The sequence below is a fragment of the Klebsiella sp. RCJ4 genome, from assembly GCF_009025755.1.
GTDB lineage: Bacteria > Pseudomonadota > Gammaproteobacteria > Enterobacterales > Enterobacteriaceae > Klebsiella > Klebsiella michiganensis.
In genome coordinates this window covers 230,687-286,893 of record NZ_WCIN01000041.1, presented here as the reverse complement: position 1 = coordinate 286,893, position 56,207 = coordinate 230,687, and the positions used below count along the sequence as shown (strand labels likewise).

At 54.3% G+C, this 56,207-nt stretch carries 58 protein-coding genes and 1 other RNA gene (2 of these 59 running past the window's edge); 24 read left to right on the top strand and 35 right to left on the bottom strand.

Going from position 1 to position 56,207, the window contains the following annotated elements:
• The 3 genes from tomB to maa all read left to right on the top strand — a co-directional run.
• Nucleotides 1-358 carry the 3' portion of an Hha toxicity modulator TomB gene (tomB, locus tag F8562_RS20295; RefSeq protein WP_004129911.1) on the top strand. Its footprint begins 17 nt before the window's first position, so the window shows 358 of its 375 coding nt (coding positions 18-375); its start codon lies off the left edge, out of view; it ends in the stop codon at nt 356-358.
• Nucleotides 359-384: 26 nt separating this feature from the next.
• Nucleotides 385-603: an HHA domain-containing protein gene (locus tag F8562_RS20290; protein ID WP_004099646.1), complete on the top strand. Its 219-nt coding sequence runs from the start codon at nt 385-387 to the stop codon at nt 601-603.
• 162 nt (nt 604-765) lie between these two features.
• The gene (gene maa, locus F8562_RS20285) at nt 766-1,332 is read left to right on the top strand and encodes a maltose O-acetyltransferase (protein ID WP_014837607.1); all 567 of its coding nucleotides are present in this window, start codon (nt 766-768) and stop codon (nt 1,330-1,332) included.
• Here maa and F8562_RS29525 read toward each other — a convergent pair.
• Nucleotides 1,304-1,438, bottom strand: coding sequence for a hypothetical protein (locus F8562_RS29525; protein WP_223226764.1), 135 nt, complete (start codon nt 1,436-1,438; stop codon nt 1,304-1,306). The genes maa and F8562_RS29525 overlap by 29 nt on opposite strands.
• Nucleotides 1,439-1,458: 20 nt before the next feature.
• Here F8562_RS29525 and F8562_RS20280 point away from each other — a divergent pair, with 20 nt between their 5' ends.
• Nucleotides 1,459-1,929 (top strand): YlaC family protein, encoded by a 471-nt coding sequence (locus tag F8562_RS20280; protein WP_014228205.1) that lies wholly within the window; start codon nt 1,459-1,461, stop codon nt 1,927-1,929.
• On the opposite strand, the gene F8562_RS20275 is transcribed toward F8562_RS20280, so the two are convergent.
• Nucleotides 1,904-3,358: a PLP-dependent aminotransferase family protein gene (locus F8562_RS20275; protein WP_014837606.1), complete on the bottom strand. Its 1,455-nt coding sequence runs from the start codon at nt 3,356-3,358 to the stop codon at nt 1,904-1,906. The genes F8562_RS20280 and F8562_RS20275 overlap by 26 nt on opposite strands.
• Before the next feature lie 101 nt (nt 3,359-3,459).
• Between F8562_RS20275 and F8562_RS20270 the strand changes: the two genes are divergently transcribed.
• Nucleotides 3,460-4,158, top strand: coding sequence for a GNAT family N-acetyltransferase (locus F8562_RS20270; RefSeq protein ID WP_014228203.1), 699 nt, complete (start codon nt 3,460-3,462; stop codon nt 4,156-4,158).
• On the opposite strand, the gene ykgO is transcribed toward F8562_RS20270, so the two are convergent.
• The 3 genes from ykgO to F8562_RS20255 form a co-directional block, all read right to left on the bottom strand.
• Nucleotides 4,155-4,295 (bottom strand): type B 50S ribosomal protein L36, encoded by a 141-nt coding sequence (ykgO, locus tag F8562_RS20265; RefSeq protein WP_003859006.1) that lies wholly within the window; start codon nt 4,293-4,295, stop codon nt 4,155-4,157. The two genes, F8562_RS20270 and ykgO, sit on opposite strands and share 4 nt — an antisense overlap.
• Nucleotides 4,295-4,558, bottom strand: a complete 264-nt coding sequence (locus F8562_RS20260) for a type B 50S ribosomal protein L31 (protein WP_004848323.1) — start codon at nt 4,556-4,558, stop codon at nt 4,295-4,297. The genes ykgO and F8562_RS20260 overlap by 1 nt, the downstream gene beginning before the upstream one ends.
• Before the next feature lie 112 nt (nt 4,559-4,670).
• Entirely contained in the window at nt 4,671-5,744 is a 1,074-nt protein-coding gene (locus tag F8562_RS20255) for a LacI family DNA-binding transcriptional regulator (protein ID WP_014837605.1), read from the bottom strand.
• Between the two features lie 269 nt (nt 5,745-6,013).
• Between F8562_RS20255 and F8562_RS20250 the strand changes: the two genes are divergently transcribed.
• On the top strand, nt 6,014-7,285 hold the full coding sequence (locus F8562_RS20250; protein ID WP_014228201.1) for a maltoporin: 1,272 nt from the start codon (nt 6,014-6,016) through the stop codon (nt 7,283-7,285).
• A 123-nt stretch (nt 7,286-7,408) separates the two neighbouring features.
• Here F8562_RS20250 and F8562_RS20245 read toward each other — a convergent pair whose 3' ends face one another.
• The 6 genes from F8562_RS20245 to F8562_RS20220 all read right to left on the bottom strand — a co-directional run bounded on the left by F8562_RS20245 (nt 7,409) and on the right by F8562_RS20220 (nt 14,543).
• The gene (locus tag F8562_RS20245; RefSeq protein WP_014837604.1) at nt 7,409-7,723 is read right to left on the bottom strand and encodes a glucose PTS transporter subunit EIIB; all 315 of its coding nucleotides are present in this window, start codon (nt 7,721-7,723) and stop codon (nt 7,409-7,411) included.
• A 65-nt stretch (nt 7,724-7,788) separates the two neighbouring features.
• A complete protein-coding gene (locus F8562_RS20240; protein ID WP_014837603.1) occupies nt 7,789-9,846 on the bottom strand; it encodes a beta-galactosidase in 2,058 nt (685 codons plus the stop codon).
• A gap of 31 nt (nt 9,847-9,877) precedes the next feature.
• Nucleotides 9,878-11,080 carry an arabinogalactan endo-beta-1,4-galactanase gene (locus tag F8562_RS20235; RefSeq protein ID WP_032694156.1) on the bottom strand — a complete coding sequence of 401 codons (1,203 nt, stop codon included), beginning with the start codon at nt 11,078-11,080 and terminating at the stop codon, nt 9,878-9,880.
• A 4-nt stretch (nt 11,081-11,084) separates the two neighbouring features.
• Nucleotides 11,085-11,936, bottom strand: coding sequence for a sugar ABC transporter permease (locus F8562_RS20230; protein ID WP_014837601.1), 852 nt, complete (start codon nt 11,934-11,936; stop codon nt 11,085-11,087).
• A gap of 10 nt (nt 11,937-11,946) precedes the next feature.
• A complete protein-coding gene (locus F8562_RS20225) occupies nt 11,947-13,254 on the bottom strand; it encodes a carbohydrate ABC transporter permease (protein WP_004848312.1) in 1,308 nt (435 codons plus the stop codon).
• A gap of 56 nt (nt 13,255-13,310) precedes the next feature.
• Complete coding sequence (locus tag F8562_RS20220; RefSeq protein ID WP_014837600.1) at nt 13,311-14,543, bottom strand: maltodextrin ABC transporter substrate-binding protein; 1,233 nt, start codon at nt 14,541-14,543, stop codon at nt 13,311-13,313.
• Nucleotides 14,544-14,896: 353 nt separating this feature from the next.
• Here F8562_RS20220 and F8562_RS20215 point away from each other — a divergent pair, with 353 nt between their 5' ends.
• Both F8562_RS20215 and F8562_RS20210 read left to right on the top strand, forming a co-directional pair.
• Nucleotides 14,897-16,006, top strand: a complete 1,110-nt coding sequence (locus F8562_RS20215) for an ABC transporter ATP-binding protein (protein ID WP_004848307.1) — start codon at nt 14,897-14,899, stop codon at nt 16,004-16,006.
• Nucleotides 16,007-16,249: 243 nt separating this feature from the next.
• Nucleotides 16,250-17,836 (top strand): EAL domain-containing protein, encoded by a 1,587-nt coding sequence (locus tag F8562_RS20210; protein ID WP_014228196.1) that lies wholly within the window; start codon nt 16,250-16,252, stop codon nt 17,834-17,836.
• A 2-nt stretch (nt 17,837-17,838) separates the two neighbouring features.
• Here F8562_RS20210 and F8562_RS20205 read toward each other — a convergent pair whose 3' ends face one another.
• Nucleotides 17,839-18,111, bottom strand: a complete 273-nt coding sequence (locus F8562_RS20205; protein ID WP_004129869.1) for a metal-sensing transcriptional repressor — start codon at nt 18,109-18,111, stop codon at nt 17,839-17,841.
• Nucleotides 18,112-18,278: 167 nt separating this feature from the next.
• On the opposite strand from F8562_RS20205, the gene F8562_RS20200 reads away from it, so the two are divergent.
• The gene (locus F8562_RS20200) at nt 18,279-19,133 is read left to right on the top strand and encodes a nickel/cobalt efflux protein RcnA (RefSeq protein WP_014837599.1); all 855 of its coding nucleotides are present in this window, start codon (nt 18,279-18,281) and stop codon (nt 19,131-19,133) included.
• A 46-nt stretch (nt 19,134-19,179) separates the two neighbouring features.
• On the opposite strand, the gene F8562_RS20195 is transcribed toward F8562_RS20200, so the two are convergent.
• On the bottom strand, nt 19,180-19,533 hold the full coding sequence (locus F8562_RS20195) for a DUF1428 domain-containing protein (RefSeq protein WP_004848301.1): 354 nt from the start codon (nt 19,531-19,533) through the stop codon (nt 19,180-19,182).
• A gap of 92 nt (nt 19,534-19,625) precedes the next feature.
• A complete protein-coding gene (locus tag F8562_RS20190) occupies nt 19,626-20,240 on the bottom strand; it encodes a YczE/YyaS/YitT family protein (protein WP_014228193.1) in 615 nt (204 codons plus the stop codon).
• A gap of 87 nt (nt 20,241-20,327) precedes the next feature.
• Between F8562_RS20190 and F8562_RS20185 the strand changes: the two genes are divergently transcribed.
• Complete coding sequence (locus F8562_RS20185) at nt 20,328-21,755, top strand: PLP-dependent aminotransferase family protein (protein ID WP_014228192.1); 1,428 nt, start codon at nt 20,328-20,330, stop codon at nt 21,753-21,755.
• A gap of 133 nt (nt 21,756-21,888) precedes the next feature.
• Here the strand turns inward: F8562_RS20185 and F8562_RS20180 are convergent, their stop codons facing one another.
• The 3 genes from F8562_RS20180 to ffs all read right to left on the bottom strand — a co-directional run bounded on the left by F8562_RS20180 (nt 21,889) and on the right by ffs (nt 22,770).
• Complete coding sequence (locus F8562_RS20180) at nt 21,889-22,104, bottom strand: hypothetical protein (protein ID WP_004129860.1); 216 nt, start codon at nt 22,102-22,104, stop codon at nt 21,889-21,891.
• Nucleotides 22,101-22,358 carry a hypothetical protein gene (locus tag F8562_RS20175; protein WP_004848294.1) on the bottom strand — a complete coding sequence of 86 codons (258 nt, stop codon included), beginning with the start codon at nt 22,356-22,358 and terminating at the stop codon, nt 22,101-22,103. Before F8562_RS20175 ends, F8562_RS20180 begins: the two co-directional genes overlap by 4 nt.
• 315 nt (nt 22,359-22,673) lie before the next feature.
• An RNA gene (ffs, locus tag F8562_RS20170) (signal recognition particle sRNA small type) lies at nt 22,674-22,770 on the bottom strand.
• Between the two features lie 242 nt (nt 22,771-23,012).
• Between ffs and F8562_RS20165 the strand changes: the two genes are divergently transcribed.
• Together F8562_RS20165 and F8562_RS20160 are read left to right on the top strand one after the other, a co-directional pair.
• Nucleotides 23,013-23,420: a hypothetical protein gene (locus F8562_RS20165; protein ID WP_014228191.1), complete on the top strand. Its 408-nt coding sequence runs from the start codon at nt 23,013-23,015 to the stop codon at nt 23,418-23,420.
• A 65-nt stretch (nt 23,421-23,485) separates the two neighbouring features.
• On the top strand, nt 23,486-23,797 hold the full coding sequence (locus F8562_RS20160) for an MGMT family protein (protein ID WP_004848290.1): 312 nt from the start codon (nt 23,486-23,488) through the stop codon (nt 23,795-23,797).
• Nucleotides 23,798-23,836: 39 nt separating this feature from the next.
• Here the strand turns inward: F8562_RS20160 and F8562_RS20155 are convergent, their stop codons facing one another.
• Nucleotides 23,837-24,346 (bottom strand): YbaY family lipoprotein, encoded by a 510-nt coding sequence (locus F8562_RS20155; protein WP_004848288.1) that lies wholly within the window; start codon nt 24,344-24,346, stop codon nt 23,837-23,839.
• Between the two features lie 220 nt (nt 24,347-24,566).
• Between F8562_RS20155 and tesB the strand changes: the two genes are divergently transcribed.
• Nucleotides 24,567-25,430 (top strand): acyl-CoA thioesterase II, encoded by an 864-nt coding sequence (gene tesB / locus F8562_RS20150; protein WP_014228190.1) that lies wholly within the window; start codon nt 24,567-24,569, stop codon nt 25,428-25,430.
• A gap of 56 nt (nt 25,431-25,486) precedes the next feature.
• On the opposite strand, the gene amtB is transcribed toward tesB, so the two are convergent.
• The 6 genes from amtB to F8562_RS20120 are packed head-to-tail and all read right to left on the bottom strand — an operon-like array spanning nt 25,487 to nt 31,433.
• Entirely contained in the window at nt 25,487-26,773 is a 1,287-nt protein-coding gene (amtB, locus tag F8562_RS20145; protein ID WP_014837597.1) for an ammonium transporter AmtB, read from the bottom strand.
• Nucleotides 26,774-26,806: 33 nt separating this feature from the next.
• Entirely contained in the window at nt 26,807-27,145 is a 339-nt protein-coding gene (gene glnK, locus F8562_RS20140; protein ID WP_004099573.1) for a P-II family nitrogen regulator, read from the bottom strand.
• Between the two features lie 13 nt (nt 27,146-27,158).
• Entirely contained in the window at nt 27,159-27,389 is a 231-nt protein-coding gene (locus tag F8562_RS20135) for a hypothetical protein (protein ID WP_014837596.1), read from the bottom strand.
• Nucleotides 27,389-29,167 (bottom strand): SmdB family multidrug efflux ABC transporter permease/ATP-binding protein, encoded by a 1,779-nt coding sequence (locus F8562_RS20130; RefSeq protein ID WP_089046426.1) that lies wholly within the window; start codon nt 29,165-29,167, stop codon nt 27,389-27,391. The genes F8562_RS20135 and F8562_RS20130 overlap by 1 nt, the downstream gene beginning before the upstream one ends.
• Nucleotides 29,160-30,932 carry a SmdA family multidrug ABC transporter permease/ATP-binding protein gene (locus F8562_RS20125; RefSeq protein ID WP_014837594.1) on the bottom strand — a complete coding sequence of 591 codons (1,773 nt, stop codon included), beginning with the start codon at nt 30,930-30,932 and terminating at the stop codon, nt 29,160-29,162. The genes F8562_RS20130 and F8562_RS20125 overlap by 8 nt, the downstream gene beginning before the upstream one ends.
• A gap of 42 nt (nt 30,933-30,974) precedes the next feature.
• Nucleotides 30,975-31,433: an Lrp/AsnC family transcriptional regulator gene (locus tag F8562_RS20120; RefSeq protein ID WP_004135994.1), complete on the bottom strand. Its 459-nt coding sequence runs from the start codon at nt 31,431-31,433 to the stop codon at nt 30,975-30,977.
• Between the two features lie 115 nt (nt 31,434-31,548).
• On the opposite strand from F8562_RS20120, the gene F8562_RS20115 reads away from it, so the two are divergent.
• Nucleotides 31,549-32,601 carry a PLP-dependent cysteine synthase family protein gene (locus F8562_RS20115; RefSeq protein WP_014837593.1) on the top strand — a complete coding sequence of 351 codons (1,053 nt, stop codon included), beginning with the start codon at nt 31,549-31,551 and terminating at the stop codon, nt 32,599-32,601.
• A 46-nt stretch (nt 32,602-32,647) separates the two neighbouring features.
• Here F8562_RS20115 and cof read toward each other — a convergent pair whose 3' ends face one another.
• The gene (cof, locus tag F8562_RS20110; protein ID WP_014228185.1) at nt 32,648-33,466 is read right to left on the bottom strand and encodes an HMP-PP phosphatase; all 819 of its coding nucleotides are present in this window, start codon (nt 33,464-33,466) and stop codon (nt 32,648-32,650) included.
• Nucleotides 33,467-33,592: 126 nt separating this feature from the next.
• On the opposite strand from cof, the gene F8562_RS20105 reads away from it, so the two are divergent.
• Together F8562_RS20105 and queC are read left to right on the top strand one after the other, a co-directional pair.
• On the top strand, nt 33,593-35,293 hold the full coding sequence (locus F8562_RS20105; protein ID WP_014837592.1) for an SgrR family transcriptional regulator: 1,701 nt from the start codon (nt 33,593-33,595) through the stop codon (nt 35,291-35,293).
• A gap of 66 nt (nt 35,294-35,359) precedes the next feature.
• Nucleotides 35,360-36,055 carry a 7-cyano-7-deazaguanine synthase QueC gene (gene queC, locus F8562_RS20100; protein ID WP_014228183.1) on the top strand — a complete coding sequence of 232 codons (696 nt, stop codon included), beginning with the start codon at nt 35,360-35,362 and terminating at the stop codon, nt 36,053-36,055.
• Between the two features lie 237 nt (nt 36,056-36,292).
• Here the strand turns inward: queC and F8562_RS20095 are convergent, their stop codons facing one another.
• The 9 genes from F8562_RS20095 to bolA form a co-directional block, all read right to left on the bottom strand.
• On the bottom strand, nt 36,293-36,694 hold the full coding sequence (locus tag F8562_RS20095) for a YbgC/FadM family acyl-CoA thioesterase (protein ID WP_004848264.1): 402 nt from the start codon (nt 36,692-36,694) through the stop codon (nt 36,293-36,295).
• 110 nt (nt 36,695-36,804) lie between these two features.
• Nucleotides 36,805-37,170 carry a helix-hairpin-helix domain-containing protein gene (locus F8562_RS20090; protein WP_014837591.1) on the bottom strand — a complete coding sequence of 122 codons (366 nt, stop codon included), beginning with the start codon at nt 37,168-37,170 and terminating at the stop codon, nt 36,805-36,807.
• 148 nt (nt 37,171-37,318) lie between these two features.
• Nucleotides 37,319-39,193, bottom strand: coding sequence for a peptidylprolyl isomerase (ppiD, locus tag F8562_RS20080; RefSeq protein WP_014837590.1), 1,875 nt, complete (start codon nt 39,191-39,193; stop codon nt 37,319-37,321).
• 213 nt (nt 39,194-39,406) lie between these two features.
• A complete protein-coding gene (gene hupB, locus F8562_RS20075) occupies nt 39,407-39,679 on the bottom strand; it encodes a nucleoid-associated protein HU-beta (RefSeq protein ID WP_002444653.1) in 273 nt (90 codons plus the stop codon).
• 208 nt (nt 39,680-39,887) lie between these two features.
• Nucleotides 39,888-42,242, bottom strand: coding sequence for an endopeptidase La (gene lon / locus F8562_RS20070; RefSeq protein WP_004099539.1), 2,355 nt, complete (start codon nt 42,240-42,242; stop codon nt 39,888-39,890).
• Between the two features lie 183 nt (nt 42,243-42,425).
• Nucleotides 42,426-43,700 (bottom strand): ATP-dependent protease ATP-binding subunit ClpX, encoded by a 1,275-nt coding sequence (clpX, locus tag F8562_RS20065; RefSeq protein ID WP_004099538.1) that lies wholly within the window; start codon nt 43,698-43,700, stop codon nt 42,426-42,428.
• Between the two features lie 132 nt (nt 43,701-43,832).
• Complete coding sequence (gene clpP, locus F8562_RS20060; protein ID WP_003021624.1) at nt 43,833-44,456, bottom strand: ATP-dependent Clp endopeptidase proteolytic subunit ClpP; 624 nt, start codon at nt 44,454-44,456, stop codon at nt 43,833-43,835.
• A gap of 315 nt (nt 44,457-44,771) precedes the next feature.
• Nucleotides 44,772-46,070, bottom strand: coding sequence for a trigger factor (tig, locus tag F8562_RS20055; protein WP_004848255.1), 1,299 nt, complete (start codon nt 46,068-46,070; stop codon nt 44,772-44,774).
• 347 nt (nt 46,071-46,417) lie between these two features.
• A complete protein-coding gene (gene bolA / locus F8562_RS20040; protein WP_004133447.1) occupies nt 46,418-46,735 on the bottom strand; it encodes a transcriptional regulator BolA in 318 nt (105 codons plus the stop codon).
• 305 nt (nt 46,736-47,040) lie between these two features.
• On the opposite strand from bolA, the gene F8562_RS20035 reads away from it, so the two are divergent.
• The 8 genes from F8562_RS20035 (at nt 47,041) to F8562_RS20000 (ending at nt 55,764) form a co-directional block, all read left to right on the top strand.
• Complete coding sequence (locus F8562_RS20035) at nt 47,041-47,619, top strand: lipoprotein (protein WP_004848253.1); 579 nt, start codon at nt 47,041-47,043, stop codon at nt 47,617-47,619.
• 45 nt (nt 47,620-47,664) lie between these two features.
• A complete protein-coding gene (ampG, locus tag F8562_RS20030; protein WP_014228180.1) occupies nt 47,665-49,140 on the top strand; it encodes a muropeptide MFS transporter AmpG in 1,476 nt (491 codons plus the stop codon).
• Between the two features lie 480 nt (nt 49,141-49,620).
• Nucleotides 49,621-50,568 carry a cytochrome o ubiquinol oxidase subunit II gene (gene cyoA, locus F8562_RS20025; RefSeq protein ID WP_004848249.1) on the top strand — a complete coding sequence of 316 codons (948 nt, stop codon included), beginning with the start codon at nt 49,621-49,623 and terminating at the stop codon, nt 50,566-50,568.
• A 19-nt stretch (nt 50,569-50,587) separates the two neighbouring features.
• Nucleotides 50,588-52,579, top strand: a complete 1,992-nt coding sequence (gene cyoB / locus F8562_RS20020; RefSeq protein ID WP_094909194.1) for a cytochrome o ubiquinol oxidase subunit I — start codon at nt 50,588-50,590, stop codon at nt 52,577-52,579.
• Entirely contained in the window at nt 52,569-53,180 is a 612-nt protein-coding gene (locus tag F8562_RS20015; RefSeq protein ID WP_004099525.1) for a cytochrome o ubiquinol oxidase subunit III, read from the top strand. The genes cyoB and F8562_RS20015 overlap by 11 nt, the downstream gene beginning before the upstream one ends.
• On the top strand, nt 53,180-53,509 hold the full coding sequence (locus tag F8562_RS20010; protein ID WP_004099523.1) for a cytochrome o ubiquinol oxidase subunit IV: 330 nt from the start codon (nt 53,180-53,182) through the stop codon (nt 53,507-53,509). The genes F8562_RS20015 and F8562_RS20010 overlap by 1 nt, the downstream gene beginning before the upstream one ends.
• Before the next feature lie 11 nt (nt 53,510-53,520).
• A complete protein-coding gene (gene cyoE, locus F8562_RS20005; RefSeq protein ID WP_014837588.1) occupies nt 53,521-54,408 on the top strand; it encodes a heme o synthase in 888 nt (295 codons plus the stop codon).
• Between the two features lie 1,056 nt (nt 54,409-55,464).
• A complete protein-coding gene (locus F8562_RS20000; protein ID WP_014228178.1) occupies nt 55,465-55,764 on the top strand; it encodes a hypothetical protein in 300 nt (99 codons plus the stop codon).
• Nucleotides 55,765-55,865: 101 nt separating this feature from the next.
• Here F8562_RS20000 and F8562_RS19995 read toward each other — a convergent pair whose 3' ends face one another.
• Nucleotides 55,866-56,207: the end of an IclR family transcriptional regulator C-terminal domain-containing protein gene (locus F8562_RS19995; protein ID WP_014228177.1), read on the bottom strand. Its footprint extends 417 nt past the window's final position; the window shows 342 of its 759 coding nt (coding positions 418-759); its start codon lies off the right edge, out of view; its stop codon occupies nt 55,866-55,868.

The following is a 56,207-nucleotide window of genomic DNA, read 5'->3' as shown; positions in this document are numbered from 1 at the left end:
AAAAAGACATGATATTGCGCAGCTTAAATTTCTCTGCGAAACCCTGTATCATGACTGTCTTGCAAACCTGGAAGAGAGCAACCACGGCTGGGTTAATGATCCAACCTCGGCTGTCAATCTTCAACTTAATGAATTGATCGAGCACATTGCCGCGTTTGCACTTAATTATAAAATTAAGTACGCAGAGGATAATAAGCTGATTACCCAGATTGACGAATATCTGGATGACACTTTCGTCTTGTTCAGCAACTACGGCATTAACAGCGCAGATCTGCAGAAATGGCGTAAATCTGGCAATCGGTTATTCCGCTGCTTTGTCAACGCCAGTCGGGAAAACCCGGCCAGTCTTTCTTGTTAGTATTATTACAATCAAAAGGTGAATTTATGTCTGATAAAACATTAACCAAAATAGACTATTTGATGCGTTTACGACGCTGTCAGACAATTGATACGCTGGAGCGCGTAATTGAAAAAAATAAATATGAACTTTCCGATAATGAACTGGCGGTATTTTACTCTGCGGCCGATCATCGTCTTGCAGAGCTGACGATGAATAAACTGTATGACAAGATCCCCCCTTCAGTCTGGAAATTTATCCGCTAGTTTACTTCAAATGAAAGTCATACATCTCGTGCCGAAAACGCCCCTCTCTCGTGATGATAATAAGTGTGACAGTGCTCACAGATGTTGGCTTAACGCGAATATGAAACCGGTTTCTTTTTTATACTATGGCGGCCTAACGATAAGGAAATAAGGAAAGCCTCCATGAGTGAAGAGAAACAAAAAATGATTGCCGGCGAACTGTATCTGGCAGGTGACGCCACGTTGAAAGCCGATCGTCTGCGGGCCAGACAGCTGCTGCACCGCTACAATCATTCGGGGCCTGAAGAAAGTGAATTAAGAAACGCATTACTTTCTGAACTGCTTGGGCACGCGAGTGACGCGTACATCGAACCCACATTTCGCTGTGACTATGGCTACAATATCTTCCTCGGTAAAAATTTCTACGCTAACTTTGATTGCGTCATGCTTGACGTCTGTCCAATTCATATTGGCGATAACTGCATGCTGGCGCCGGGCGTGCATATTTATACCGCCACGCATCCCCTTGACCCTGTCGACCGCAACAGTGGTCAAGAGTACGGAAAACCCGTCACCATTGGCCACAATGTGTGGATTGGCGGCCGGGCAGTGATTAATCCAGGCGTCACTATCGGCGATAATGCCGTGGTGGCGTCGGGGGCCGTCGTAGTAAAAAATGTGCCGGCCAACGCCGTCGTCGGCGGAAACCCGGCACGGATAATTAAAATGCTGGAGAGCGAAAAACGGTAACTGTTATGCTTTTCTGCAACCAATCTGTTACTTTCCCCATGGATTTACGCAACATAAAATAGCCTTCAGGCTGAGCCCGGTTTGTCACGCCTGGATACGGGCTCATGGCAGAATTTGGGGAATAAGATGACAGAAATACAGCTACTGCTGAAGAGCACCATTGATGAGCTTAATGTGAAAGAGAAGCGCGACAACCGTCCGCGCTTTAGCATTAGCTTTATTCGCAACCATCCATGGCTTTTTGTCGCCATGTACGCGGCTTTCCTGGCCACGCTTATTGTGATGCTACGTTCAGAAACGCTGGTAGATTCTGTCTGGCTGTTAATTGTGTTATTTGTTCTGCTAAACGGTTTCTTCTTCTTCGACGTCTACCCGCGCTATCGTTATGAAGATATTGACGTTCTTGATTTCCGCGTGTGCTACAACGGTGAGTGGTACAACACCCGATTTGTCCCTGAGCAGCTGCTTGAACGCATCCTGCAATCGCCACGCGTCGGCGGCGAACAAAAGGCTCAGCTACAAAAAATGATCGCCACCAAAGGCGAACTCTCCTTTTACGATGTATTTTCTCTTACCCGCGTCGGTCCAGCGCAATAAGACGGTTCAGCGTGCGTACCGCGGCCCTAAAATGCGAGGCGGACGTATTACCGTAGCCCAGAACAAAGCCGCTTCGCGCCGTTTTTACATCGAGGTAAAAACGGCTTAACGCCCCGGGTGCCAGCTGAAACCGCCGGGCCTGCTGCACAATCGCCAGGTCATCCACGTTGTCGATAGCAACGGTCAGGTGCAGGCCCCCCTCGCCGCCAAACAGTTCATAAGGATGCCTGAGCTCTTGAGCCAGAATCTCCCGCAGCTGCTGCTGACGTTTGCGGTATAAACGGCGCATGGCGGCTAAATGACGTGCGTAGTGCCCCTCCTCAATGAACAACGCCAGCGCCCTCTGTTCGGCCCGATGGCCGCCGCGTAATAGCGAACCAATGGCGCCACGTGCGGCCTCCGCCAGCGCGGGAGGCATCACCATAAAGCCAATGCGCAGCGCCGGAAATAGCGTTTTGCTGAATGTCCCCAGATAAACCACCGGCGCCTGCCTGGCCATCCCCAGCATGGCCGGAATGGGCTCACCGCTGTAGCGAAACTCGCTGTCGTAATCATCTTCAATAATCCATGAATCATGCCGGCGGGCATACTCCAGTAGCGCCAGTCGCCTCCCGGCGCTCATCACTGCCCCGCAGGGGTATTGATGGGAAGGTGAAGTAAAGATCAATCGCGGCGCTTCACTATCATTATGGCTATCAAAACGCATCCCTTCATGATCAACCGGCACGCCCTCTATATGAAGTCCGGATTTGAGAAAGATGCTTTTTGCTCCCGGATAGCCGGGTTCTTCTACCCATGCCGTATCGCCAGCAACGCTCAGCAAATGCGTGCATAAATCGACGCCTTCCAGCGCACCTTCCGTAATCACAATCTGGCTGGCTTCACAGCGGATCCCCCGCGAGAGCGCAAGGTGGCGGGCAATGGCTTTTCGCAGTACGAGCTCTCCCTGCGCATCGCCGTAGCCCAATAATGCGCTTCCCTCCTCACGCAGTACGCGATCCAGGAGCCGGCGCCAGATGGAAAGCGGAAAGTAGTTAACCGCAGGCATTCCCGGCGTAAAGAGCAGCGTGGGTGAATCACGATGGATTGCCGCCGGTAATCCCTGTAAGTATTCAGGGAGCACAATATGGCGCGCCTCAACGTCCCCCTCTCCCTGAGTTCCTAAAGGCGCGACGGACGTCCCCTGGCGGCTACGTAATAAATACCCCTCTATCGCCAGCTGCTCCAGCGCGCCGTTGACGGTGTTGCGCGACAGCCCCAGACGCAGGGCCATGGCGCGCGAGCCGGGTAAACGGCTATCACCTGCCAGCGCCCCCTGCAAAATCGCCTCGCGTAGTGTCTGATAGAGCGTACGCTGCAGGGTTCCACCTCCCCTGCCGCGCAGGGCCTGCTCCAGTAAAGCAAAAAAAGCATCATCCGGAATATTCATCATCGCTCCTCGTGGCACCCTAAAAACATACTCCTGTGGCTCTTTTTATGGAACCAACAAGCGCCTAATCTCGCAGCATTCACCTGCCAAAGGAAAACCTCATGAGCCATCTTAATCAATTCGATCAACCCGTTGGCGCAGCCCTGCCCGACTGGCAGCCCCGTCCGCATCCTGAAAGGTTGAATCTGCAAGGTCGCCTTTGCCGCCTTGAGCCATTGCGCTCCACGCATGCCGGTGCGCTGTTTGACGCCCATCGGCTGGCCCCGGACACCCGAAGCTGGACGTGGCTGCTGCGTGAGCCGGATAACAGCGTAGAGGAATACCGCGCGTGGATAGAGCACGTTTCCGGGCAGGCCGATCCCATCCACTTTGCCGTGATAGATCAACGGACAGACCAGCCCGTTGGCTCACTGGCGCTGATGAGAATCGATGCTAAAAATGGCGTTGTTGAAGTCGGCCACGTTCACTTCTCGCCTTTACTAAGCCGGACGGCGATGGCCACCGAGGCCCAATGGCTGCTGATGCATTATATTTTTGCAACGCTCGGCTATCGTCGCTACGAGTGGAAATGCAACAGTTTGAACGAGCCTTCACGCCGGGCGGCGCTGCGGCTGGGATTTCAGTATGAGGGGCGTTTTCGTCAGGCGCTGGTGATAAAGGGCCACAACCGCGATACCGACTGGTTTTCGATTATCGATTCCGAGTGGCCGCATATTGACAAGGCAATGCAGCAGTGGCTGGCCGCCGACAACTTTAGCGCCGACGGCCGGCAGTTACGAACGCTGGAGAGCTTCCGTTAACGTCTCTTCTTGCGCCCCTGGACGGCCTTAAAGCGAGGATTACTTTTGCAGATAACGTACAGCCGCCCTTTACGCTTGACGATCTGGCAATCCGGGTGGCGCTGTTTCGCGCTACGCAATGAGTTGAGCACCTGCATTATTTACTCCTTTTCGCATCAATAAAACCGCCGAAGCGCTGGCGGAAACGCGCGGTGCTGCCTTCATTGTTGAAGGCCTTCTGTTTGCCGGTGTAATACGGATGCGATTTGGAGGAGACATCGAGCGTTACGTAGGGATACGTCTCGCCTTCCAGCTCAATTTCGCGCTCGGTACGGATCGTTGATCCAACTTTGAAGTATTCGTTGGCGCTGGTATCGTGAAAAACCACCGTACGATAATGCGGATGAATATTGGGTTTCATAGCGACCTCAATAATTACGTTATAACATAACATCATGGTACGCCGGGTGAATACAAAGATCAACCCTGAGAATGGAAGGGGCTAAAGGGCGGCGCAGGCCGCCCGTTGCGGATTAAGGATTAAGCTGATGCGCCAGCGCTCTGAGCTGTTCGGCAATAGACTGCAGGTTTTTGCCCGGCTCCGTTTTCGGCCCGGTAGAGTGGCGCACGACCAGACGAGCCGGAAGGATAGAGGAAGTATGAGATGTCTCGTGATCGCCGCTATCGAGAAGGCGCCGGACGGCCTCTTTTCCTTGTAAATCAAGATCCAGCGAAACGGTGGTGAGCGCCGGGTAAAAGAACGAACTCTCATAGGTGTCATCATAACCAATAACCGATTTTTCCCCCGGAATCGGCACCTGGTGCTGGTGAAACGCGCTCAGTACGCCCAGCGCCATCTGATCGTTACCCACCAGAACGGCGGTAAAGTTTGGCGTCTCCCGCAGCATTTGCAGCGCGCCGGCATAGCCGCTCTGCGCATCCCAGTTACCGCGAATCACCGTGACCGGCTGCAGGCCATATCCCTCAAGGGTCTCAATCCAGCTTTTCAGACGCAGTTTGGCCGATACCGAGCTTTCCGGGCCGGCTAGCAGCGCGATCTCCCGATGCCCCATTTCATAGAGATATTTGACGCTGGCCCGGGTGCCGTCAGCCGGGTTAAACGAAACGTTAAACACGGAGCTGTAGGGGTCAACATCTAAAAACAGACAGACGATATCATCGTTATCATCGGCAATTTTTTGAGCCAGTTCAGTCTCCAGCGGCACGTTGATGATGACCTTATCTACCAGCTGAGACTTAAGTTCATTAATGGAATCTTGAATACTTTGGTTGACGCTCTCATCAATCATAGAGATGAGCACCTGATAGCCTTCCACATTCGCATAGCGTTTTACCGCAGCAGCCACCTGAGAAGGCGCGTGCAATGCGAGGGAGATGGTGACCAGGCCCACGGTGCGGCTTTGCTTTCCTACCAGCTGTTGTGCCAGGCGGTTTGGGACATAGCGCAGCGCCTCGATGGATTTCTCCACCTTGCTGCGTGTGGCTTTGGATACATTAGCAGATTTGTTGAGTACCCTGGACACGGTCTGATAGGAGACGCCCGCATGGCGAGCAACGTCTTCTAAGGTCGCGCTTTTAGACTTCATAGTCCGGTTCCTTATGTTGTTATCCCTGGATTGTAACAGGGGCAATGTGAAAAAACGCTCATCACCGCGTCCCCCGAACCACAATCATCACAAAAAGTATTACGCTCACAATACAACAAATTGTGAATAGACTCACTAGTCGTAACAAAACCCGCCAATTTATTTGCAGTTAATCACAATATAGCGATCATTCAATTGCCTGAATTCTGGTTTAGGCATTTTATGACATCGGTTATGTGAACGTAATACAAAACAATAAGAGGATAGACATGAACACTACGCTGCGCACACTCTCCGCTGCGTTGGCCGCTGCGCTGATTTCACCATCCGTGTTTGCTGCTTCCGCCACGCTTCCGGGTATCGATTTTCATGGCTATATGCGCGCCGGGGTTGGGGTCTCCGGCGACGGTAGTCAGGCCGAATGGCAAAAAAACAAAATTGGCCGTCTGGGTAATGAGTCCGATACCTACGGCGAGCTGGAGCTGGGATCAGAGGTCTATAAGAAGAATGACGTGAGCTTCTATCTTGATAGCATGGTCAGCATGGTCTCTGACGGTTCTAACGATAACGAAACCACGCTCGATGATGATGCCCAATTCGGCCTGCGCCAGCTCAACCTGCAAATCAAAGGGCTGGTCCCCGGCGATCCGAACGCGGTCATTTGGGGCGGTAAACGCTACTACCAGCGCCACGATCTCCACATCATTGATACCAAATACTGGAACATTTCCGGATCCGGTGCCGGGATCGAAAACTATACGCTCGGCCCGGGGGCCGTTTCATTTGCCTGGATCCGCGGCGATGCCAATGACGTCGACTACCGCGTCGATGGCGACAGCAACGTCAACATTAACTACCTAGACCTGCGCTACGCAGGCTGGAAGCCTTGGGCCGGTTCGTGGACCGAATTTGGTATCGACTACGCGATGCCGAATACCACTAAAAAGCAGGACTCCTACGGTGGTCTATACGATGCTGAAAACGGCGTCATGCTGACCGGTGAAATCAGCCAGGATATGCTGGGTGGTTACAACAAAACGGTGCTGCAGTACGCCAACAAAGGGCTGGCGCAGAACATGGTTTCCCAGGGCGGCGGCTGGTACGACATGTGGAACTACGTCAATGACGCCACCGGATACCGCGTGATTAATACCGGTTTAATTCCGATTACCGAAAAGTTCTCCATTAACCACGTTCTCACCTGGGGCTCCGCGGACAACATCACCGATTACACGGATAAAACGCGCATGCTGTCGCTGGTGGCTCGTGGGCAGTATCAGTTCACCGAATACGTGCGCCTGATTGGCGAAGTGGGCGGCTTTTACCAAAAAGATAGCTACAAGAACAATACTGATTATAAGCAGGCCGGTGAGAAATATACCATCGCGCTGGGCCTGGCCGATGGCCCTGACTTTATGTCTCGCCCGGAACTGCGCATTTTCGCTTCGTATCTGAATGACTCTGAAAACGGTAAACCGTTCGAAGATCAAACTGCCAATAATACGTGGAACTTTGGTGTACAGGTCGAGGCCTGGTGGTAGCCGTCATTTAACTGTTTTATCTCCAGCTGTAAGGTCGTTAATTACCCTCCGGTAATCATTATTGCCATTGAATGCTTTGTTTTCTTTTCGGGATAACTCATTATTGCGTTATCCCGTTTTATTTTATTTACGGCTGGCAAAGTGTTCGTCAAGTAATTGACGCAAAGCATCCGACTGTTTACCGAAAATAGCATGCACCTGCTGCCCAAGGATAATAACGCCAAGCGCTCCCTGCTGCTGTAGTGCCTGAGAGTCAACAATCGACAGATTATTCACCGTGACGCGTAAGCGGGTGATACAGGCGTCAACGTTGACAATATTCGCCTCGCCGCCAAAAGCCTGAATTAAACGTTCAATCTGTTGTTGTTCCGTCGGGCTTAACGTTACCGCCGGACGAGACTGGGAGAAGTAATTCAGAAAGGATTTTAAACTCACCATAATAGACTCCTGATAAGCAGATAAAAAAACGCCTGCTCTTGCGAGCAGGCGTGGATAGAGAAAAATTACGCGTGACGGCTGAGGATGCGGCAATCCCACGCTTTTAAGGTCAACGGCGCGTTCAGTGCCGTGCCGGTGAGGCTGTCCTGATAGCCCTGCGGTAAGGTCACCTGCTGCTGCTGCGCGCTGTAGTTTTGCAGGAATACGTAGGTGGTCTCACCGTCCGTCCGTGCGGTCGCCACCACGCCCGGCGGGAAATCGGCCGCCACCGCACGCGGCAGCGACAGCTCTTTACTTATGGCGGTGAAGAAGTCCCGCTGGAAAGCCAGATCGTTGCGCGAAGCGACGTGCCAGGCCTTACCTTTACCCACGTGATTGACGGTAACCGCCGGTCTTCCCGCGTAAAAATCATCGCGGTAGGTCGCCAGCGGCTGCGCCGTTTCGGCATGGATCAGTTCACACAGATGGCGTACCTGATACGGTCCCTGCAGGCCCCCTTCATTGCCCGCCAGCCCCTGTACCAGGTTGCGTTCGCCGTCGTTCAGGCAGTCAATCTCTTCCGCCCAAATGCCCAGCAGTTTACGCAGCGGGCCCGGGAAACCGCCGAGATGGCAAAGGTCGGATTCGTTAACAATACCCGTCCAGTATGTTGTAACTAAATAACCACCGTTAGCCACAAACGCTTCGGCGCGTTCGGCAAATCCCTCACGAACCATATACAGCATTGGCGCAATGACCAGTTGATAAGGACTCAGGTCAACGTCAGCATCGATAACATCAACCGCAATCCCCTGCTCCCAGAACGGACGATAATGTTCGTTGACGGTATTTTCATACTCCATGCCGAGATTTCGCGGCCCCTGTGCATCATCCAGCGCCCAGCGGTTTTGCTGGTCGAAGATAATCGCCACTTTCGCATCCGTCCGGCAGCCCACGACGCCCGGCAGCTGGCTTAGCATCTCGCCGAGCGCCGTCACTTCACGACCCACGCGCGTATCCAGATGACCGACATGATCGATAATCGCGCCATGAAACTTCTCAACCGAACCGCGGCTCTTACGCCACTGGAAGTACTGCACCGAATCCGCGCCGTGCGCCACCGCCTGCAGAGAAGAGAGAATATGCATTCCCGGTTTCTTTAGCTTACTGGTCGGCTGCCAGTTGGTCGCGCTCGGGGTGGATTCCATTAATACAAACGGTTTGCCGCCCTTCAGGCTGCGCATCATGTCATGATACATGGCGGTGTAGCAGGCCAGCGTGGTTTCATCTTTATCACGGTGCCACATGGGGTAGCTGTCCCATGAGATAAAGTCCAGCACCTTCGCCAGTTGCCAGTAGTCGTAATCGTAGAAATACTCCATAAAGTTGGTTGTTACCGGCAGCGCAGCATTCGCCGCTTTCAGCGGCACAATTTCGTGGCGGCAGAAGTCCGTCACCTGAGCGGTATTAAAGCGATGCCAGTCCAGGTTCAGACCATGAATGGAGACTTCCCCCTGCGGGGCCGGAGATTCGATCTGCGACCAGTCGCTGTAGGTGTGGCTCCAGAAGGTGCTCCACCAGGCGTGATTGAGGTTATCCAGCGTTTCATAGCGCGCTTTCAGCCAGTCGCGGAAACGCTCCTGGCACAGGCTACAGTGGCACTCTCCGCCGTATTCATTGGAGATATGCCAGCCCAGCACCGCGGGATGCTGCGAGTAGCGCTCCGCCAGCAGGGAATTTATTTTCAGGGTTTTATCACGGTAGACCGGCGACGACATACAGTGGTTATGACGTCCACCGTGCAGCGCAGGCACCCGATCGCGACCGACGCGCAGGACCTGAGGATATTTCTGCGACATCCAGGCCGGGCGCGCGCCGCTTGGGGTCGCGAGAAAGACATGAATGCCGGCGGCATAGAGTTTATCCAGGATACTGTCCAACCAGCCAAACTCAAATACGCCTTCCTGAGGTTCAAGTTTCGCCCAGCTAAATATCCCTACCGACATGACATTACATTTTGCCTGCTGCATCATGGCAATATCTTTATCGATAATATCGGGATAGTTCTCCCACTGCTCGGGGTTATAGTCGGCGCCATGCAATAGCGCATTGACCTTCGGACTCAAAGGCGCAAATTTTTTCATAATAAACATCCTGAAGTGTAAAGCTGAATAATTAATTGAATACCTTCATCGACGGCAATGCTTTTCCCTGGCAATCAAACAGCGCCTGATTTTCCCGGGCATTCCCCTCTTTCCATTCATCATGGATATATTTCATTCCGGCAGGCGTCGCCCAGGTATTTCCCGGTACGGCAATCCACGTCGGCTCCCAATAAAAAATACCTTTACCGCGGTGGTCCGGTACGTCCGCAACGGCCTGCATTAAGTCGTGAATATAATTATATTGCCCCTGTACGGTGGCAGGATAACCGCCATCCTTTTCCTCTTTCGCCTGGAAACTATTTTCGGCGTTGTCGCAGTTTTCCAGGGTATAGGCGTAAGCGGCTTCCACCACTATCACGTCTTTGTTATAGCGCTTGCTGATATCGTCCATATTGGCTTTCAGCGCGCTAATCGGACCATTCCAGTAGGTGTACATCGACAGACCAATGATGTCGTAAGGCACGTTGCGCTTGCTGATTTCATCAAACCACCAGCGGAAGGTGTCGTTTTTCGTGCCTTCGGCCAGATGAAGCATAATTTTAATCTGCTCGCCGCCGGTGAGGTTTTCCTTCAGGCCGTCAATGGCGGCGTTAAGCAGCCCCGCCAGGCGATCGAACTCGCCGCCGCCCTGCCCCCAGCTTTTGCCCTCCGGCCACAGCATACCGCCGTTGATCTCGTTGCCGATCTGGACCATATCCGGCAGCACCCCCTCCTGCTTAAAGCGGGCAATCGTGTCGCGGGTGTAGTCGTGGATCGTGGTTTTCAGCTGCGGATAATCCATTTTCTCCCAGGCCTTCGGCTTGAACTGCTTGCCCGGATCGGTCCAGAAATCGCTGTAGTGAAAATCAAGCAGCAGCTTCATACCCTGCGCTTTTGCGCGCTTCGCCAGCGCCAGCGTCGCCGCCAGATCGTTATCGCCGCCGCCGTAACGCTGACCCTGGGCGTCTTTTGGATCCACCCACAGGCGCAGGCGAACATAGTTCACGCCGTCGGCCTTCAGAATCGCGATCGGATCCTGCGGCTGATTGTTGTGGTTAAAGAACTTCGCGCCGTGCTTTTCCGCATCCAGCAGCGTGGAGATATCCGCGCCTTTAATAAAATCAGCGGGCATATTGCTAAACGCCTTCGTTTGCAGCGCGTCTGCCGCCAGCGTACCGGCGGAAAAACAGCATGCCAGAGAAACAGCAAGCCACGCGGGTGTTAATCTTTTCATGGGGTTATCCTTTTGTACTGCCTGAGGTGAGGCCGGAAACAAAGTATTTTTGTAGCGCCAGATAGAGAATCGCCACCGGGACGGCAATCAGCACCGCGCCCGCCGCATAGGTGGTGTAGCTGGCGCCCATTTTCTGCGCCACCAGGTTATACAGGCCAATCGGCAGCGTGTATTTATCCGGGGTACGCAAAATGGTGCTGGAGAGGATGAAATCCCCCAGCGGGCCGGTAAATGAAAACAGCGCCACCACCGCCAGAATCGGCTTCGACAGCGGCATAATGATTTCGATAAAGATGCGGAAGCTGCTGGCGCCATCCATCCGCGCGGATTCATCCAGATCTTTGGGGATCGCGTCCAGATACCCCTTCATGAGCCAGGTATTCATCGGGATCATGCCGCCAACGTAGATCAGCACCAGCGCCAGATGGCTGTTGATCAACCCCAGCAGCTGAGAGAGAACAAAGATCGCAATCAGCGCCGAGAACTGCGGGATCATCTGCAGCAGCAGAAACAGCATCAGCCCGTTCTGCCGCCCTTTGAAACGAAACCGAGAGAACGCATAGGCCGTGAAGCTCACGCTGATTAAGGTCAACACCATGGTCATGAAGCTGATTTTCATCGAGTTCCAGTACCAGGTGAGATAATTCACATTGCCGTTAAACAGATCCGCGTAATGCTGGAACGACAGGTTTTCAGGAATAATCGACGTACTCAGCAGACTGTTCCCGGCGTTCAGAGACGCCCCTACCGTCCAGACCAGCGGATATATAATGATCGTCGATACAAAGAGGACCACCAGCCAGGTGAGAGACAGGCGAATCCACTTTTCGCGTTTAATACTCGGTGATTTAGCCATGTTGCTTCCCTTACGCCATGTCGTCGTTTTTGAAGGATTTCGTGGCGCGGAACTGCCACAACGCCAGGCCGACGACAAAAATCGACAGCAGAATCGTGATGGTGGCCGCGATGGCGTATTGCGAAGACGACATCGTTAATTTGTAGATCCACGACACCAGAATATCCGTACCGCCGGCATTCGACCCGGCTACCGCCGGTCCGCCGTTATTGAACAGGTAGATGATATTGAAGTTGTTAAAGTTGAAGGTGTACTGAGTGATGATGATCGGCGCAATGGAGTAGAGCACCAGCGGCAGAGTAATGGTCCGCAGGCGGGTAAACGCGCTGGCGCCGTCCATGGTGGCCGCTTCATACAGATCGTCCGGGATCGCCTGCAGGACGCCGGTGGTCATGGCGAAAACAAACGGAAAGCCCAGCCAGGTTTGCATCATGATCAGCGCCGTTTTAGTCCAGAACGGGTCGGTCAGCCAGGCCTTCGGCGTGATGCCAAAGAAGGACAAAATGGCGTTGTTAATCACCCCGAATGAATCATTGAACATGCCGGCAAAAACCAGAATCGTCACGAAGCCCGGCACCGCCCACGGCAGAATGAAAATTGTGCGGATCATCGGCTTAAAGCGCAGATCTTTCTGGTTGACCAGAATCGCCAGCAGCACGCCGACGGTACATTGCAGGGTCGTCGCCAGCAGCGTCCACACCACCGTCCACTGCAGTACGTCAAAGAAGGTCGAGCGCCAGATGGATAATGTGAAGATATTGATGAAGTTTTTGAATCCCACCCAATCCACCAGCTTCGCCGGCGGCGTGTGATAAAGGTTGTAGTTAGTAAAGGCGATAGCAAAACCAAACAGGATCGGGAAGATGACCACAAACACCAGCAGTATGAAGCCGGGCGTGATCATCAGATACGGGAAACCCTCGCTGAGCAGCATCTGATACTGCTTGCGTACGCTATTCAGCGCCATGCCTTCATCGCGCTTTTTGCCGTTAACCCAGGCATCGCGCAGCGAGAGGAAATAGACCAACAAACCGAATGCGATAATCAGTACGCTGATTATCCCTTCCGCCAGCAGGAAAATAGAGTTATCCCGCGGGACTTCCTCGCCTAAGGTATATAACCCCCACAGGCCTTCGCTGAGAAAGTCATAGAAAATGCTCATAAAACTGCTCAGCAGCACCAGGAAGACAATCCCCTTCAGCCACTGGCGGTGATAAAACTGCCCAAAACCCGGCACGATAGCCAGCAACAGGCCGCACCACGCATGGCGTCCTGCGCCGCGCGCTTCGGCAATATTTTCGCTGGGATTGATAATCACACACGACTCCTTCTGAAAACGGGAGGACGGCCCTCCCGTTCTGTTACATCACCGAATTATTGATTGCTGGCCTGCATGGCTTCGATCTGCATCTTGATCTGCTTTTCAGCGTTATCGAGCGCCGCCTTCGGCTCCTGTTTACCGGTCAGGCTAAGCTCGAGCGCGGCGTTCGCCGGGCCCCATACCTCTCCCATTTCTGGGATCCCGGGCATCGCCGTCGCCCGCGCTGACTGCACCGCCACCGCGCTGGCCTTTTCGTCATTCTTAATCAGCGGATCGTCAATCATGGCCTTCAGCGGCGGGATTTCCCCGGTGGCGACATAGCGCGCTTTCACGTACTGCGGCTGGTTGATGAACTCGATAAACTGCTGCGCCAGCGCTTTATCTTTACTCCACGTCGAGACGACATAGCCCTTCACGCCGAGGAAGGAGCTCATTGGTTTGCCATCCGGCAGCGTCGGCAAAGGCGCGACGCCATAATGAATGCCTGCCGCTTCATACGGCTGGAAGGCCCACGGGCCGTTAATCACCGCAGCCGCTTTCTTCTCGGTGAACAGCGAGTCGATGGCGTTCAGCCCGTTATCGCCGAGGATCCCCGCCGGGAATACCTTGTCGGTGTAGAATTTTTTCAGGAAAGTCACCGCTTCCACCGCGCCTGGCTTATTCAGGCCGACATCCTGCGGGTTGAAGCCGCCTTTGTCGTTTTTGCCAAAGATATAGCCGCCCATTGGGCCAATAGCGCCCCAGCTGTAATAGATCTGGTCAAACTTCGCCAGCAGGCCGTACTTACCCTCTTCGCGCTGCTTCTTCGAATAGTCGAACCAGTCCTGCAGGCTATCCAGCGGCTTATCGATCAGGTCTTTGTTGTAAATCAGCACCAGGGTTTCCACCGCTTTCGGTACGCCGTAAAGCACGTTATCCATATGGAACGCGTTGATTGATGCCGGCGTAAAGGCCTCCTGCTTCGCCGGGTCCAGCGTCAGGGGAGACAGCAGTCCCTGGACGACCGCACCGCCTAGCTGGTCATTAGGGATCACCAGCACGTCCGGGCCAATGCCCGCCGGGCCATCAAGGCGCAGCTTTTCAAGCTGCTGGGCGTACGGCATTTCCTGCACGTTCACCTTAACGTTGAACTGCTTTTCAAAATCGCTTACCGCGGCCTTAATGCCGTCGGATTTTTTGATGTCTTCCCAGACGTTGAGCTGTCCGGCCGCGTGCGCCTGCAGGCTAACCAGCTGCCCGGCAGCCAGAGTAGTAAGGATCAGTGCAGCAAGAGTGTTCTTTTTCATTATCAACCTCATGTGAAGGTATAACAATTTAATGGTTTTTATTGGGCAATGTGACTTCCGAGAATCTTTCAGTTAACTGATAAACGGTGATTCATAAACAAATATGCCGTTATTCCTGATTTGTTTTACGGTACGCTTTGAATGCTGACAAAACTACTGAAAGCTGCCAGTTGTGTGATCGTGATTGCAGAAATGAAACATCGATATAGGGCGCTAAAACTCTGGAAGTTATAGTCACTGCATGATTTTAGTGTCGTTGAGCATCGCCAGGCTGAATTGTTACACGTTATACAAATAATGCGTCACAGCCCAAATCCCAACGGCAAAAACGGCTACTAACCCGGGGAATGTTGATGTCCAATATACGACTGAGGAATGTCACCAAACGGTTCGGCAGTACAGTGACGCTGCATCAGGTAAATCTTGATATTGAAGATGGCGAGTTTGCGGTTTTCGTCGGTCCGTCAGGCTGCGGCAAATCGACGCTACTGCGAATGATTGCCGGTCTCGAAGAGGTGAGCGAAGGTGAAGTGCTTATTGGCGATGAGGTGATGAATGATGTCGTTCCTGCCCATCGCGGCGTCGCCATGGTATTCCAGTCCTATGCGCTCTACCCGCATATGACGGTAGCGGAAAATATGGGCTATGGCCTGAAGGTGAATAAAGTGCCAAAAGATGAAATTCGCCGCCAGGTTGAAATGGTGGCGAAAACGCTGCAGCTCTCTCATCTGCTGGATCGCAAACCTAAGCAGCTTTCCGGCGGCCAGCGCCAGCGCGTGGCGATCGGTCGCGCCATCGTGCGTAATCCACGGGTGTTTATGTTTGATGAACCCCTCTCCAACCTGGATGCCGAGCTGCGCGTTGAGATGCGCCTGCATATTGCTAAACTGCATCATGAACTCAAAACCACCATGGTTTATGTCACCCACGATCAGGTTGAAGCGATGACGCTGGCCGATAAAATCGTGGTGATGAACTACGGCAAAGTTGAGCAGATGGGTTCGCCGATGTCGCTGTATTACAACCCGGTCAATAAGTTCGTTGCGGGATTTATCGGTTCGCCGAAAATGAACTTCCTGCCCGCGACGGTCACCGCATGGCAGCCGGGCCAGCTTAGCGTGAAGATGGCGCAAGATCATAATCTGACGCTTAATATCACCACATCGCCGCTGCAGCCCGGCGCTGCCGTTACCCTCGGTATTCGCCCTGAACATCTCTCAACTGATGTGAATATCGGTACCGTAGTTGAGTTTCAATGTGAAGTCGTGGAGAGACTGGGTAACAACACCTATCTGTTCGGCCAGTGCTACGGCCACGATAACGTCAAAATTCTGCTGCCCGGCGACGTTCATTTCCGTCCATGGCAGAAGATAAGGGTCGCGTTTGACGATCGCTACTGCATGGTCTTCGACGAAAACGACCAGCGGATTAGCGCTGACATCGCTGCCCCGGACGCCCATTAAGCGCAACATATGACTGTCATGATTGCGCTTTAGAATATGAATCTGTGCTGACAACGCTTATTGCCAGCATACCAGCCCTCGTTTTTCTCCGCGACGCTCCAGGCCTTGGGCGTCGCGGTTCATCCACTGTTAGCCCGAATTCGTTGCTATCTTGCGGTTCGGGCCTTTTTCTACCCCGTGCTGAATCCTCTTTTATCTTTCGCGTATACTCATCGAACCCCTCAATAAAATAAGGAAATACTCATGACGACCCGGCATCAGGTGAGTCTGGTTACAGGGGTATTGATACTCGCCATTATCCTGCCGGTCGCGCTGAGCATCTGGCTGGCAATGCAGCAGGCCAAAGAGCAATTTTATAGCGAACTGGACAACTTTTCCGTCCGCGTACTGGCCCGCGTTCAGCAGGTTGCCGATCAGGCAAGAGAGGCGCTGAAGGAAGCTGATGCGCATGCGGCTACCACCTGCAGTCCGCAGCATTTGCTCACGATGCGACGGATCGCCTATACCCATCGCTACGTTCAGGAAGTGCTGTGGTTACATGAGGGTATTCCGCAGTGCTCTTCCCTCGAAGAGCATCAGGTTTCGGTTACCTTTCCTGCTCCCGACCATATCACGGCCGATGGCTACCGTACCTGGCTTACCTCAGTTAACGACCTGGGTCTGAAACATAAAATGACGGCCATGGGCAGCGAGCATCACGTGGTGATGATCGATCCCGTGTCGTTTATCGATGTCATTCCATTAGGCCATGAAAAGATTCACACGCTCTTATTCGGCACGCAGCGCGATCAAATCATCATTAGCAGTAAACCACTCAACGCTGCCGTCTGGGAGAAAATTAAGCATCAGTATGCCAGGACCCTAACCCTCGATAGCACCGTTTATCGTCTTCATCGTCTCCCGGAGCTGGGGCTGGCCATTGCCACCTGGTCCTCGACGGTGCCGCTGCAGAAAAAGCTACATCAGCAGCTGATGCTGTGGCTGCCGATTGGTCTGTTCACCAGCCTTCTGGCCTCATTTCTGCTGCTTCGCCTGCTGCGGAGGCTGCGCTCACCGCGTAATGGGATGCTGGACGCGCTGAATTCTCATGCCATTCAGGTTTATTACCAGCCCATTATTTCGCTGCAGAGTGGAAAGATCGTCGGCGCAGAGGCGCTTGCTCGCTGGAGGCAGCCCGATGGCAGTTTCTTATCACCGGATATTTTTATTCCGCTTGCCGAACAAACCGGGCTGATTACCCGCTTAACCGAAGATATTGTACGGAAAATATTTACCGATCTCGGTACCTGGCTGCGGCAGCGCCCGGAGATACACATCTCGATAAACCTGTCGGTTGATGATTTGCGTTCGCCAAAGCTGCCGATGCTGTTACAAGAGCAGCTTCAGCGCTGGGGCATCAGCGCTCAGCAGATCATTCTGGAAATCACCGAGCGCGGTTTTGTCGACCCGCAAACCACTCTGCCAGTCATCGCCGGCTACCGTCAGGCCGGACACCGTATCTCCATCGATGACTTCGGCACCGGCTATTCCAGCCTGAGCTATTTACAAAAGCTGGACGTTGATACCCTAAAAATCGATAAAGCATTTGTCGATACGCTGGAGTGTGAATCGCTGACGCCGCACATCATTGAAATGGCGAAAGCGCTCAATCTGGCGACCGTCGCAGAAGGCGTCGAAACCGAAAGCCAACGCGACTGGCTGCGCATGCATGGCGTGCTGTATGCACAGGGCTGGCTTTATAGTAAGGCGCTGCCAAAAGAGAAATTTATTCTGTGGGCCGAGAATAACCTTAAGGCGTATTCATCGCCGTCCGGAACACATGATGACTGAGCCTATTTCAGATAGGATTTTATCACCTGCATCACCACATCAAGGTCAGCCTCACGCTGACCTTCTTCCGGCTCCTTCACGACATGATCCGTTAAATGCCCCTGGATAACCTGCATCATCATGCCGTTTACCGCACCGCGAATGGCAGCCAGCTGCTGTAGAACCTCTGCGCATTCATGCTCGCGGTTAAGCATTTTTTCCAGCGCGGCGCTTTGCCCCTGAATTTTCTTCAATCGGGTCAATAACATCTTCTTGTGACGAACGGTATGTGACATTTCGCGATCCACTATTTGATTAATCGATCGTTTCCACTAACGACCCTTGTATGCAATCAGAACAGCATAACATGCCCTACTCCCCCGGAGTATTTTTCTACTGGGGGGTAGTATTTATGTACTGGGGGGGAGTAGCATACAAGCACTTTTTAGTTAGGGATCACGTTATGAACGATTTCGCTTCACTCTTGCAGCAGGGCAACGCCTGGCTATTTATTCCCAGCGCGATTCTGCTGGGCGCGCTGCACGGCCTTGAGCCCGGGCACTCAAAAACCATGATGGCGGCATTTATCGTGGCGGTGCGGGGAACATTAAAGCAGGCGGTGCTGCTGGGGCTGGCGGCGACGGTATCGCATACGGCGGTGGTCTGGCTGGTGGCCATGGCAGGCCTGTGGTTCGGCCGCGGCTGGAATGCACAAACGTCGGAACCCTGGTTTCAGCTGATCTCAGGGGGCCTTATCGTACTGATTGCCTGCTGGATGCTGGCGCGTACCTGGCGCGAATCGCGTTCACATATCCATGGACACGAACATGACCATGACCATAAACATAAACATGAACATGAACATGAACATCATCACGATCGCCACCTTGCGCATCAACATCATCCTCACGCTCACCAACCTTCGCGGGTTGCCGCCGATGACTGGCAGGACGCCCACCAGCGCGCGCATGCGCAAGCGATCAATCGCCGCTTTAACGGCCAGCGGGTCACCACCGGGCAGATCGTCTTGTTCGGACTGACCGGGGGACTCATTCCCTGCCCGGCATCCATTACCGTACTGCTCATTTGCCTGCAGTTGAAAAAGTTCTCGCTGGGGGCAACCCTGGTACTGGGGTTTAGCGTTGGGCTGGCGATCACCCTGGTGGCTTCCGGGGCAATTGCCGCCCTCAGCCTGAAGCACGTGGCAAACCGCTGGCCCGGGCTGAACGATCTCTCGCGCAAAGCGCCGTGGATTTCCGGCACCCTGATTATGGTGGTGGGTTTTTATATGCTGCTGCATGGCTGGAGTCATCTGTAGCGCATCTATCGCCATCCCCAAAAGCTATGGGGATGGCAAAGATGAATTACTCATCCAGAAGCGGGGCAAAGCCGCCGTATATCATTCGTTTTCCATCAAAGGGCATCGATTCGCCAAACTCTTTCATCCGCGGGTCGGCCATCATTTTGGCATTCGCGGCATCGCGAACCTCTTTAGAGGGATACTCAATCCAGCTGAACACCACCTCTTCACTCTCCTCCGCTTTCACCGCCAGGCGAAAATCGGTCAGCTTGCCATCCGGGACATCATCCGCCCAGCACTCGACCACGCGGAGTGCGCCAAACTCTTTAAATAATGGCGCGGCCTTTGCTGCCATCTCGCGGTATGCCTCCTTATTTTCCGCCGGTACGGCAACGACAAAACCATCAACGTACTTCATGAGTCTGCTCTCCGAAGTGAACAGTACGGCCGGAGAATCCGGCCGTATCTGAATTGATAAGTTTAGTCTCCAGGTCTGATGGCAGCGTAAAATCAGGAGATAGCCTCACCGGGTTTCGCCAGAGCCTTCCGCGCGGCTGGCTGATGAAACCACGGCAGGCACAGCTGGATTAGCGGGCCGATAGTTAACGCATAGAGTACGGTTCCCACGCCAAACTTGCCGCCCATCATCCAGCCAATCAGCAGGACCGAAACTTCAATCGCGGTGCGGATACCGCGCAGCGACCACCCCGTACGAGCATGCAGACCGGTCATCAGCCCATCGCGCGGCCCGGGACCAAAGCCCGCGCCAATATACATCCCCGTCGCCAGCGCATTCAGTACGATAGCGCCCGCCAGCAGCAGGCTACGCGCCACCAGCGAATCCAACGGCGGCAGCACGGCTAAGGTCGCGTTTGCCGCCAGCCCCAGCACAATCACGTTGCTCACCGTACCCAGCCCCGGCATTTGCCGTAGCGGGATCCACAGCAGCAGCACTGCCGCTCCCGTCAGGATCATGACCGTACCAAAATCCAGATTAAACTGCTTACCGATCCCCAGATGAAAAACATCCCACGGATCGGCCCCCAGATTGGCATGCACAAATAACGCGGTCGACACGCCGTACAGGACCAGACCAATGTAAAGTTGCAGCAAGCGACGTACCATTTTTCACCTCAGGGCAATTGCGATTTCCCTTATCATCAGTAAAAATGGATTGATAATTAATGGCCAGTTTTTAAAAAGTGGATTGCTATGTTATCTCGTCGCTTTGGTGCACAATCGCTGGTACGGCTGCTCGGTCACTGGCAGGAGTCCACTTCTCGCACGCCTATCTGGCGTCAGCTTGCAGAAGCGCTGCGCCTGCTCATTCTCGATGGCCGCCTGGCGCTGGAAACGCGACTGCCCGGCGAACGTGAACTGGCGGCTGCCCTGAATATCAGCCGCACCACGGTTGCCAGCGCGCTCGGTCAGCTTCGGGAAGAAGGCTATCTCTACAGCCGTCAGGGAAGCGGTTCGCGGATCGCCTTGCCGGAGCGTCCGGTAGAGGCGGCGGCCAAACAAACGGACCCGCTATCGGTGAATCTGGCCGTTGCCGCCCTTAGCGCCGGCCCCGAGATCCATCAGGCCTACAGCCAGGCCTTAAAGATCATGCCTGAACATTTATCCAACACCGGTTACGATCAACAAGGGCTCCCGCTTCTGCGCGAAGCCATCGCCCGCCGCTATAGCGAACGCGGGCTGCCAACCCGCAGCGATGAAGTGATGATCGTCAACGGGGCGCTTAGCGGCTTTGCGCTGGTACTGCGTTTATTCACCGGGCCCGGCGATCGGGTGGTGGTGGATGCGCCAACTTACCCCATGGCGCTTAGCGCGATACAGGGCGCATCATGTCGTCCGGTTAGCGTGGCGTTACCGCAGCAGGGATGGGATTGCGATGGTCTGGCGGCAACGATTGCCCAAACGGCACCGCGTCTGGCCTGGCTGATGCCGGATTTTCATAATCCCACCGGCCGCTGTATGGATAGCGCAACGCGCCAGCGGGTAGCGGACATCGCCGCACAAACCCGCACCACGCTGGTGGCAGACGAAACGATGGTGGATTTATGGTATGACGCCCCGCCGCCGCCGCCTTTAGCAGCATTTAATCCTGATGCCCCGGTGATAACCATCGGTTCAGCGGGAAAAAGCTTCTGGGGCGGCCTGCGCATAGGTTGGATCCGCGCCTCTTCGCGAACCATTGCTTCGCTGGTTCAGGCCCGCGACTCTCTCGATCTCGGCTCCCCGCTGCTGGAACAGCTGGCCTGCTGCTGGTTGCTTGAGAATGAGCACAGGCTGCTACCGTCACGGCGCGCCATGCTGGCGACTCGCCGGAATATGTGCGGCGCGCTGATGGCGGAATATTTTCCCCACTGGCGCTTTACGCCGCCGGAGGGAGGACTCTCTTTTTGGGTGGAATTACCGGGAATGCTGGCGACGCTCTTTTCCGTTCGCGCTGAAAGCCGGGGGATTCACATCGGGACGGGAACTCGCTTTGGCCTGGCCGGCGCGTTTGATCGCTATTTGCGTTTGCCCTTTACCCTTTCGGATGACGAACTGCGCAGCGCATTTACGACATTGCAGCCGTTGTGGCATAGCCTGACTGAGCAGAAAGAGAGCTTCCGCCTGAGGAAAATCATTTAAGAAAATATCGACGGGCTGGAGCCAGCCCGTCAAAAACCATCATCCATGACGCATATGAGATGTTTTTATAAAATTGCGCTTCAATTTTGTCTTTCTGACGTGTCAGCCCGATGACAAAATTGCAATAGTTTCATTAATGCTGACGCGGGATCGGAAACCCTTTCAGAGAAATAATAAAGCCGTCTTCATCTTTTTTTATTTTTGCCCCTGTGTCACACCAGTCGGAGGCAATGCGAAAGAACTCATCGCTACCGATATTCCAGTTCAGGCGTACGTGCTTAACGTATCCGGAACGCAGCATATCGCAGGCTTCGCTATAGTTGCTGGCTGTAGAGAGTTGTTGTTTCATTTTTTCTTCTTCAGAATTTTACGTAATGCTTTGATTTCTTTAGGGGTTAATGGAGACGCTTCCTCTTCGGTATGCTGGCTATCGATATCTTCTTCCGAAACCCCCGCCTCGTCTGCTGATTCCGCTACCTGAAAGGCCAGCAGCAGCAGTTTCTCCGTAGCTGTTCCTAAATTTTCGTTATTTTCTTCCGCATACTGACGCAGCTTTTCTTTTAACTCGCCATCAATTTTTACGTTCAGAACCACAGTGGTCATAGTCACGCTTCCCGTGAAATAAAATCATCATATAATTAATACACGAAGTTAACTTGCTGATCCAGAGATATATTTTTAGCTTATATCAAACAACATTTTCCCATGAATAATCTGCACGTTATATATGACATAAAGATGACAATAATATTTCAGTTAAATTTCAAATTTATGACGTAGTGAATTTTTTGGCATAAAAAATAGAGGGTTTAGAAACGAAAAATACTCACAATCTATTTGTGGATATTAAATATGAAGGCTGGGGGAAACCACGGAATGAATGCGAATAGCGAGAGGGCACCCTGAAATGGGTGGGGGCCCTGCCAGCTACATCCCGGCACACACGTCGTCTGCTCTGGCTGCTTCCTTCCGGACCTGACCTGGTAAACAGAGTAGCGTTGCGGGAGAACCAACAGAGCCCCCATTGAGAGCGCTAGTTACCTAACGCGCTGGCGCATTATCCCTGCTGAACCCCTGAATTGCAAGCCGCCGGCGATTGGGTGCTGGTTTATTGCGCAAAGTCGCGTCTACAGCGGCTTCTCAGCGTAAAATGGCCCCGATCCCCTGATGAGATTGCGAGCACACTCTCAGCGGAAATCCTCGCCAGCGGCCATAATGAGGCTTATCTACCGTCTTTTTTATCTCAATGGTATAGGCATGAGCGAATCACCGCGTTTAATCACTACCCTGGCGATGCCGGCCATCGCCGAAGTGACCGTTTCCTTCCGCGGTTTAAACTTTCTGCGTCCGGAGGTCATCCTCGATTTTGTGACGATTAGCAATAATCAGCTGCTCGCCGTCACCCCGGTCGCGCTGCTCTACTCTACCGTCGGCGTCCTTCAGCACATTGAATTACGGAAACTCCCCATCGACGTCAGCGGTCGCGTGGTGTATCCGATATCAACGCTTAAGCTTCCGGCAATGCGCGCAAAGCTGGTGATTAACGCCCAGTCAAAACGCCTGAAGTTTCTTGAAACACTGCTGAGCAATACGGCGAATGAAAATGTTCATGGCATGCAGGTGCTGGGTCTGGCGCTGGAATTTACCGTCGTTAAATCGGCCTGACCCGCTATCTGTACAGCCCGTCATACAACGCTTATCCTGAGCCTTTTCCGGCAACAGGACGTACTATGGATTCTCACGATACTTTTCCACAGCGGGTCTGGCAGATAGTCGCCTCGATTCCAGAGGGATACGTTGCCACCTACGGCGACATTGCTCAGCTGGCGGGTTCACCGCGAGCGGCTCGCCAGGTGGGCGGAGTATTAAAGCGCCTGCCGGAAGGATCGACTCTCCCCTGGCATCGGGTCGTCAACCGCCACGGCGACATCTCCCTTACCGGACCAGATCTGCAGCGCCAACGCCAGGCGCTACTGGCGGAAGGCGTCCAGGTTTCAGGCAGCGGACATATTGATCTGCAGCACTACCGCTGGATTTATTGAAGGCAAAAAAATGCCCCTGTAAAGGGGCATGGTGGGGAGTTACTGGGCAGCAGGAGCGCTGTTGTTCGCCACCGGCACCGCCGTTTGCTGAACCGGCACCAGCACCAGATCGGCCCGGTTACCGCCCTGGTTAATCACCGTCTGCACGGTATCGGTAATAAACATCAGCTGACCGTTAACGGTAATCGCCGCGCTGAGAAGAATGCGGGCATTAGGCTGAATTTGCGCCTGGTTATAGGGCAGGACAAAGTTAAACGGCGCCTGCTTCCCTTCGGTCCTTACCGCTTTTTGCGACAGCACGTGCGCTGGCGCATCGGCCAGAGACGCATCCGACAGGGTTACGGTCAATACCGCGTCCGGCGGTAACGCCACGCGCTGTCGAATATTGATGGTCCCGGATACGTTAGGCTGCTGCTGCGAGGAGCTTAGTGAGGCAATGCCATAAGGATCGGGCGCCGCCTGGTTCGCTGCATTGCTGTTGTGGTTGTTCGCACAGGCAGACAGCGTAGCCGCTACGGCTAAAGCACTTAACATATAGGCAAATTTCATTCTTTTCTCCTTTTCATCCCTTCTTTAACAGGAGTACATCCAGCCACAATCGGGGACAGGACATTAGTATCGTGAATAAGTGTGGCACAGATCTCAGATCTCTTCCTGGAAAAGAGCCCATATTCAGATTATTGAACCCATCGGACCACTTGCGATTCCAGGTTATACTTTGCCTCAATAACGCGCTGCGCCAGGCAGTCATCATTGATTGAGGATAACTATGAGTCAGGCACTAACCCATTTGCTGGCATTGTTAAATCTGGAAAAAATTGAAGAGGGATTGTTCCGCGGACAGAGCGAAGATCTGGGATTGCGACAGGTCTTTGGCGGCCAGGTAGTGGGTCAGGCGCTGTATGCGGCAAAAGAGACGGTGCCCACAGAACGCCTGATTCACTCGTTTCACAGCTACTTCCTGCGTCCCGGCGATAGCCTGAAACCTATCATCTATGATGTTGAAGTCCTGCGCGATGGCAATAGCTTCAGCGCCCGCCGGGTGGCGGCGATTCAAAACGGGAAGCCCATTTTCTATATGACCGCCTCTTTCCAGGCGCCAGAACCCGGCTATGAACATCAGAAAACCATGCCAGCGGCACCCGCTCCGGACGCGCTTCCCTCCGAAACGGATATTGCCCGCAAGCTGGCCCACCTGCTGCCGCCGCAGGTCAAAGAGAAATTTCTCTGCGATAAACCGCTGGAGATTCGCCCGGTCGAATTCCATAACCCTCTGAAAGGGCACGTTGCAGAACCAACGCGTCAGGTCTGGATCCGCGCCAACGGCGCAGTGCCGGAAGATCTCCGCACCCATCAGTCTCTGCTGGGCTACGCTTCGGATTTTAACTTCCTGCCCGTTGCCCTGCAGCCTCACGGCGTCGGTTTTCTGGAGCCGGGCATGCAGGTTGCCACCATCGATCACTCAATGTGGTTCCATCGCCCGTTCAACATCAACGACTGGCTGCTGTACAGCGTTGAGAGCACCTCCGCCTCCAGCGCGCGCGGTTTTGTCCGCGGCGAGTTCTACACTCAGGACGGTACGCTGGTGGCTTCCACGGTACAGGAAGGCGTCATGCGTAATCGCAACGCATAAAAAAGCAGAGCCTCCCCGAGGGGAGGCTCTGCAGCTTCAGGAGATAACTCGTTTTATCAGGCGTTGTAGGCGTTTTCGCCGTGGCTGTTTACGTCCAGCCCTTCACGCTCTTGATCTTCCGGTACGCGCAGGCCAACGGTCATATCGGCAACCTTGTAACCGATAAAGGCGACGATGCCGGACCAGACAATGGTGATACCGATGCTTTCCAGCTGTACCAGAACCTGATGGCCCATGGTGACGCCTTCCGCGTAGCCCACACCGCCCAGAGAAGTCGCGGCGAAGATACCGGTCAGGATGCAACCTACGATACCGCAGACGCCGTGGACGCCAAACACATCGCACGGGTCATCAACGCGCAGCCAGCGTTTCAGAACGGTGACGCCCCACAGACCCGCAAGGCCCGCAGCGATACCCACAATCAGCGAGCCGCCGACGCCAATGTAGCCACAGGCCGGAGTGATGCCGACCAGACCGGCAATCGCCCCTGAACAGGCGCCCAGCAGTGACGGCTTGCCGCGGGTTGCCCACTCGCCGAAGGTCCATGCCAGGATAGCCGCCGCCGTTGCAACCACGGTGTTAACGAACGCCAGACCGGCAATTTCGTTCGCCGCGCTTGCTGAACCGGCGTTAAAGCCGAACCAGCCAACGTAGAGGATGGCGGTGCCGGTGAAAACCATCGGCAGGTTATGCGGTTTGAACGCTTCTTTACCAAAGCCGACGCGTTTGCCCATCATGTAGGCGCCCACCAGCCCCGCGACCGCGGCGTTGATGTGAACAACCGTACCGCCGGCGAAATCAAGCGCGCCGTGCGTAGCCAACAGACCGCCGCCCCATACCATGTGCGCAATCGGCACATAAGAGAGCGTCATCCATACCACAACGAATATCAGTACCGCCGAGAAGCGAATACGTTCCGCCAGCGCACCGACGATCAGGCCAACGGTAATACAGGCAAAGGAGCCCTGGAAAGCAACGTGGATGTACTGATAGAAGCTCCCCATCAGCGCTTTCAGTTCAATATTTTTCAGCAGTACCCAGTCGAAGTTGCCGAAGAAGCTGCCGCCAGCGCCGAAGGCCAGCGTGTAGCCATAAACCACCCACAGTACGCAGACCAGCGCAAACGTCACGATGACCTGCGTCAGCATGGAGAGAACGTTTTTACCGCGGATCAGCCCGCCGTAGAACAGCGCGATACCCGGAATCGTCATAAACAGCACCAGCGCGGTGCAAATCATCATAAAAGCGTTGTCGGCTTTGTCCGCGACCGCCGGTGCGGCCATCGCCAGCCCCGGAAGGAGAGCCAACGCTCCCAGACCTGTTTTCATTGTTGCTATCTTCATTGTTTCGTTCCCCATCACTGTGTGGTCTGAAAGTTACAGTGCCGCTTCGTCTGATTCGCCGGTACGGATGCGAATCACGCGCTGCAGCTCGGCGACAAAGATTTTGCCGTCGCCAATCTTTCCGGTGTAAGCCGCTTTACTGATGACATCGACGACTTCGTCCAGCTGATCGTCGGCAATCGCGACGTCAATCTTCACTTTCGGCAGAAAATTGACGCTATATTCCGCGCCGCGATAGAGCTCCGCGTGGCCTTTCTGACGGCCGAACCCTTTAACTTCAGTGACCGTCAGGCCCTGAATACCCATTGAAGATAATGCTTCACGCACGTCTTCCAGTTTGAATGGTTTGATTACCACGGTAACCAGCTTCATAAGTCCCCTCCAGTCAGAATTCGGTAATGGCCGCAGCTAACACGTCTCTAATAAAGCAAGGGCTATGCCAGAAATGAAAAAGGACCGCCAGGCGGCCCTTTTTGAGGAGGAAGGAGAATAATTCGGCGGAAACGAAGCGGCAAAATGCCTCTTTTGCCTGAAACTGCACCATTTCAGTGCGCAGCTTGTGACGATTTTGCACCACCTCAGGCCGCGGCGGCGGCGCTGCCTGTTTATGGTGCATCAGGCGATAAGCGACTCTTCCTGCGCGCTGGCCGCCAGCTCTTCGCCAGCCAGCTGCAGCTGATACATCTGCCAGTAGCGGCCTCTGGCCGCCAGCAGCTGCTGGTGGCTTCCGCGCTCAACGGCCTGACCGCGGTGCAGTACCAGGATCGTATCGGCCTCGACGATGGTCGATAAGCGGTGCGCAATCACCACCAGCGTGGTGTGCTCGCGCACCCGAGCCAGAGCCTGCTGAATCGCCTGCTCGGTACCGGAATCGATATTGGCCGTCGCCTCATCAAGAATCAGCACCTGCGGCGTATCGACCAGCACCCGCGCCAGCGCCAGCAGCTGTTTCTGGCCAACGGAGAGATTATTCCCCTGCTCGCCCAGCAGCGTATAAATACCGTTTTCCATTTCACGGGCCAGCGCCGCCAGCTGTACCGCTTCCAGCGCTTCCCACACCTGCTCTTCGCTGATGTCGCGACCGAGGGTGACGTTGGCATAGAAGGTGTCAGCCAGCACCACCGGATCCTGCTGCACCATCGCAATCCCCTGCCGCAGCGCGCTGTGGCTTAAGGAAGAAAGCGGACGACCGTCGATGCGAATCTCTCCCTGGGTTAACGGGTAGTAGCCCATCATCAGGCTGGCCAGGGTGCTTTTACCGCTCCCGGTATGACCAACCAGAGCCACAAAGCTGCGGGACGGGATATCGAGATTAATATCCTGCAACACCAGGCTATCGTCGCGGTAGGCAAAAGAGACATGATCGATACTCATCGCCCCGCTGCGCAGCGGCTCGCTATCCTCACCCCACGCCTGACGCGGTTTGTCCATGAGCTCGAAGACGCGCTCGCCCGCCACGACCGCCTGCTGCAGCATTGACTGCTGGGTGGTCAGCTCGATCAGCGGCTCGTTCAGTCGCCCAAGATAGCTAATAAAGGCGTATAGCACCCCGACTTCGATCGTTCCGCTGCTGCTGAAACCAAACAGCATCAGCAGGCCGCAGAGAATTAATGAAGAGAACAGGCTCAGCAGTGGGCGCAGCAGGAAGCCATCAAGACGCAGGGTTTGCATACGCGCCAGATAGTGGGCGTAGCTGGCCTCGCGCATCCGCTCGCCGAACCGCGCCTGCTGGCGGAACTGCTGGATGACGCCCATGCCGTTAATCACTTCATTAAAACCGTCGTTGATGTCCGCCAGCCAGGCGCGAACCCGCCTGACGATGGGCGTGCTGTAGCGCTGATAAATCATCATCACGATCAGCACCGCCGGGAAAATAGCGATAGCCACCAGCGCCATCCGCCAGTCAAGGCTGAACATCGCCACCAGCATCGCGCCAATCAAAGCGGCGCTACGCAGCACGGTCGCCACCACGGTCACGTAGAGATCGCGAATCACTTCGGTATCGTTGGTAACCCGCGAGATGAGCTGCCCGACCGGCTGCGTATCAAACTCGCTGAGCGGCTGACGCAGCGCGGCGTCCATCACATCGCTGCGCAGCTGCTGCACCACGCCGACCGCCGCGCGATTAAACAGCAGCGCCTGGCAGTAATGCAGGCCAGCGGCAAGGAGTTGCAGGCCAATGTAGGCCGCGGCGAGGCCGCAGACCAGCTTCAACGGCAGCGAGTGCTTCGCCACCATATTGTCGATGAAATAGCTGATCAGCAGCGGGCCGCTGACTTCCGCGACCGCCGCAATCCACATAATGGCAACCGCTATCATCAGCGGTTTACGCCACGGGGAGCCGTAGGCCAGCAGGCGCTTTAACGTCGGCCAGAGTTCAGTGAAACTACGCACCGGCGACCTCCTTATCTTCCTGCGGGACATCATCCAGCGCCGCTTCCAGCTGCTGATAACGGTACATATCCCGATACCAGCCCGGCTGCGCCGCCAGCGCCTCATGGCGACCGCGCTGGGAAATATGCCCATGCTGCATCACCAGAATTTCGCTGGCCTCGGTCAACGCCGACAGGCGATGGGCGCTAATGATCACCGTCCGCCCCTCTCCCCACTGCCGCAGGTTATGCAAAATCTGGTGCTCCGTTCTGCCGTCCACCGCCGACAGCGCATCATCAAGGATCAGGATCTCCGCCTCCAGCAGCAGCGCGCGGGCGATGGAAATACGCTGTTTTTGCCCACCGGAAAGCATAACGCCGCGCTCGCCGACTTCGGTGTTATACCCCTGCGGCAGGCGCAGGATATCCTCATGCACGCTGGCAAGCCGCGCAACGTGCTCGATTTGCTCCTGCGTGGCGTCCGGTTTACCGAGGGCAATGTTGCTGGCGACGGTATCAGAGAACAGGAACGGCGTCTGATTAACCACCGCCAGCCTGGCGCGCCAGCTATCCAGCTGTAGCCGGGTCAGGGGAACGTCGTGGAAGCGGATATCGCCTTCAGTCACGTCAAAGTGGCGCTGAATCAGCGCCAGAATGGTGCTCTTGCCGGAGCCGGTCGGCCCGCAAATCCCAAGCATCTGCCCGGGCTGGAGCGTAAAGTTGACCTTTTCCAGCGAGACCTTGTTCGCCTGCGGGTAGATAAACTCGCGCACGGCGACGCTAAGCGTACCGCGGCCTTCCGGCGTAGGCTCGCTGCCGTCGTTCACCACCGGCGCCTCCTCCAGCATGGTGCGAATGCGCGCATAGGCCGCGCTGCCGCGCTCAACGATGTTAAACATCCACGCCAGCGCCAGCATTGGCCAGATCATCAGGCCGAGGTACATCACAAAGCTGGTGAGCTGACCCAGGGTCAGGCTGCCCTGGATCACCATCCAGCTGCCGCCGCCGATGGCCAGCAGGTTAGCGGTCCCGATAGCGATATAAATCGTCGGGTCAAAGCGGGCGTCGATACGCGCCACGCGCATGTTTTTCGCCCCGGTATCCGCGGCGTCGGCGGCAAACAGCGCCGACTGTCGGTCTTCGAGACCAAAGGCTTTGATCATGCGGATGCTGGTCAGGCTCTCCTGGGTGCGGTCGTTGAGGCTGGAGAAGGCCGCCTGCGCGACGCGAAAGCGTTCGTGTAACGCATCACCGTTACGCTTAATCGCCAGCGCCATCAGCGGCATGGGCAGCAGCGCCAGCAGAGTTAACTGCCAGCTGATTTGCGTCGACATGACAATTAGCACCGCGCAGCCCATGACCAGCGAGTCAACCAGGGTTAATACCCCCTCGCCGGCGGCGAACACCACCCGATCCACATCGTTGGTGGCGCGAGCGATCAGATCGCCGGTACGGTGGCGCAGGTAAAAGGCCGGATGCTGGCGACTGAGCTGGCGATAGAAATCCTCGCGCAGTTCGACGGCCAGCTGATAAGAGGCGCCGAAAAGCAATACGCGCCAGACGTAGCGCAGCAGATAGACCATCACCGCAATAACGACCAGCAGGCCGATCCATATCCACACCTTTTCCGCGGTGTAATGTTGTTTTGTTACGCCGTCAACCACGATACCCACCACCTTTGGCGGCACCAGTTGCAGAATGGCAATGACGATCAGCAGAGCAATAGCGCCGAGGTAACGACGCCACTCCCGGCGGAAATACCAGCTAAGTTGGGCAAATAATCGCAAGCAGTTAAATCCTGAGTGTGTAATTCGTAGCGGCTGATGCCGTTAATCAATCGGCAAGGCAGTGGTGTATTTTATCTGTTCCATGGCAAAACTCGAAGTCACATCCGAGAGCCCCGGCACGCTGTTAACCAGGCGTTTATAAAAATCATCGTAGTTCTTCATATCCGCCACCTGGACCCGCAGCAGATAGTCATACTCCCCCGCCATACGCCAGAAACCAAGAACCTCCGCCATCTGCGTGACTTCGCTGACGAAGCGGCAATACCAGTCGCTACTGTGATGCTGAGTCTTAATCAGCACAAACGCCGTCAGCCCAAGCCCGACCTTTTCCGCATCCAGCAGCGCGACGCGCCCACGCAGAATACCTTCATCTTCCAGCCGCTTCAGGCGCTTCCAGCAGGGCGTGGTGGTCAGATTAACGGCATCGGCCAGCGCCTGCAAAGAGAGGGTGCAGTCGGTTTGCAGTAAAGAAAGCAGCTTACGGTCAATTTTATCTAACATAGGGCACCTTGGGAGAAAAATTTACTCCATTCATTGTAATTGAAAGGCTAAATGGCAACAATTTTTCCTTCGATTTCCGCTAAGCTAGGCACAAAATGACAAACAGGAATTTGAGATGAACAGCGCCTGGGTTAAACACGCGATTAGTGAAATTAATGCCGATTATCAGCGTTCCGCCGACACGCACCTTATTCGTCTGGCGCTTCCGGGGTTCCCGGGGATCCAGCTCTACCTGAAAGATGAAAGCACCCATCCAACCGGTAGCCTGAAGCACCGCCTGGCCCGCTCGCTGTTTCTCTATGGTCTGTGCAACGGCTGGATTAAAGAAGGGACAACGATTATCGAATCCTCTTCCGGTTCGACCGCCGTCTCTGAAGCCTACTTCGCCCGTCTCTTAGGCCTGCCGTTTATCGCCGTGATGCCTTCCTGTACGGCAAAACGTAAAATTGAACAAATTGAGTTCTACGGCGGCCGCTGCCACTTCGTCGATAGCGCCTGCGAAATCTATGCCGCCTCCGAAACCCTGGCCCGCGAGCTGAACGGCCATTATATGGATCAGTTTACCTATGCCGAACGGGCGACCGACTGGCGGGGAAACAATAATATCGCCGACAGTATCTTTCGTCAGATGAACCACGAGTTGCATCCGCAGCCGTCGTATATCGTGATGAGCGCGGGCACCGGGGGCACCTCTGCCACCATCGGACGCTACATTCGCTGTCAGGGCTACGATACGCAGCTGCTGGTGGTTGACCCACAAAACTCGGTGTTTATGGACTACTGGCAGAGCCGCGACGCCAGCCTGCGCAGCCCGGTCGGCAGTAAAATTGAGGGCATCGGCCGCCCGCGCGTCGAACCGTCGTTTATTCCCGACGTGGTCGATGAGATGCTGCGGGTACCGGATGCCGCCAGCGTCGCCACCGCGCTATGGCTGGAAACGCTGCTCGGACGTAAGGTCGGCGCCTCCACCGGCACCAACATGTGGGGCGTACTGCAGCTGGCCGTGCGGATGCGCGAAGAGGGACGCACCGGCTCTCTCGTCACGCTGCTGTGCGACAGCGGTGAACGTTATCTGGAAACCTACTACAACCCGCAGTGGGTAGCGGCCAATATTGGCGATATCTCCCCATGGCAGGCACAAATCGCCGACCTGCTGCAGGCAAAATAAAAGAAGCCAGATATCACAGGATATCTGGCTTGCTGGCAGGGTCTCTTTATTCGGGGGAATAAGGAAGATCGGGATTATCCAGCCAATGAGTCAAAAAGTGGGAGACGGCCTGATGACGGCAGTCGCCAATAACCGGTAGATGTGGGAGTTCCGCTTTCAGCTGATTCATCGCATTGCCCATAATCACGCCGCGCCCGACGCTGCCGAGCATTTCCAGGTCGTTCATGGCGTCACCGAACGCCATGCAATCCTGCATCGTCAGCCCCAGATGCTGGCTTAATACCGCCAGCGCCGCGCCTTTGTTACAGCCGCCAGGCAACACTTCAAGGCAATCCATCGCCGAAAAACAGAGATCCGCCCGGCCGCCCAGCGCTTCACTCAGTTGAAGCCTTAGCCGCCGCAAATCGTCATGATCGCCGCAGAAGCAGATTTTAGTGACCTGATGCGCCGGCATCCGCTTTGGATCGTACAGCTGATAACGAAAACCGCTAAAGACGTGCGCTTTCAGTAATTCCGGGATCGCCTGCCCGGTGTACCAGCCGCCGTCGTTAAAGAAATGCATACTTGCCGTGGTTTCCCAGGCGCTGTGCAGCACCTCTTCCGCCACATCGGGAGCCAGATCGCGGCGATACAGCTCCTCACCTTCCAGAGAGTGAATGCGCGTCCCGTTGCCGGTGATTAAAAACGCATCCAGAGAGAACTCCCCGATAACGTGGCGCATTTCCAGAGCATGACGACCGGTGGCGAAAGTCAGGGTGATGTCGCGATCGCGCAGACGTTTGAGCGTCGAAAGCGTTTTTTCTCCCAGACGATGGTCCGGCATCAGTAGCGTACCGTCCATATCGAATGCAGCCAGTCTTGCCATCTTCTGCTCCCCAAATCGTGGTGGATTTTGCTTGTGTTGCAGTATTGCCTGAGATATACGGAAGTAATAGTGAATAGATAAATTTTATTGTTCCGGGTTTACCAATCTACGCAGGATTACACAGCGATGAGGCTATTAAACCGTCTGCATCAGTACCAGCGACTCTGGCAGCCCTCCGCCGGAGAGCCGCAGCAGGTAACCGTCGGCGAGCTGGCCGAACGCTGCTTTTGCAGCGAACGCCACATTCGAACCCTGCTGCGCCAGGCGCAAGAGTCCGGCTGGCTAAGCTGGCAGGCCAGCTCCGGTCGCGGAAAGCGCGGGCTACTTCAGTTTTATAAAGCGCCGGAAGCGCTGCGCAATGAGATGATGGAGCAGGCGCTGAATAAAGGGCAGCAGCAAAATGCCCTCGAACTAGCCCAGCTGGCGCCGGTGGAGCTTAAAGCGCTGCTTTCCCCCTTTCTCGGCGGCCAATGGCAGAACAATACGCCGACCCTGCGTATTCCTTACTACCGTCCGCTGGAGCCGCTGCGCCCGGGTTTTATGCCGGGACGCGCGGAGCAGCACCTGGCCGGGGAGATATTTTCCGGTCTGACCCGATTTGATGCGCAGAGTACCTGTCCGATAGGCGATTTAGCCCATCACTGGGAGGTGTCGCCTGACGGCCTGCGCTGGCACTTTTATATTCGTTCTACCCTGTTCTGGCACAACGGCGATCCGATTAAAACCTCACAGCTGCAGCAGCGGCTCCTGATGCTGCTGCAGCTGCCCGCGCTGCGCACGCTGTTCGCCAGTATCAGCGAGATTAGCGTCACCCACTCCCAGTGTCTGACTATCACCCTGCATCGCGCCGATTATTGGCTGCCGTTCCGCCTTGCCAGCTACTGCAGCGTGCTGGCGCATCCTGACGATCCGGCGATCGGCAGCGGACCGTTTCGCCTGAAGCGATTTACTCCGGACCTGGTGCGGCTGGAAAACCATCAGCGCTATCATCTCACTCACCCGCTGCTGCAGGCCGTGGAATACTGGATCACGCCGCAGCTGTTCGAGCAGGATCTGGGCACCAGCTGTCGTCATCCGGTACAGATAACCATTGGCGATCCTGACGAACTGACCAGACTACGTCAGGTCAGCAACAGTATTAGCCTCGGCTTTTGCTATCTGACGCTGCGCCAGAGCCCTCGTCTTAACAAAGCGCAGGCGCAAAGGCTGGTCTCGCTGATTCATCGCTCCACCCTGTTAGAAACCCTGCCGCTGGATGAGGATCTGATCGCGCCCAGCAACGAAGTATTGCCGGGCTGGTCTATTCCGCAGTGGCCTGAAAATCATGATACCCCTCTGCCCGAACGGCTTACGCTGCTCTATCACCTCCCCGTAGAGCTACACGCCATGGCGGATCGGCTTCGTCAACGGCTGGCGGAGCTGGGCTGTGAGCTGACGATTATTTTCCATGATGCGAAAAACTGGGATGGCTGCCAGCAGTTTGCACAGGCGGACCTGATGATGGGCGACCGCCTGATTGGCGAAGCGCCGGTCTATGCGCTGGAGCAGTGGCTACGCTGCGACGTGCTGTGGCCTAATTTGCTGACCGGGGCGCAATATGCGCATCTCCAGGCGACGCTGGATGCCGTTCAGGCCCTACCGGACGGACGCAGCCGTAGCGAAGCGTTGCGCAACGTCTTTAACAGCCTGATGGACGATGCCATCATGACGCCGCTGTTTAATTATAATTATCGCATCAGCGCGCCGCCGGGGGTCAACGGACTACGGCTAAACGCGCGCGGCTGGTTTGATTTCGCCAGCGCCTGGCTACCGGCCTCTGCGCCGTGACGGGGCTGGTGGTCACGTTCATCAGGCGCTACCATATGCGCCTCACTTCGATTGTCAGGAATTACCATGAAACGCGCCGTAGTTGTCTTCAGCGGAGGACAAGATTCGACGACCTGCCTGGTGCAGGCTCTGCAACAGTATGATGAAGTGCATTGCGTCACTTTTGATTATGGCCAACGTCATCGCGCGGAGATTGACGTTGCTCGCGAACTGGCGCTAAAGCTGGGGGCCGTGGCCCATAAAGTCCTTGATGTCACCCTGCTTAACGAACTGGCGGTCAGCAGCCTGACCCGCGATAGCATTCCGGTTCCGGATTATGAACCGGACGCCAGCGGCATCCCGAATACCTTCGTACCCGGGCGCAACATTCTGTTTTTAACCCTGACGGCCATTTACGCGTATCAGGTGAAGGCGGAAGCCATTATCACCGGCGTTTGCGAGACCGACTTTTCGGGCTACCCGGACTGCCGCGACGAGTTCGTGAAAGCGCTGCACCATGCCGTCAGCCTCGGTATGGCGAAAGATATTCGCTTTGAGACGCCGCTGATGTGGCTTAACAAAGCCGAAACGTGGGCCCTGGCCGATTACTGGGGCCAGCTCGACCTGGTGCGCCATGAAACCCTCACCTGCTATAACGGCATTAAAGGCGACGGCTGCGGGCAGTGCGCCGCCTGTAACCTCCGCGCCAACGGGCTGAGCCAGTATCTGGGCGATAAGGTTGGGGTGATGACGGTGATGAAGCAGAAAACCGGGCTCCAGTAACCGGTTACTTCCCGGCGGCGCGGCGGGATCGCAGGCGGCTCACGATGCATAGCCCGGTCAGATACGCAGAAGCGCCTTCGGGGAAGTTCTGCCACTTTCTGTGCGCCTGCCCGGGCTACCGGATCGCAGGCTGCTGAGAACGCGTAGCCCGCGCTACCGGATCGCAGACAGCTGAGGAAAAGTAGCCCGGACAGGTGCGCAGCACCGCCTCCGGGACATCCCCCTCCGGCTGGCCTGTTAGCGAGGCTCAAGCTGCTCCAGCTTCTCCCGCAGTTCGCCCTCAAGCGGCAGCGCTTTCTGCGTTTTTAGATCGATACAGACAAAAGTGATAAGCGCATCGGCGACCACTTCGCCGTTAGGGTTGAGGGTGACCACCTGGCTTAACGTCCCGCTTTTTCCGTTCAGCTGTTCGAGCTTGCTGGTGACGGTTAACACATCGCCTAGTACCGCCGGTCGGCGGTAGTTGATATTGATATTGACCACCACAAAGGCGATGTTGCGAGCGGTCATCCAGTGGAAGGCCGGGCTGCTTTCCAGGCCATCCCAACGCGCTTCTTCGAGAAACTCCAGATAACGCGCATTGTTAACGTGCTGATAGACATCCAGATGATAGCCGCGAACTTTGATTTGTGTCTGCATAGCGCAAATGCCTTATCTTTAATTGTTGTTTTGAGGTCAGAGGTCACACCACTGGCATGACCTCTTCAGTCTGGCAAATAATGACGACTGTGCAAACTTTCGCTGAAAATTTACAGCTTCAGATGTGACAGATTTCTCTCTACCAGCGAGTTGCCCATTCCGGGTACCTGCTTAAGATCGTCAACGGTTTTAAATGGCCCGTACTCTTCGCGATAGCTCACTATAGCCTGTGCTTTCTTCAGGCCGACGCCATTCAGCGCCTTAGCCAGCTCTTCCGCGCTGGCGTTATTGATACTCACCCTGGTGCCTTCACTATCCGCCGCATTTAACGCATCCGGCGCTTTTGACTGCGGCGACTGCACGCTTTCCTTTACCGGCGCCGACGCTTTGCCGGCAGAAGGCGCCGCCTGCGCTATCTGACTCCCCGCCGCGCAAACCAGTACGGCGGCAATAAGCGTTTTCATTCCTCGTTTCATGCTGTTATCTCCTTGTTTGTAGACAGCAAGGTCACGATAGCGACGAAGGGAAAAGAGTACAAAAGGCAAAATGCAGAAATGGAAAAGGCCGCGAAAGCGGCCTTTGAGAATGACATCACGTTACTTGCTTTTGCGAAGCAGCACGTAATTATTGTTGCTGATCGATAATGTCGCCGAGCTTAATTTTCGCCGCTTTACGCAGGTTGCTCATCAGCGCTTCGAAAGCGATCTGGGCGTTATTCTGGGTGATCCCCTGAATCATCGCTTTTTTCTGCTCTTCCGGCATCGTACCCGCTTTCACTTCGTCCAGCGCCAGCAGCACCACGTTGCCCTGCAGATCGGAGCCCACGCCGTAGCTTGGCTTACCCGCCTGCGGCAGCGGAAGTGCAAAGACGGACTGGCTCAGCGCTTCCTGACCGGTGCGTGACAGCGTCTGCGGCGCACCAAAGCTCAGGCCTGCGGCTTTCATCGCTTCATCGCCTTTGCCCTCTTTCAGGGCCGTCAGCAGCTTGTCGGCATCCAGCTTCGCCTGCTGTTCCGCTTTCGTGTGCTTCACAATATCGCTCACCTGCGCTTTTACATCCGCCAGCGGTTTCACCGCTTCCGGTTTATGCTCGCTGATGCGCAGAACAAACGCACGATCGCCGTCGACGGTGATGATATCGGAGTTGCTGCCCGGCGTGCCGTTCTCGCCCACCAGGCCGCCGTTGAAGATAGCTTCAGAGACCGGCTTGAAATTCAGCTCTTGCGGCAGGCTGTCGCGGCCAAACCAGCCGGTTTCAACCACTTTAAGACCGGCAACCTGGGCTGCGCCCGCCAGCGACTCGTTATCGTTGCTCGCCGCGTCGCTCACTTTCTGCTGCAGGGCATAGTACGCATCCAGGGCTTTTTCCTGCTTCACTTTCGCCGCAATATCGTCGCGAACCTCAGCCAGCGGTTTAACCTGTGCTGCCTGTACATCGTCCAGACGGGCAACCAGGAACCCAACGGAGGATTTAATTACGCCAGAAAGCTGGCCTTTTTCTTTCAGACCGGCCTCTTTCAGCTCTGGCACGGTCGCCGCATCTTCCAGCCACCCCATATCACCGCCGCTGCGGGCAGAGATAATATCGGTTGATTTTTCTTTGGCCAGCGTGGCGAAGTCAGCGCCTTTCTTCAGCTCATCAAGCACCGCCTGCGCATCCGCTTCGGTTTTGGTCTGGATGATGCTGTAGCGGTTACGCTGCGGCTGAGTGAACTGATCCTGATGCTGGTCGTACCATGACTGAATTTCTTCGTCAGAGACGTTTTCCTGCATGCTGGCAGCGTCCAGCTTGATGTAGCTGACGCGGAACTGCTCAGGCGCCATAAAACGCGCCTGGTTCTGCTGGTAGAACGCGTTGATTTCATCGTCGGTTGCGGTTTGCTTCGCCGCCAGCGCGTTTACGTCGAGAGTGGCTTCACGGACGACGCGCTGTTGAGAAACCAGCGCCGCCAGCTGGTCGGATTCGCCCGGCAGCATAAAGTCGGTACCGGCTACGGCGTTGATCAGCTGCTGAGTCGTCAGCTGATTACGAAGCGCCTGCGCGTACTGATCCGTCGTCATCCCCATCTGATTAACAATACGGCTGAAGCGCTCGTTATCAAATTTGCCATCCGCCTGGAAAGCCTGGGTCTGGAAGATAGCCTTCTTCACCTGGTCGTCGCTGATGTTGAGACCCAGCTCACGGGCATACTGATCGAGCAGCGCCTCGTCAATCAGACGGTTCAGCACCTGCTGACGCATGGTCTTCATGTAATTTTCATTGGCCGCCAGTTCTGAGAACTGGTCGCCAAGCTGCTGCTGCATGCGATTACGCTCGCTGGCAACGGCATTTTCAAACTGTGCGCGACCAATCTCCTGGTCATTAACTTTTGCGGCATAGTTGTTACCACCGCCAATCAGGTAACCACTCACCCCGGTCAAAATGAACGAGACGATAATGATACCGAAAATAATCTTGAGCACGACGCTGTTGGCGGCCGTGCGTAGGTTGTCCATCATGGTGTAACAACGCTCCGCTGTAGATGACTTTAGCTCGCGCAGCATAGCATGTGATGGCCGCCGCGCGTGAGGACGTATTTTGACAAGAAAACGGGGTGATTGTCAGCCCACAAGTGCGTATAAAGTCACATTAAGTCTCATTCTGGCAAATAAAAAAGGCACATCTTACGATGCGCCCTTGTACTTCGTCACAGACCCCAGTGGGGAAGTCGATCAGTTTACCGCGTCTTTCAGCGCTTTACCTGCACGGAAACCCGGTACTTTAGCAGCAGCAATGGTAATTTCTTTGCCTGTTTGCGGATTGCGGCCGGTACGGGCAGCGCGCTCTTTAACAGCAAAAGTACCAAACCCTACCAGCGCAACGTCATCCCCAGCCTGCAGAGATTCAGTAACAGAAGCGATTAAAGCATCTAACGCACGTCCAGCTGCGGCTTTAGAAATGTCCGCACCGGCAGCAATTTTGTCAATCAGTTGAGATTTATTCACTGTTCTCTTCCTCTCTTTATAATTTATATCGCACCAGAATCCTTCGTGGCGCGACCGCGCAGCAGTTATATCAGGACTGTCATGCCCTTACAACAGAGTTGTAATTGACCCCCCTGCCAGCGATCTAAGTTAGCTACACAAAAAAAGGCTGGCAAGTACGAATTTACTTACCAGCCCTATTTTTCTTAGCGCAATTTGCGCGAAATCACTATTTTGCCGTGACGACTTCCATACCAAATGGCTCGTTCTGCAGTGCAAGTGCCAGAACTTCCTCGATTCGTTTCACCGGATGGATATCTAAATCGGCGATAACGTTATCTGGAATTTCTTCAAGGTCACGTTTGTTTTCATCAGGAATCAGAACAGTCTTAATGCCGCCGCGGTGCGCGGCCAGCAGTTTTTCCTTCAGACCACCGATTGGCAACACCTGACCACGGAGGGTAATTTCCCCGGTCATCGCCACATCGGCGCGCACCGGATTGCCCGTCAGACAGGAAACCAGCGCGGTACACATCGCGATACCTGCGCTTGGGCCATCTTTCGGCGTAGCGCCTTCCGGCACGTGCACGTGAATATCGCGTTTTTCGTAAAAGTCTGAGTTGATACCCAGCTTATCCGCACGCGAACGCACCACGGTCAGCGCAGCCTGGATGGACTCCTGCATCACCTCACCCAGTGAACCGGTATAGGTCAGCTTACCTTTACCCGGAACGCAGGCGGTCTCAATGGTCAGCAGATCGCCGCCCACTTCCGTCCACGCCAGACCCGTCACCTGACCCACGCGGTTTTCGCTATCCGCCCGGCCATAGTCATAGCGCTGCACGCCAAGGAAGTCATGCAGGTTGTCGCCGTTAATCTCGATGTGCTTCAGCGATTTATCCAGCAGCAGCTGTTTTACCGCCTTACGGCACAGTTTCGAGATTTCGCGCTCCAGACCACGCACGCCCGCTTCACGCGTGTAGTAGCGGATAATGCCGATAATCGCGCTGTCATCCACCGTCAGCTCGCCTTTTTTGAGCGCGTTACGCTCAATCTGTTTTGACAGCAGGTGGCGTTTGGCGATGTTCAGCTTCTCATCCTCGGTGTAGCCGGAGAGACGGATCACTTCCATACGATCCAGCAGCGGCGCCGGAATGTTCATGGAGTTGGAGGTCGCGACAAACATCACGTCGCTGAGATCGTAATCCACTTCCAGATAGTGATCGTTAAAGGCCACGTTCTGTTCCGGATCCAACACCTCCAGCAGCGCCGAGGCCGGATCGCCGCGCATGTCCGAAGACATCTTGTCGATCTCATCCAGTAAGAACAGCGGGTTTTTAACGCCCACTTTGGCCATTTTCTGGATCAGTTTGCCCGGCATTGAGCCAATATAGGTACGACGGTGACCGCGGATTTCCGCTTCATCACGCACGCCGCCCAGCGCCATACGCACGTACTTACGTCCGGTGGCTTTGGCGATGGATTGGCCGAGAGAGGTTTTACCGACCCCCGGAGGCCCAACCAGGCACAGGATCGGCCCTTTGAGCTTGTTAACACGGCTCTGCACCGCGAGGTACTCAAGAATACGATCCTTCACGCGCTCAAGGCCGTAGTGATCGGTGTCGAGGATCTCCTGAGCCTGACGCAGGTCTTTTTTGACCTTGCTGCGGGCGTTCCACGGTACCTGCACCATCCAGTCGATGTAGCCGCGAACGACGGTCGCTTCCGCCGACATCGGGGACATCATTTTCAGCTTCTGCAGTTCCGCTTCGGTTTTCTCTTTTGCCTCTTTCGGCATTTTCGCCGCGTCGATCTTACGCTTCAGCGCTTCGTTCTCGTCCGGGGCGTCGTCCATCTCGCCGAGCTCTTTTTGAATGGCTTTCATTTGCTCATTCAGATAGTACTCGCGCTGAGATTTCTCCATCTGTTTTTTCACGCGGTTGCGAATGCGCTTCTCAACCTGCAGCAGATCGATTTCCGACTCCATCATCGCCATCAGATATTCCAGACGTTCATTAACGTCGGACATCTCCAGCACGGACTGTTTGTCCGCCAGCTTCAGCGGCATATGCGCAGCGATGGTATCCGCCAGGCGCGCCGGATCGTCAATGCTATTCAGCGACGTCAGCACTTCCGGTGGGATTTTCTTGTTCAGCTTGATGTAGCCTTCAAACTGGCTGATGGCCGTACGAACCAGCACTTCCTGCTCGCGTTCGTCAATCGCCGGCGATTCAAGATATTCAGCCTTCGCCGAAAAATGCTCACCGTTATCAGACAGCGCAGAGATGCGCGCGCGCTGTAAACCTTCGACCAGCACTTTGACAGTACCGTCCGGTAGCTTCAGCATTTGCAAAATAGACGCCACGGTCCCGACGGTGAAAAGATCGTTTACACCCGGCTCATCCGTCGAGGCTTCTTTCTGCGCAACCAGCATGATTTTTTTATCATGATCCATGGCTGCTTCGAGGCAACGGATAGATTTTTCCCGCCCTACAAACAGGGGTATGACCATGTGCGGATAAACCACCACATCGCGCAACGGCAATACGGGGATTTCAATGCGTTCAGAACGCTCAGGATTCATAGAGCTCTCTCTTAGTTTAAAGTCCGCCAGGTAGCCGACGACGCAACTCAACGACGCGTCGCCGTTAATATGTAAACCAGTATATGGGGATGTATTCCATACATTCAACGGCGGGAATGCAGGAAAAATAAAAGGGGAGATAAAATCCCCCCTTTTTGTTAACTGCTTGAGCAAAATGGTTAATTATTCACCAGATGCCTGCTGCGCTTCCGGTTTGCCGTAAATCAGCAGCGGCTTGCTCTGGCCATCGATAACCGAAGCGTCGATGACCACTTTTTCCACGTCTTCCATTGACGGAAGATCGTACATGGTATCGAGCAGCGCGGCTTCAACGATAGAACGCAGACCGCGAGCCCCGGTTTTACGCGCCATCGCTTTCTTAGCGATAGCGTCCAGCGCTTCGTCGCGGAATTCCAGCTCAGCGCCTTCCAGGCTGAACAGCGCCTGATACTGCTTGGTCAGGGCGTTTTTCGGCTCTTTGAGGATCTGAATCAGCGCTTCTTCGCTCAGCTCGCTCAGGGTCGCCACAACCGGCAGACGCCCGATGAACTCAGGAATCAGGCCAAACTTGATCAGATCTTCCGGCTCAACCTGAGACAGCAGCTCGCCTTCGCTGGCTTTGTCAGACTTCGCCTTGACCGTCGCGCCGAAACCAATACCTGAACCGGTTTCAACACGGTGGGAAATGACCTTATCCAGACCGGCAAAGGCGCCGCCGCAGATGAACAGGATCTTAGAGGTATCAACCTGCAGGAACTCCTGCTGCGGATGCTTACGCCCGCCCTGCGGCGGAACCGCGGCAACGGTACCTTCAATAAGCTTCAGTAGCGCCTGCTGCACGCCTTCGCCGGAAACATCGCGAGTGATCGACGGGTTATCCGATTTACGGGAAATTTTATCGATTTCATCAATGTAGACGATACCGCGCTGGGCTTTCTGTACGTCGTAGTCGCACTTCTGCAGCAGCTTCTGGATGATGTTCTCAACGTCTTCACCCACGTAGCCGGCTTCGGTCAGGGTGGTGGCATCCGCCATGGTGAAAGGCACATCCAGCAGGCGCGCGAGCGTTTCCGCCAGCAGCGTTTTACCGGAACCGGTCGGCCCGATCAGCAGAATGTTACTTTTGCCCAGCTCAACGCCGTTGCTGGTATCGCCATTGCGCAGACGTTTGTAGTGATTGTATACCGCCACCGCCAGCACTTTTTTCGCCGGCTCCTGGCCGATAACGTAATCGTCCAGATGATGGCGAATTTCGTGCGGCGTCGGCAGCGCGCTGCGCTCGCGATGCGGCGCGACTTCTTTAATTTCTTCGCGAATGATGTCGTTACATAAATCAACGCATTCGTCGCAGATATACACGGATGGCCCGGCGATTAGCTTACGCACTTCATGCTGGCTTTTGCCGCAAAAAGAGCAGTACAACAGTTTGCCCGAACCATCTTTGCGTTTATCTGTCATGAGTCCAAACCTCTTATTAAGTTCTTTGTGCCGCACACGACGACGCAAATGCCATTCTCAGGCGCAAACCGCTGTGAAGCGTTGTGCCGCCCTCTTTCAAACAAGTATAGCGGCACCCTTGCGCCTGGGGCATCAATTACGATGAGTCAAAATAGAGTCAACGAGGCCGTATTCCACTGCTTCTGAGGCAGACAGGAAGCGATCGCGCTCGGTATCGCGCTCGATCTGCTCAAGGGATTGACCCGTATGATGTGCCATCAGTTCATTCATGCGACCTTTCACTTTCAGGATTTCGCGGGCGTGGATTTCGATATCCGTCGCCTGGCCCTGGTAGCCGCCCAGCGGCTGGTGAATCATCACGCGGGAGTTCGGCAGGCAGAAACGCTTGCCTTTCGCCCCGGCGGTCAGCAGGAACGCGCCCATTGAGGCCGCCTGGCCCATACAAATGGTGCTCACGTCAGGCTTGATGAACTGCATGGTGTCATAGATAGACATCCCGGCGGTAATCACCCCGCCCGGAGAGTTAATGTACAGATAGATATCTTTTTCCGGGTTTTCCGCTTCCAGAAACAGCATCTGCGCCACGATCAGGTTAGCCATGTGGTCTTCTACCTGGCCGGTCAGAAAAATGACGCGCTCCTTGAGCAGACGGGAGTAAATATCAAATGAACGTTCGCCGCGTGAGGTCTGTTCAATGACCATCGGCACCAGGGCCATATGGGGTGCAAAGTTGTCTCGTTCGCCACTGTATGACATTTCCGTCTCCTGGATTAATTTGAAAAAAACCGCTGCACTGATTGTAACCTTACGGACGGATTATCAGCCAGAATTTCTGCCGTCGGGCAGAAGTGCATAGATGCACGCTTCATTACGGCGCATGATTATGCCAATGCAGTTACGTCTCCCGGTTATGGGGATGACGTTGCCATAATTCAAGCATAACAATCTTTTGTCGTAACGCTATCACTGAAATCGCCTTTTCGCACTCATCCTAAGGCTATCATTGCAATAAAAAAACCCGCAGCCTTTCGGCAACGGGTTTTTGCTCAAACCTTAAACCTTGGGGCGAAATTACGCCTGCTGGTTCATCAGTTCGCTGAAGGAAGTGGCTTTTTCAGACACTTTAGCTTTCGCCAGCACGGCTTCAACGGCCTGCTCTTCCAGCGCGACGTTGCGCATGTTGTCCATCAGCTCTTTGTTTTTGCTGTAGAACTCAACCACTTCTTTCGGATCTTCGTAAGCGGAAGCCATCTCTTCGATCAGGCCTTTAACGCGATCTTCGTCAGCTTTCAGCTCGTTGGTACGAATCACTTCGCCCAGCAGCAGGCCAACAACAACGCGGCGTTTAGCCTGCTCTTCGAACAGCTCACGCGGCAGCTCCAGAGCCTGTTTCTCGTTACCGCCGAAACGCTGAGCAGCCTGACGGCGCAGAACGTCGATTTCGCTGTCGATCAGCGCAGCCGGAACGTCGATATCGTTAGCTTTAACCAGACCTTCGATAGCCTGAGATTTAACGCGGTTACGCACGGCGCCTTTCAGCTCGCGCTCCATGTTTTTACGCACTTCAGCGCGCAGACCGGCTACGGAACCATCTTCAACGCCGAAACGTTTGATGAACTCTTCAGTCAGCTCTGGCAGTTCACGTTCTTCAACTTTCTTCAGGTTGATAACGAACTTAGCCGCTTTACCTTTCAGGTTTTCAGCGTGGTACTCTTCCGGGAAGGTCACGTCGATGGTGAACTCTTCGCCAGCCTTGTGACCTTTGATACCGTCTTCAAAGCCCGGGATCATACGACCCTGGCCCATCGCCAGTACGAAGTCAGAGGCTTTGCCGCCTTCGAACTCTTCGCCGTCAACGGAACCGGTGAAATCAACGGTCACGCGATCTTCTGCATCAACAGCGCCGTCTTTGTCTTTCCAGTTCGCCTGCTGCTTACGCAGAGTATCCAGCATGGTGTCAACGTCAGCATCGGTCACTTCAACAACCGGTTTTTCAACTTCGATCGCTTCCAGACCCTGCAGTTCAACTTCCGGATAAACTTCGAACTCTACCGCGTAGGTGAAGTCTTCACCCAGCTTGTATTCGCCCGGAACGTAGTTCGGCGCGCCGGCCGGATTAATTTTTTCTTTGATGATCGCGTCAACGAAGTTACGGCTCATCAGGTCACCCAGCACGTCCTGGCGAACAGATGCGCCATAACGCTGAGCAACAACATTCATCGGCACTTTGCCTTTACGGAAGCCGTCAATGCGAACTTTTTTCGCTACGTTGACCAGCTCGCTTTTGACAGCATTCTCGATGCTGTCAGCGGCGATAGTAATCGTTACACGGCGCCCAAGGCCCTGAGTGGTTTCAACTGAAACTTGCATCTTGTTACCTCAAAAAAATCACAGTGCTCGGTCAACTCTGGAAGCGCGAACAGGTTGCTTCGCAGAACCGGGATGCCCTCTTCAAATCAGAAACACATTCCCTGTCGTCAGAATCATCCCGAAGACATTCATAATAAAAGACGCGGCATTATAGCGGCATCACTTTTGTGAGTCGAGAACGGTTGTCGCCCACTGCTGCGGCTTTTTTCACATTTCCCGAGCAAATTTGCCTGTAAATATGCGTGAATTGCACATTTTCCAGGCAAAACAAAACGGCCCGCAGGCCGTTTTCTCATAAATCTTCACGCAACATACTGGAAAAGCTCCAGCGGTTGCAAATGCGATTTCTACGCGATACTTCCAGCCCCGCGACAAGGAGGAGAAGCAAAGACGGTATCCTGTAGCCCTTCCCACTCTTTGATTGTATAGGTATGCAACGCCAGAGCGTGCACGGTGCTTGATAGTTCCTCAGTCAACGTTCCGTAAATCATACGGTGACGATTAAGAAAACGCTCGCCAAGGAAGCGATCGCTCACCAACACCACTTTAAAATGACTTTCAGAGCCCGCAGGAACGTTGTGGCGATAGCTTTCATCCACGACTTCAAGATACACCGGGTCGAACGCTGCCCTAAGTTTTGCTTCGATCTGTTCACGTATCATCATGAATTTTCTCCTCCGACAACGCTGTATTGCCGCCATTCCCTTTAAATGTTAGCCGCTTTTACCGCTTCCATTGGGCGAAAACAACAAAAAATTAGCATTCCTCTGATATTTTCATGCAAAAGTATCGGCTTTAGTGGTTCGGTGTCCTGAAAGCCCTGCCTGCGTTGCGATAAGAGATGCAGTCAGGACAGAAAACGCACAAGGCGATGAATTTACATGCGTTGCCACTTCCCCTTGCCGTTGGCGATGTTATGATGGCGGGAATTTTCCTCATTACCACTCCACCATGCGTTGAGACCCTGAACATGTTTAAGAAAATTCTTTTTCCTTTGGTCGCGCTGTTTATGCTGGCCGGATGCGCCACTCCGCCGACTACCATCGATGTTTCACCGAAAATCACCCTGCCGCAGCAGGATCCCAGTCTGATGGGCGTGACCGTCAGCATTAACGGCGCCGATCAGCGTCCGGATCAGGCACTGGCGAAAGTCACCCGCGATAACCAACAGGTTACGCTCACCGCTTCCCGCGACCTGCGCTTCCTGTTGCAGGAAGTGCTCGAGAAACAGATGACCTCGCGTGGCTATATGATTGGCCCGAACGGCGCCGTGGATCTGCAAATCATCGTGAATAAACTGTACGCCGACGTTTCTCAAGGTAACGTGCGTTACAACATTGCGACCAAAGCCGATATTGCGATCGTTGCCACTGCCGCCAACGGCAATAAGATGACGAAAAACTATCGTGCCAGCTACTCTGTTGAAGGCGCCTTCCAGGCCTCGAATAAAAATATCGCCGATGCGGTTAATAGCGTCATGACCGATACCATTAGCGATATGGCGCAGGACACCAGCATTCACGATTTCATCAAGCAAAACGCGCGTTAATTGAAGTCGCAGACCCGGCCTCGCGCCGGGTCTGCACGACATGCCATGTCTAATCATTACTTACGCATTTTCACGCAGCCAAAATCAGCTATCCTGCTGATCCTCGGTTTTGCCTCGGGATTACCGCTCGCCCTCACCTCCGGCACGCTGCAGGCGTGGATGACCGTTGAAAACATCGATCTGAAAACTATCGGTTTTTTCTCGCTCGTCGGCCAGGCCTACGTCTTTAAGTTCCTCTGGTCGCCGGTGATGGACCGCTATACGCCGCCGTTTCTCGGCCGTCGTCGCGGCTGGCTGCTGGCGACCCAGTTTCTGCTCCTTATCGCCATTGCGGCGATGGGTTTCCTTGAACCGTCCACGCAGCTGCGCTGGATGGCGGCGCTGGCGGTGGTCATCGCCTTTTGTTCCGCCTCGCAGGATATCGTGTTTGACGCGTGGAAAACTGACGTGCTGGCCGCGGAAGAGCGGGGCACCGGAGCGGCAATCAGCGTGCTGGGCTATCGTCTGGGGATGCTGGTCTCCGGCGGGCTGGCGCTCTGGCTGGCCGATCGCTGGCTGGGTTGGCAAGGGATGTACTGGCTGATGGCCGCGCTGCTGATCCCCTGCATTATCGCCACGCTGCTGGCGCCGGAACCCAGCGACGTTATTCCGGTGCCGAAAACGCTGGAGCAGGCCGTTGCCGCACCGCTGCGCGACTTCTTCGGCCGCAATAATGCCTGGCTCATTCTGCTGCTGATCGTCCTTTATAAGCTTGGCGACGCGTTTGCCATGAGCCTGACCACCACGTTCCTGATTCGCGGCGTCGGTTTCGATGCGGGTGAAGTGGGAATGGTGAATAAAACGCTCGGCCTGTTCGCCACGATTGTCGGCGCGCTTTACGGCGGCGTGCTTATGCAGCGCCTGACGTTGTTCCGCGCGCTGCTGATTTTCGGCCTGCTGCAGGGGGTATCCAACGCCGGATATTGGCTGCTCTCAATTACCGATAAGCACCTTTTCTCCATGGCGACGGCGGTGTTTTTCGAAAATCTGTGCGGCGGGATGGGCACCGCGGCGTTCGTCGCGCTGCTGATGACGCTGTGCAATAAATCGTTTTCGGCCACCCAGTTTGCCCTGCTCTCAGCCCTCTCTGCCGTTGGGCGCGTGTATGTTGGCCCCATCGCCGGCTGGTTTGTTGAAGCCCACGGCTGGCCTACTTTCTATCTCTTTTCCGTCGTCGCCGCGGTACCGGGGATTGTGCTGCTGTTAATTTGCCGGCGTACGCTGGAACACACCCAGCGCTCAGAAAGCTTTATGCCCCGCACGCGCTTTCCACAAACCTACGGGCTGGCATTGATTATTCTGGCTGCTGGCTGCCTGATGCTGGCGATATGGCTGCTGCTGCTGACGCTCAACGCGCTGGATTACACCAATTTCTCCTTCCTTGCCAGCCTGCTTGAGATCGCTGTGCTCACCGCCATTGCGGGTATTTTACTCGGCGCCTTCCTTGACTATCTGGCATTACGTAAAACCGAGCTGATTTAAATCAGCGCAGAAACGTACGTGGACGTTGTAATTACCAAACGTAATTATAACGTCTTATTAACGATTTTATATTCATCGTAGCCGATTTGTTGTTTTGTGCGTTTTAGATTTCTGGAAATTATTGACAATTTTTATGCGAATCTTTAAATAATTTAACCGATTCAGCTTTGCAGGTTTTATTTTCCGCTTTTACGATGTCTTTTATTTGATAATTAATTGTTAATTATTTGTGTTGTTTTGCGGGTAGTTATGCTCATTCTCTTATAAAGCCTTTCGTTCTTATCCCTTTCCTTATCAATCCCGCCTAAATCAAGGTTTGCAAGCGATAATGTCACACTCCGTAACATATGTGACAGGGCAAGCAGAAGCCGCTAACATAGAGCAGACACAGCTCCAACTATGTTTACAGTAATGCAACCTTCCCGTAAAATGCCCGTACACTTTAAGCGCCACCAGATTCCGTGGAATTGAGGTCGTTCAATGAGACTTAGGAAATACAATAAAAGTTTGGGATGGATGTCATTAATCGCAGGCACTGTATTACTCAGTGGTTGTGATTCTGCACTCCTCGACCCAAAAGGACAGATTGGACTGGAGCAACGCTCTCTGATTCTGACGGCCTTCGGCCTGATGATGATCGTCGTTATTCCAGCCGTCTTGATGGCAGTAGGATTTGCCTGGAAGTATCGTGCAAGCAATAAAGATGCGAAGTATAGCCCGAACTGGTCACACTCCAACAAAGTGGAAGCTGTGGTCTGGACGGTTCCTATCCTGATCATCCTGTTCCTGGCCGTTCTGACCTGGAAAACCACTCACGCATTAGAGCCGAGCAAACCGCTTGCTCACGATGAGAAACCTATCACTATCGAAGTCGTTTCGATGGACTGGAAATGGTTCTTCATCTATCCGGAACAAGGCATTGCTACCGTCAACGAAATCGCCTTCCCGGCGAACGTACCGGTACACTTCAAAGTGACCTCCAACTCCGTGATGAACTCGTTCTTTATCCCACGTTTAGGTAGCCAGATTTACGCAATGGCCGGGATGCAGACTCAGCTGCACCTCATCGCGAACGAAGCTGGTACTTACGACGGTATCTCCGCCAGCTATAGCGGCCCGGGCTTCTCAGGAATGAAGTTCAAAGCTATCGCCACGCCGGATCGTGCAACCTTCGATCAGTGGGTAGCGAAAGCCAAACAGTCTGCGAACGCCATGGACTCCATGGAAACGTTCGACAAACTGGCTGCGCCTAGCGAATACAACAAAGTGGAATACTTCTCTAACGTGAAACCAGATTTGTTTAAAGATGTTGTTAACAAATTTATGTCTCACGGTAAGAGCATGGATATGACCCAACCTGAGGGCGAGCACGCAGCGCACGAAGGAATGGAAGGCATGGACATGAGCCACGCGGAAACCGCTCACTAAGGGGCCGAGGAAGAAAACGATGTTCGGAAAACTTACACTGGATGCAGTGCCCTACCATGAACCCATTATTGTGGTTACGGTGGCTGCAATTATCATTGGGGGACTGGCGCTTCTGGCGGCCATCACTTACTTAGGTAAGTGGTCCTACCTTTGGAATGAGTGGCTGACTTCGGTTGACCACAAACGTCTCGGTATCATGTACGTTATCGTAGCAATCGTCATGTTGCTGCGTGGCTTCGCTGACGCCGTTATGATGCGTAGCCAGCAGGTGCTGGCCTCGGCCGGGGAAGCAGGCTTCCTGCCGCCTCACCACTACGATCAGATCTTTACCGCCCACGGCGTTATCATGATCTTCTTCGTAGCGATGCCGTTTGTTATCGGTCTGATGAACCTGGTGGTTCCGCTGCAGATCGGCGCGCGCGACGTTGCCTTCCCATTCCTTAACAACCTGAGCTTCTGGTTCACCGTTGTGGGCGTGATTCTGGTTAACCTCTCTCTGGGCGTCGGTGAATTCGCGCAGACCGGTTGGCTGGCCTATCCGCCGCTCTCGGGAATTGAGTACAGTCCGGGCGTCGGGGTCGATTACTGGATCTGGGCTCTCCAGCTATCCGGTATTGGTACAACGCTCACCGGTATTAACTTCTTCGTAACGATTATCAAGATGCGTGCCCCTGGCATGACCATGTTCAAGATGCCGGTGTTTAGCTGGGCATCTCTGTGCGCCAACATCCTGATTATCGCCTCCTTCCCAATTCTGACCGTCACCGTCGCGCTGCTGACCCTGGACCGCTACCTGGGCACCCATTTCTTTACCAACGATATGGGTGGCAACATGATGATGTACATCAACCTGATTTGGGCCTGGGGTCACCCGGAAGTGTACATTCTGGTTCTGCCGGTATTCGGTGTCTTCTCCGAAATCGCCGCAACCTTCTCGCGTAAGCGTCTGTTTGGCTACACCTCGCTGGTATGGGCAACAGTGTGTATTACCGTTCTGTCGTTCATCGTTTGGCTGCACCACTTCTTTACTATGGGTGCGGGCGCGAACGTAAACGCCTTCTTCGGTATTACGACCATGATTATCGCTATCCCGACCGGGGTTAAGATCTTCAACTGGCTGTTTACCATGTACCAGGGCCGTATCGTCTTCAACTCAGCAATGCTGTGGACGATTGGCTTTATCGTGACCTTCTCCGTAGGGGGTATGACCGGCGTACTGCTGGCGGTACCGGGCGCAGACTTCGTGCTGCACAACAGCCTGTTCCTGATCGCGCACTTCCATAACGTCATCATCGGCGGCGTGGTGTTCGGTTGCTTCGCAGGTCTGACCTACTGGTGGCCGAAAGCCTTTGGCTTCACCCTGAACGAAACCTGGGGCAAACGCGCTTTCTGGTTCTGGATCATCGGCTTCTTCGTGGCGTTTATGCCGCTGTACGTACTGGGCTTCATGGGTATGACCCGTCGCCTGAGCCAGCAGATTGACCCGCAGTTCCACCCGATGCTGGTTGTTGCAGCCTGCGGTGCGGCGCTGATCGCTTGCGGTATTCTCTGCCAGCTGATTCAGTTCTACGTTTCTATCCGCGATCGCGAGCAGAACCGTGACCTGACCGGCGACCCGTGGGGCGGCCGTACGCTGGAGTGGGCAACCTCTTCTCCTCCGCCGTTCTACAACTTTGCTATCGTTCCTGTCGTTCACGAGCGTGACGCGTTCTGGGAAATGAAAGAAAAAGGCGACGCGTATAAGAAACCGGCTGGCTATGAAGAGATTCATATGCCGAAAAACAGCGGCGCGGGCATCGTTATTGCTGCTTTCGCAACGGTGTTTGGTTTCGCAATGATCTGGCATATCTGGTGGATGGCGATTGCAAGCTTCGTCGGTATCCTGGCGACCTGGATTATTAAGAGCTTTGACGAGGACGTGGATTACTACGTGCCGGTTGCAGTAGTCGAAAAACTGGAAAATCAGCATTTCGATGAGATTAACAAAGCAGGGCTGAAAAATGGCAACTGATACTCTTGCGCATAACGCCCACGCGCACGAACACGGGCACCATGATACAGGACCGATGAAGGTATTCGGTTTCTGGATCTACCTGATGAGCGACTGCATTATCTTCGCCACTCTGTTCGCTACCTATGCCGTTCTGGTGAACGGCACGGCGGGCGGTCCGACCGGTAAAGATATTTTTGAACTGCCGTTCGTTCTGGTTGAAACCGCGCTGCTGCTGTTCAGCTCCATCACCTACGGCATGGCGGCTATCGCCATGTACAAAAACAACAAGAGCCAGGTGGTTTCCTGGCTGGCGCTGACCTTCCTCTTCGGGGCTGGGTTCATCGCGATGGAACTCTATGAATTCCATCACCTGATTGTTGAAGGTATGGGCCCGGATCGCAGCGGCTTCCTGTCAGCGTTCTTCGCGCTGGTCGGCACCCACGGTCTGCACGTGACCTCTGGTCTGATCTGGATGGCGGTGCTGATGGTTCAGGTTTCTCGTCGCGGCCTGACCAGCACTAACCGCACCCGTATCATGTGCCTGAGCCTGTTCTGGCACTTCCTGGACGTCGTGTGGATCTGCGTGTTCTCTGTTGTATATCTGATGGGGGCGATGTAATGAGTCATTCTACCGATCATAGCGGCGCTTCTCACGGCAGCGTGAAGAGCTACATGACAGGTTTCATCCTGTCGATCATTCTGACGGTTATCCCGTTTGCAATGGTGATGAGTGGATCTGCATCGCATGCGGCTATTCTGGGAACCATCCTGGTTACTGCGGTTGTGCAGATTGTGGTACACCTCGTGTACTTCCTGCACATGAACAGTAAATCGGACGAAGGTTGGAACCTGACCGCATTTATCTTCACCGTAATCATCATTGCTATCGTAGTTGTCGGCTCCATCTGGATTATGTGGAACCTGAACTACAACATGATGATGCACTAAGAGCGGCGAGTATGTTTAAGCAATACCTGCAAGTAACGAAACCAGGCATTATTTTTGGCAACCTGATCTCCGTGATTGGCGGTTTCCTGCTGGCCTCCAAGGGCCACATCGACTATCCGCTCTTTATCTGGACGCTCCTCGGAGTATCCCTGGTGGTCGCCTCGGGTTGTGTTTTCAACAACTATATCGACCGTGATATCGATCGTAAGATGGAACGGACGAAAAACCGGGTGCTGGTCAAAGGGCTGATCTCGCCAAAAGCTTCGCTGGTATATGCCACCCTGCTGGGTATTGCTGGCTTCATGCTCCTGTGGTTTGGCGCGAATCCCCTGGCCTGCTGGCTGGGGGTGATGGGGTTCGTGGTTTATGTCGGCGTTTACAGCCTGTACATGAAGCGCCACTCCGTCTACGGCACGCTGATTGGTTCTCTCTCCGGCGCTGCGCCGCCGGTGATTGGCTACTGCGCGGTTACCGGTGATTTTGACAGCGGTGCCGCGATTCTGCTGGCGATTTTCAGCCTGTGGCAGATGCCTCACTCTTACGCTATCGCGATTTTCCGCTTCAAGGATTATCAGGCAGCGAACATTCCGGTACTGCCGGTAGTGAAAGGCATTTCGGTAGCGAAAAACCATATCACCGTTTACATCATCGCTTTCGCCGTTGCCACGCTGATGCTCTCCCTGGGCGGCTACGCTGGATATAAATATCTGGTTGTCGCTGCGGCGGTGAGCGTCTGGTGGCTCGGAATGGCGCTGCGCGGTTATAAAGTGGCGGATGATAAAGTCTGGGCGCGTAAGCTGTTCGTCTTTTCCATCGTGGCCATTACCGCGCTGTCGGTGATGATGTCCGTCGACTTTATGGTGCCGGATTCACACAACCTGCTGACCATGGTCAGATAGTATCTCTCAATGGCGTATCGCGCGATACGCCATTACTTATTTCCCCCTGTTAATCTCTCATCGCCGATAGTGGACAATCATTCACTCCTCCCCTTTCTATTATTCTGAGATTGTGCCCCCTGCCCTCTCAATGCTTTCTCTGTCCGTAGCTAAATTCCGCCTCAGCGTCCTCGATCAAAAACCCTCCTCCGGATACGCCTTTCTCCACTTACTGCCGGAACGGGTTTAGCCATACTGAGGCGATAATAGTCACGCAGTACTGCCAATTCGTTTTGACTAATAGCTGCATCAGATTAATCAGCAGCCATTCATTATCCTGCAGTTATCGTTTATTTAGATGAATTAGCCTTTTGTTTAACAAATGATCGCTAAACATGGTTTGTCCATAGCGGACAGCGATGGTATCTATTGAGAGATGAATCCCGCTACCGCGCTGAGTGGTTTAGCTGAATATATACGCTAAATTAATTTATTGTACGCAATATAGTAGAAGAGACATACCCCGAACTTTTTGTTTCTTCGAACGCTGGCGTCATTCCGGGTTAACAAGGCATTGTTAAGCCCTCGTTTACTCAGCGGGCTGCGCTTCCGTCATTCCCGGTGGGCGAATGTGAAATCGAAAATAAACATATTAACGTGGGGTATGACACCAGGGCGATGTTCTCTTGCCCTCCCCTTCCCCGCGCGAGCTGCCTCTCTTTTGCCATGAATATTGTTCTGCCCGGTTCATATAGCATCTATAGTGCACAATATTAAAGTTTTAAATGGGAAAATAACACCCTGTCTTATCTCCCCTCTTTAACCACGCTCAGCGCATTCTTCTTTATAGCGGCTGTCACGCCAATTCACATTAAAGCCAGCCGGCCCGAATAAAAAATTCACACTCATGACTCAAGCCGTTATCACTGAAGATAACCTTCATTTTATTAAGTTTGTATGAAATTAAATATTTCACACATTAGCACTCTGGATTAATTTAATTTAAGGGTGTTAGTATTTCTTCCGTGGGTAATAGCCCCACTAATAACAATTAATCAGACTTAACAAGGAATACCAATGAAAGAATTAACTATTGGCGAAATGGAATCTATTTCTGGTGGTTTTAATCTGCTCGGTTTTGCTAACAGCATTACCAGCTTTATTGTTGATAATGGAAACTATCTGAGCGATTTTATTACCTCAGCAGGTGCCACTATCGCCAATGCCATCGTTAACGATACCGTTGAGTTCGCTAAATTCCTTACCGGCGCATCTGACTGGGAGAACTACGTTGCCGCAAGCAATGAGAACTGGAGCAATGCTGTGCACAACCTGTCGGGCGAGTGGAACACTTTCACTAACAGCATCACCGCCTAATATCGGTTAGTCATTCCCGGGGCAGGATTCTTCCTGCCCTTTTTTTGCCTACCGTAAGCCCTCTCGGCACGAAGATGAGAGAATCGTCTGCGCCTCTGGTTTTAACCCACCAGCATCGCCTGAGCGCTATAGAGCAAATCCAGATGATCGCGGCATAGTGCCTCAATCGAGGTTCTTGACTGATGGCTGGTTAAACTCAGCGCTCCCCAGTATAGCCCTTCCCGATCTGACAGCGGCACGGCCAGGACCAGCATGCCAATTTCAAACTCCTGCTCAATCGCGGCGTATCCCTGGCGACGAACCTGAGCGATCTTTTCCATTAACGCCGCCACGTCCGTCACCGTATAGGGCGTACGCTGCTCGCGGCGGATCCGCTGCAAAACGGTTTCACACTCGGCTTCCTCTAACGAAGCCAGCCATAGTCGCCCTCCGGCGGTACAGTA

Coding starts and splice junctions, on each gene's coding strand:
- F8562_RS20290 (WP_004099646.1), top strand. CDS start 385: ATGTCTGATAAAACATTAACCAAAATAGACTATTTGATGCGTTTACGA.
- maa (WP_014837607.1), top strand. CDS start 766: ATGAGTGAAGAGAAACAAAAAATGATTGCCGGCGAACTGTATCTGGCA.
- F8562_RS29525 (WP_223226764.1), bottom strand. CDS start 1,438: ATGAGCCCGTATCCAGGCGTGACAAACCGGGCTCAGCCTGAAGGCTAT.
- F8562_RS20280 (WP_014228205.1), top strand. CDS start 1,459: ATGACAGAAATACAGCTACTGCTGAAGAGCACCATTGATGAGCTTAAT.
- F8562_RS20275 (WP_014837606.1), bottom strand. CDS start 3,358: ATGAATATTCCGGATGATGCTTTTTTTGCTTTACTGGAGCAGGCCCTG.
- F8562_RS20270 (WP_014228203.1), top strand. CDS start 3,460: ATGAGCCATCTTAATCAATTCGATCAACCCGTTGGCGCAGCCCTGCCC.
- ykgO (WP_003859006.1), bottom strand. CDS start 4,295: ATGCAGGTGCTCAACTCATTGCGTAGCGCGAAACAGCGCCACCCGGAT.
- F8562_RS20260 (WP_004848323.1), bottom strand. CDS start 4,558: ATGAAACCCAATATTCATCCGCATTATCGTACGGTGGTTTTTCACGAT.
- F8562_RS20255 (WP_014837605.1), bottom strand. CDS start 5,744: ATGAAGTCTAAAAGCGCGACCTTAGAAGACGTTGCTCGCCATGCGGGC.
- F8562_RS20250 (WP_014228201.1), top strand. CDS start 6,014: ATGAACACTACGCTGCGCACACTCTCCGCTGCGTTGGCCGCTGCGCTG.
- F8562_RS20245 (WP_014837604.1), bottom strand. CDS start 7,723: ATGGTGAGTTTAAAATCCTTTCTGAATTACTTCTCCCAGTCTCGTCCG.
- F8562_RS20240 (WP_014837603.1), bottom strand. CDS start 9,846: ATGAAAAAATTTGCGCCTTTGAGTCCGAAGGTCAATGCGCTATTGCAT.
- F8562_RS20235 (WP_032694156.1), bottom strand. CDS start 11,080: ATGAAAAGATTAACACCCGCGTGGCTTGCTGTTTCTCTGGCATGCTGT.
- F8562_RS20230 (WP_014837601.1), bottom strand. CDS start 11,936: ATGGCTAAATCACCGAGTATTAAACGCGAAAAGTGGATTCGCCTGTCT.
- F8562_RS20220 (WP_014837600.1), bottom strand. CDS start 14,543: ATGAAAAAGAACACTCTTGCTGCACTGATCCTTACTACTCTGGCTGCC.
- F8562_RS20215 (WP_004848307.1), top strand. CDS start 14,897: ATGTCCAATATACGACTGAGGAATGTCACCAAACGGTTCGGCAGTACA.
- F8562_RS20210 (WP_014228196.1), top strand. CDS start 16,250: ATGACGACCCGGCATCAGGTGAGTCTGGTTACAGGGGTATTGATACTC.
- F8562_RS20205 (WP_004129869.1), bottom strand. CDS start 18,111: ATGTCACATACCGTTCGTCACAAGAAGATGTTATTGACCCGATTGAAG.
- F8562_RS20200 (WP_014837599.1), top strand. CDS start 18,279: ATGAACGATTTCGCTTCACTCTTGCAGCAGGGCAACGCCTGGCTATTT.
- F8562_RS20195 (WP_004848301.1), bottom strand. CDS start 19,533: ATGAAGTACGTTGATGGTTTTGTCGTTGCCGTACCGGCGGAAAATAAG.
- F8562_RS20190 (WP_014228193.1), bottom strand. CDS start 20,240: ATGGTACGTCGCTTGCTGCAACTTTACATTGGTCTGGTCCTGTACGGC.
- F8562_RS20185 (WP_014228192.1), top strand. CDS start 20,328: ATGTTATCTCGTCGCTTTGGTGCACAATCGCTGGTACGGCTGCTCGGT.
- F8562_RS20180 (WP_004129860.1), bottom strand. CDS start 22,104: ATGAAACAACAACTCTCTACAGCCAGCAACTATAGCGAAGCCTGCGAT.
- F8562_RS20175 (WP_004848294.1), bottom strand. CDS start 22,358: ATGACCACTGTGGTTCTGAACGTAAAAATTGATGGCGAGTTAAAAGAA.
- F8562_RS20165 (WP_014228191.1), top strand. CDS start 23,013: ATGAGCGAATCACCGCGTTTAATCACTACCCTGGCGATGCCGGCCATC.
- F8562_RS20160 (WP_004848290.1), top strand. CDS start 23,486: ATGGATTCTCACGATACTTTTCCACAGCGGGTCTGGCAGATAGTCGCC.
- F8562_RS20155 (WP_004848288.1), bottom strand. CDS start 24,346: ATGAAATTTGCCTATATGTTAAGTGCTTTAGCCGTAGCGGCTACGCTG.
- tesB (WP_014228190.1), top strand. CDS start 24,567: ATGAGTCAGGCACTAACCCATTTGCTGGCATTGTTAAATCTGGAAAAA.
- amtB (WP_014837597.1), bottom strand. CDS start 26,773: ATGAAGATAGCAACAATGAAAACAGGTCTGGGAGCGTTGGCTCTCCTT.
- glnK (WP_004099573.1), bottom strand. CDS start 27,145: ATGAAGCTGGTTACCGTGGTAATCAAACCATTCAAACTGGAAGACGTG.
- F8562_RS20135 (WP_014837596.1), bottom strand. CDS start 27,389: ATGCACCATAAACAGGCAGCGCCGCCGCCGCGGCCTGAGGTGGTGCAA.
- F8562_RS20120 (WP_004135994.1), bottom strand. CDS start 31,433: ATGTTAGATAAAATTGACCGTAAGCTGCTTTCTTTACTGCAAACCGAC.
- F8562_RS20115 (WP_014837593.1), top strand. CDS start 31,549: ATGAACAGCGCCTGGGTTAAACACGCGATTAGTGAAATTAATGCCGAT.
- cof (WP_014228185.1), bottom strand. CDS start 33,466: ATGGCAAGACTGGCTGCATTCGATATGGACGGTACGCTACTGATGCCG.
- F8562_RS20105 (WP_014837592.1), top strand. CDS start 33,593: ATGAGGCTATTAAACCGTCTGCATCAGTACCAGCGACTCTGGCAGCCC.
- queC (WP_014228183.1), top strand. CDS start 35,360: ATGAAACGCGCCGTAGTTGTCTTCAGCGGAGGACAAGATTCGACGACC.
- F8562_RS20095 (WP_004848264.1), bottom strand. CDS start 36,694: ATGCAGACACAAATCAAAGTTCGCGGCTATCATCTGGATGTCTATCAG.
- F8562_RS20090 (WP_014837591.1), bottom strand. CDS start 37,170: ATGAAACGAGGAATGAAAACGCTTATTGCCGCCGTACTGGTTTGCGCG.
- ppiD (WP_014837590.1), bottom strand. CDS start 39,193: ATGATGGACAACCTACGCACGGCCGCCAACAGCGTCGTGCTCAAGATT.
- lon (WP_004099539.1), bottom strand. CDS start 42,242: ATGAATCCTGAGCGTTCTGAACGCATTGAAATCCCCGTATTGCCGTTG.
- clpX (WP_004099538.1), bottom strand. CDS start 43,700: ATGACAGATAAACGCAAAGATGGTTCGGGCAAACTGTTGTACTGCTCT.
- clpP (WP_003021624.1), bottom strand. CDS start 44,456: ATGTCATACAGTGGCGAACGAGACAACTTTGCACCCCATATGGCCCTG.
- tig (WP_004848255.1), bottom strand. CDS start 46,070: ATGCAAGTTTCAGTTGAAACCACTCAGGGCCTTGGGCGCCGTGTAACG.
- bolA (WP_004133447.1), bottom strand. CDS start 46,735: ATGATGATACGTGAACAGATCGAAGCAAAACTTAGGGCAGCGTTCGAC.
- F8562_RS20035 (WP_004848253.1), top strand. CDS start 47,041: ATGTTTAAGAAAATTCTTTTTCCTTTGGTCGCGCTGTTTATGCTGGCC.
- ampG (WP_014228180.1), top strand. CDS start 47,665: ATGTCTAATCATTACTTACGCATTTTCACGCAGCCAAAATCAGCTATC.
- cyoA (WP_004848249.1), top strand. CDS start 49,621: ATGAGACTTAGGAAATACAATAAAAGTTTGGGATGGATGTCATTAATC.
- cyoB (WP_094909194.1), top strand. CDS start 50,588: ATGTTCGGAAAACTTACACTGGATGCAGTGCCCTACCATGAACCCATT.
- F8562_RS20015 (WP_004099525.1), top strand. CDS start 52,569: ATGGCAACTGATACTCTTGCGCATAACGCCCACGCGCACGAACACGGG.
- F8562_RS20010 (WP_004099523.1), top strand. CDS start 53,180: ATGAGTCATTCTACCGATCATAGCGGCGCTTCTCACGGCAGCGTGAAG.
- cyoE (WP_014837588.1), top strand. CDS start 53,521: ATGTTTAAGCAATACCTGCAAGTAACGAAACCAGGCATTATTTTTGGC.
- F8562_RS20000 (WP_014228178.1), top strand. CDS start 55,465: ATGAAAGAATTAACTATTGGCGAAATGGAATCTATTTCTGGTGGTTTT.